Annotated in this window: 64 protein-coding genes, 1 tRNA gene and 1 pseudogene (1 of these 66 only partly in view); 49 read left to right on the top strand and 17 right to left on the bottom strand. The window is 56.1% G+C overall.

The window, feature by feature from the left end; translation table 11 throughout:
- Together OCV64_RS10495 and OCV64_RS10490 are read right to left on the bottom strand one after the other, a co-directional pair.
- On the bottom strand, window positions 1-2285 hold a 2285-nt coding region (locus OCV64_RS10495; RefSeq protein ID WP_262669952.1), incomplete at its 3' end, for an InlB B-repeat-containing protein.
- Window positions 2286-2525: 240 nt separating this feature from the next.
- Window positions 2526-3887 (bottom strand): MATE family efflux transporter, encoded by a 1362-nt coding sequence (locus tag OCV64_RS10490; RefSeq protein WP_262669953.1) that lies wholly within the window; start codon window positions 3885-3887, stop codon window positions 2526-2528.
- A gap of 226 nt (window positions 3888-4113) precedes the next feature.
- Between OCV64_RS10490 and OCV64_RS10485 the strand changes: the two genes are divergently transcribed.
- Window positions 4114-5721 (top strand): peptide chain release factor 3, encoded by a 1608-nt coding sequence (locus OCV64_RS10485; RefSeq protein WP_147573348.1) that lies wholly within the window; start codon window positions 4114-4116, stop codon window positions 5719-5721.
- A gap of 68 nt (window positions 5722-5789) precedes the next feature.
- Window positions 5790-6182, top strand: coding sequence for a hypothetical protein (locus tag OCV64_RS10480; RefSeq protein ID WP_262669951.1), 393 nt, complete (start codon window positions 5790-5792; stop codon window positions 6180-6182).
- Between the two features lie 54 nt (window positions 6183-6236).
- Here OCV64_RS10480 and OCV64_RS10475 read toward each other — a convergent pair whose 3' ends face one another.
- A complete protein-coding gene (locus tag OCV64_RS10475; protein ID WP_240288928.1) occupies window positions 6237-7547 on the bottom strand; it encodes an MATE family efflux transporter in 1311 nt (436 codons plus the stop codon).
- 334 nt (window positions 7548-7881) lie between these two features.
- Between OCV64_RS10475 and OCV64_RS10470 the strand changes: the two genes are divergently transcribed.
- A complete protein-coding gene (locus OCV64_RS10470) occupies window positions 7882-9873 on the top strand; it encodes a fructose-1,6-bisphosphatase (RefSeq protein ID WP_147573346.1) in 1992 nt (663 codons plus the stop codon).
- Window positions 9874-10337: 464 nt separating this feature from the next.
- A complete protein-coding gene (locus OCV64_RS10465; protein ID WP_262669950.1) occupies window positions 10338-11144 on the top strand; it encodes an HAD family hydrolase in 807 nt (268 codons plus the stop codon).
- A 40-nt stretch (window positions 11145-11184) separates the two neighbouring features.
- Here OCV64_RS10465 and OCV64_RS10460 read toward each other — a convergent pair whose 3' ends face one another.
- On the bottom strand, window positions 11185-12888 hold the full coding sequence (locus OCV64_RS10460) for an S-layer homology domain-containing protein (protein WP_262669949.1): 1704 nt from the start codon (window positions 12886-12888) through the stop codon (window positions 11185-11187).
- 188 nt (window positions 12889-13076) lie between these two features.
- Here OCV64_RS10460 and OCV64_RS10455 point away from each other — a divergent pair, with 188 nt between their 5' ends.
- Window positions 13077-13661: a hydrolase gene (locus tag OCV64_RS10455; RefSeq protein WP_147573345.1), complete on the top strand. Its 585-nt coding sequence runs from the start codon at window positions 13077-13079 to the stop codon at window positions 13659-13661.
- 159 nt (window positions 13662-13820) lie between these two features.
- Here the strand turns inward: OCV64_RS10455 and tnpA are convergent.
- The 3 genes and pseudogenes from tnpA to rplM all read right to left on the bottom strand — a co-directional run bounded on the left by tnpA (window position 13821) and on the right by rplM (window position 15275).
- Window positions 13821-14233: pseudogene (tnpA, locus tag OCV64_RS10450) on the bottom strand (IS200/IS605 family transposase).
- A 189-nt stretch (window positions 14234-14422) separates the two neighbouring features.
- Window positions 14423-14827 carry a 30S ribosomal protein S9 gene (rpsI, locus tag OCV64_RS10445; protein ID WP_147571081.1) on the bottom strand — a complete coding sequence of 135 codons (405 nt, stop codon included), beginning with the start codon at window positions 14825-14827 and terminating at the stop codon, window positions 14423-14425.
- Between the two features lie 16 nt (window positions 14828-14843).
- Complete coding sequence (gene rplM, locus OCV64_RS10440) at window positions 14844-15275, bottom strand: 50S ribosomal protein L13 (RefSeq protein ID WP_147571082.1); 432 nt, start codon at window positions 15273-15275, stop codon at window positions 14844-14846.
- 276 nt (window positions 15276-15551) lie between these two features.
- On the opposite strand from rplM, the gene OCV64_RS10435 reads away from it, so the two are divergent.
- Window positions 15552-16316, top strand: coding sequence for a tRNA 2-thiocytidine biosynthesis TtcA family protein (locus OCV64_RS10435; protein ID WP_262669948.1), 765 nt, complete (start codon window positions 15552-15554; stop codon window positions 16314-16316).
- Between the two features lie 114 nt (window positions 16317-16430).
- Here the strand turns inward: OCV64_RS10435 and OCV64_RS10430 are convergent, their stop codons facing one another.
- The 3 genes from OCV64_RS10430 to OCV64_RS10420 form a co-directional block, all read right to left on the bottom strand.
- The gene (locus OCV64_RS10430; RefSeq protein ID WP_262669947.1) at window positions 16431-17090 is read right to left on the bottom strand and encodes a CatB-related O-acetyltransferase; all 660 of its coding nucleotides are present in this window, start codon (window positions 17088-17090) and stop codon (window positions 16431-16433) included.
- 154 nt (window positions 17091-17244) lie between these two features.
- The gene (locus OCV64_RS10425) at window positions 17245-17817 is read right to left on the bottom strand and encodes a DNA-3-methyladenine glycosylase I (protein ID WP_262669946.1); all 573 of its coding nucleotides are present in this window, start codon (window positions 17815-17817) and stop codon (window positions 17245-17247) included.
- An 11-nt stretch (window positions 17818-17828) separates the two neighbouring features.
- Window positions 17829-18368, bottom strand: a complete 540-nt coding sequence (locus OCV64_RS10420) for a methylated-DNA--[protein]-cysteine S-methyltransferase (protein WP_240286671.1) — start codon at window positions 18366-18368, stop codon at window positions 17829-17831.
- 298 nt (window positions 18369-18666) lie between these two features.
- Between OCV64_RS10420 and ychF the strand changes: the two genes are divergently transcribed.
- From ychF to OCV64_RS10400, 4 genes are all read left to right on the top strand, one after another.
- On the top strand, window positions 18667-19755 hold the full coding sequence (gene ychF, locus OCV64_RS10415; protein WP_186853148.1) for a redox-regulated ATPase YchF: 1089 nt from the start codon (window positions 18667-18669) through the stop codon (window positions 19753-19755).
- A gap of 119 nt (window positions 19756-19874) precedes the next feature.
- The gene (locus OCV64_RS10410) at window positions 19875-20432 is read left to right on the top strand and encodes a chromate transporter (RefSeq protein WP_147571088.1); all 558 of its coding nucleotides are present in this window, start codon (window positions 19875-19877) and stop codon (window positions 20430-20432) included.
- Window positions 20429-20992, top strand: a complete 564-nt coding sequence (locus OCV64_RS10405) for a chromate transporter (RefSeq protein ID WP_240286666.1) — start codon at window positions 20429-20431, stop codon at window positions 20990-20992. The genes OCV64_RS10410 and OCV64_RS10405 overlap by 4 nt, the downstream gene beginning before the upstream one ends.
- Before the next feature lie 79 nt (window positions 20993-21071).
- Window positions 21072-21635, top strand: a complete 564-nt coding sequence (locus tag OCV64_RS10400; RefSeq protein ID WP_147571090.1) for a prolyl-tRNA synthetase associated domain-containing protein — start codon at window positions 21072-21074, stop codon at window positions 21633-21635.
- Between the two features lie 48 nt (window positions 21636-21683).
- Here OCV64_RS10400 and OCV64_RS10395 read toward each other — a convergent pair whose 3' ends face one another.
- From OCV64_RS10395 to OCV64_RS10380, 4 genes are all read right to left on the bottom strand, one after another.
- Window positions 21684-22388, bottom strand: coding sequence for a coenzyme F420-0:L-glutamate ligase (locus OCV64_RS10395; protein ID WP_147571091.1), 705 nt, complete (start codon window positions 22386-22388; stop codon window positions 21684-21686).
- Window positions 22389-22490: 102 nt separating this feature from the next.
- Window positions 22491-23783, bottom strand: coding sequence for a tRNA (N(6)-L-threonylcarbamoyladenosine(37)-C(2))-methylthiotransferase MtaB (mtaB, locus tag OCV64_RS10390; protein ID WP_262669945.1), 1293 nt, complete (start codon window positions 23781-23783; stop codon window positions 22491-22493).
- A complete protein-coding gene (locus tag OCV64_RS10385) occupies window positions 23780-24115 on the bottom strand; it encodes a cupin domain-containing protein (RefSeq protein WP_147571093.1) in 336 nt (111 codons plus the stop codon). Before OCV64_RS10385 ends, mtaB begins: the two co-directional genes overlap by 4 nt.
- 56 nt (window positions 24116-24171) lie before the next feature.
- Window positions 24172-25590 (bottom strand): AAA family ATPase, encoded by a 1419-nt coding sequence (locus tag OCV64_RS10380; RefSeq protein ID WP_262669944.1) that lies wholly within the window; start codon window positions 25588-25590, stop codon window positions 24172-24174.
- Window positions 25591-25833: 243 nt separating this feature from the next.
- Between OCV64_RS10380 and OCV64_RS10375 the strand changes: the two genes are divergently transcribed.
- From OCV64_RS10375 to OCV64_RS10365, 3 genes are all read left to right on the top strand, one after another.
- A complete protein-coding gene (locus tag OCV64_RS10375; RefSeq protein WP_262669943.1) occupies window positions 25834-26835 on the top strand; it encodes an SH3 domain-containing protein in 1002 nt (333 codons plus the stop codon).
- Between the two features lie 104 nt (window positions 26836-26939).
- A complete protein-coding gene (locus OCV64_RS10370; protein WP_262669942.1) occupies window positions 26940-27317 on the top strand; it encodes a BlaI/MecI/CopY family transcriptional regulator in 378 nt (125 codons plus the stop codon).
- Window position 27318: 1 nt separating this feature from the next.
- Entirely contained in the window at window positions 27319-29112 is a 1794-nt protein-coding gene (locus tag OCV64_RS10365) for a M56 family metallopeptidase (protein ID WP_262669941.1), read from the top strand.
- A gap of 713 nt (window positions 29113-29825) precedes the next feature.
- Here the strand turns inward: OCV64_RS10365 and OCV64_RS10360 are convergent.
- Window positions 29826-30929, bottom strand: coding sequence for a tyrosine-type recombinase/integrase (locus tag OCV64_RS10360; RefSeq protein ID WP_394803830.1), 1104 nt, complete (start codon window positions 30927-30929; stop codon window positions 29826-29828).
- 122 nt (window positions 30930-31051) lie between these two features.
- Window positions 31052-31261: a hypothetical protein gene (locus OCV64_RS10355; RefSeq protein WP_024723753.1), complete on the bottom strand. Its 210-nt coding sequence runs from the start codon at window positions 31259-31261 to the stop codon at window positions 31052-31054.
- Window positions 31262-31312: 51 nt separating this feature from the next.
- Here OCV64_RS10355 and OCV64_RS10350 point away from each other — a divergent pair, with 51 nt between their 5' ends.
- The 15 genes from OCV64_RS10350 to OCV64_RS10280 all read left to right on the top strand — a co-directional run bounded on the left by OCV64_RS10350 (window position 31313) and on the right by OCV64_RS10280 (window position 36493).
- Window positions 31313-31513, top strand: coding sequence for a hypothetical protein (locus OCV64_RS10350; protein ID WP_024723752.1), 201 nt, complete (start codon window positions 31313-31315; stop codon window positions 31511-31513).
- 139 nt (window positions 31514-31652) lie between these two features.
- Window positions 31653-31979, top strand: a complete 327-nt coding sequence (locus OCV64_RS10345) for a DUF6431 domain-containing protein (protein ID WP_024723751.1) — start codon at window positions 31653-31655, stop codon at window positions 31977-31979.
- A gap of 19 nt (window positions 31980-31998) precedes the next feature.
- Window positions 31999-32235, top strand: a complete 237-nt coding sequence (locus tag OCV64_RS10340; RefSeq protein ID WP_262669939.1) for a hypothetical protein — start codon at window positions 31999-32001, stop codon at window positions 32233-32235.
- An 82-nt stretch (window positions 32236-32317) separates the two neighbouring features.
- Complete coding sequence (locus OCV64_RS10335) at window positions 32318-32536, top strand: hypothetical protein (protein ID WP_130849625.1); 219 nt, start codon at window positions 32318-32320, stop codon at window positions 32534-32536.
- Between the two features lie 316 nt (window positions 32537-32852).
- Window positions 32853-33041, top strand: coding sequence for a hypothetical protein (locus tag OCV64_RS10330; protein ID WP_130849626.1), 189 nt, complete (start codon window positions 32853-32855; stop codon window positions 33039-33041).
- A gap of 81 nt (window positions 33042-33122) precedes the next feature.
- On the top strand, window positions 33123-33320 hold the full coding sequence (locus OCV64_RS10325; RefSeq protein WP_024723747.1) for a hypothetical protein: 198 nt from the start codon (window positions 33123-33125) through the stop codon (window positions 33318-33320).
- 113 nt (window positions 33321-33433) lie between these two features.
- Window positions 33434-33685, top strand: a complete 252-nt coding sequence (locus OCV64_RS10320; protein WP_024723746.1) for a hypothetical protein — start codon at window positions 33434-33436, stop codon at window positions 33683-33685.
- Window positions 33682-34104, top strand: a complete 423-nt coding sequence (locus tag OCV64_RS10315) for a hypothetical protein (RefSeq protein ID WP_195308516.1) — start codon at window positions 33682-33684, stop codon at window positions 34102-34104. The genes OCV64_RS10320 and OCV64_RS10315 overlap by 4 nt, the downstream gene beginning before the upstream one ends.
- 11 nt (window positions 34105-34115) lie before the next feature.
- Window positions 34116-34313: a DNA-directed RNA polymerase gene (locus OCV64_RS10310; protein ID WP_334260280.1), complete on the top strand. Its 198-nt coding sequence runs from the start codon at window positions 34116-34118 to the stop codon at window positions 34311-34313.
- A 28-nt stretch (window positions 34314-34341) separates the two neighbouring features.
- Window positions 34342-34554 (top strand): hypothetical protein, encoded by a 213-nt coding sequence (locus tag OCV64_RS10305; protein WP_195308515.1) that lies wholly within the window; start codon window positions 34342-34344, stop codon window positions 34552-34554.
- Between the two features lie 82 nt (window positions 34555-34636).
- A complete protein-coding gene (locus tag OCV64_RS10300) occupies window positions 34637-34810 on the top strand; it encodes a hypothetical protein (RefSeq protein ID WP_155857023.1) in 174 nt (57 codons plus the stop codon).
- Window positions 34811-34928: 118 nt separating this feature from the next.
- Window positions 34929-35150: a beta-lactamase induction signal transducer protein gene (locus tag OCV64_RS10295; RefSeq protein WP_176927430.1), complete on the top strand. Its 222-nt coding sequence runs from the start codon at window positions 34929-34931 to the stop codon at window positions 35148-35150.
- Window positions 35151-35177: 27 nt separating this feature from the next.
- On the top strand, window positions 35178-35345 hold the full coding sequence (locus OCV64_RS10290; protein ID WP_165449854.1) for a hypothetical protein: 168 nt from the start codon (window positions 35178-35180) through the stop codon (window positions 35343-35345).
- A 394-nt stretch (window positions 35346-35739) separates the two neighbouring features.
- On the top strand, window positions 35740-36180 hold the full coding sequence (locus tag OCV64_RS10285) for a hypothetical protein (RefSeq protein ID WP_024723741.1): 441 nt from the start codon (window positions 35740-35742) through the stop codon (window positions 36178-36180).
- Between the two features lie 121 nt (window positions 36181-36301).
- Complete coding sequence (locus OCV64_RS10280; protein WP_024723740.1) at window positions 36302-36493, top strand: hypothetical protein; 192 nt, start codon at window positions 36302-36304, stop codon at window positions 36491-36493.
- Between the two features lie 40 nt (window positions 36494-36533).
- Here the strand turns inward: OCV64_RS10280 and OCV64_RS10275 are convergent, their stop codons facing one another.
- Window positions 36534-36740 carry a hypothetical protein gene (locus tag OCV64_RS10275; RefSeq protein WP_024723739.1) on the bottom strand — a complete coding sequence of 69 codons (207 nt, stop codon included), beginning with the start codon at window positions 36738-36740 and terminating at the stop codon, window positions 36534-36536.
- A gap of 142 nt (window positions 36741-36882) precedes the next feature.
- On the opposite strand from OCV64_RS10275, the gene OCV64_RS10270 reads away from it, so the two are divergent.
- The 21 genes from OCV64_RS10270 to OCV64_RS10170 form a co-directional block, all read left to right on the top strand.
- Complete coding sequence (locus OCV64_RS10270) at window positions 36883-37218, top strand: hypothetical protein (RefSeq protein WP_130850836.1); 336 nt, start codon at window positions 36883-36885, stop codon at window positions 37216-37218.
- A 66-nt stretch (window positions 37219-37284) separates the two neighbouring features.
- A complete protein-coding gene (locus OCV64_RS10265) occupies window positions 37285-37644 on the top strand; it encodes a hypothetical protein (protein WP_024723736.1) in 360 nt (119 codons plus the stop codon).
- 48 nt (window positions 37645-37692) lie between these two features.
- On the top strand, window positions 37693-37842 hold the full coding sequence (locus tag OCV64_RS10260) for a hypothetical protein (protein WP_165449855.1): 150 nt from the start codon (window positions 37693-37695) through the stop codon (window positions 37840-37842).
- A gap of 97 nt (window positions 37843-37939) precedes the next feature.
- Complete coding sequence (locus OCV64_RS10255; RefSeq protein WP_195308514.1) at window positions 37940-38155, top strand: CTP synthase; 216 nt, start codon at window positions 37940-37942, stop codon at window positions 38153-38155.
- Between the two features lie 170 nt (window positions 38156-38325).
- Window positions 38326-38396 (top strand) — tRNA-OTHER (locus OCV64_RS10250).
- Window positions 38397-38443: 47 nt separating this feature from the next.
- Window positions 38444-39007 (top strand): DNA-directed RNA polymerase subunit alpha C-terminal domain-containing protein, encoded by a 564-nt coding sequence (locus OCV64_RS10245; RefSeq protein WP_195308513.1) that lies wholly within the window; start codon window positions 38444-38446, stop codon window positions 39005-39007.
- A 15-nt stretch (window positions 39008-39022) separates the two neighbouring features.
- The gene (locus OCV64_RS10240; protein WP_195308512.1) at window positions 39023-39481 is read left to right on the top strand and encodes a BRO-N domain-containing protein; all 459 of its coding nucleotides are present in this window, start codon (window positions 39023-39025) and stop codon (window positions 39479-39481) included.
- Window positions 39482-39485: 4 nt separating this feature from the next.
- Window positions 39486-39797, top strand: coding sequence for a hypothetical protein (locus OCV64_RS10235; protein WP_195308511.1), 312 nt, complete (start codon window positions 39486-39488; stop codon window positions 39795-39797).
- A 17-nt stretch (window positions 39798-39814) separates the two neighbouring features.
- On the top strand, window positions 39815-40279 hold the full coding sequence (locus tag OCV64_RS10230) for a hypothetical protein (RefSeq protein WP_195308510.1): 465 nt from the start codon (window positions 39815-39817) through the stop codon (window positions 40277-40279).
- A 21-nt stretch (window positions 40280-40300) separates the two neighbouring features.
- Window positions 40301-40873 carry a hypothetical protein gene (locus OCV64_RS10225; protein WP_195308509.1) on the top strand — a complete coding sequence of 191 codons (573 nt, stop codon included), beginning with the start codon at window positions 40301-40303 and terminating at the stop codon, window positions 40871-40873.
- Window positions 40874-40886: 13 nt separating this feature from the next.
- Entirely contained in the window at window positions 40887-41717 is an 831-nt protein-coding gene (locus tag OCV64_RS10220; protein ID WP_130849636.1) for a DUF6353 family protein, read from the top strand.
- Between the two features lie 63 nt (window positions 41718-41780).
- On the top strand, window positions 41781-41957 hold the full coding sequence (locus OCV64_RS10215) for a hypothetical protein (protein WP_262669938.1): 177 nt from the start codon (window positions 41781-41783) through the stop codon (window positions 41955-41957).
- Window positions 41958-41991: 34 nt separating this feature from the next.
- Window positions 41992-42294, top strand: a complete 303-nt coding sequence (locus tag OCV64_RS10210; RefSeq protein WP_024723728.1) for a hypothetical protein — start codon at window positions 41992-41994, stop codon at window positions 42292-42294.
- 32 nt (window positions 42295-42326) lie between these two features.
- A complete protein-coding gene (locus OCV64_RS10205; protein ID WP_119345235.1) occupies window positions 42327-43091 on the top strand; it encodes a DUF6353 family protein in 765 nt (254 codons plus the stop codon).
- Window positions 43092-43163: 72 nt separating this feature from the next.
- A complete protein-coding gene (locus OCV64_RS10200) occupies window positions 43164-43451 on the top strand; it encodes a hypothetical protein (RefSeq protein ID WP_262669937.1) in 288 nt (95 codons plus the stop codon).
- Between the two features lie 80 nt (window positions 43452-43531).
- Entirely contained in the window at window positions 43532-43897 is a 366-nt protein-coding gene (locus tag OCV64_RS10195) for a hypothetical protein (protein WP_262669936.1), read from the top strand.
- A complete protein-coding gene (locus OCV64_RS10190) occupies window positions 43897-44511 on the top strand; it encodes a hypothetical protein (protein WP_130849639.1) in 615 nt (204 codons plus the stop codon). The genes OCV64_RS10195 and OCV64_RS10190 overlap by 1 nt, the downstream gene beginning before the upstream one ends.
- A gap of 15 nt (window positions 44512-44526) precedes the next feature.
- Entirely contained in the window at window positions 44527-44652 is a 126-nt protein-coding gene (locus OCV64_RS10185) for a hypothetical protein (RefSeq protein WP_262669935.1), read from the top strand.
- The gene (locus tag OCV64_RS10180) at window positions 44642-45166 is read left to right on the top strand and encodes a hypothetical protein (protein ID WP_024723723.1); all 525 of its coding nucleotides are present in this window, start codon (window positions 44642-44644) and stop codon (window positions 45164-45166) included. Before OCV64_RS10185 ends, OCV64_RS10180 begins: the two co-directional genes overlap by 11 nt.
- A gap of 2 nt (window positions 45167-45168) precedes the next feature.
- Window positions 45169-46134, top strand: coding sequence for a DUF6353 family protein (locus OCV64_RS10175; protein ID WP_262669934.1), 966 nt, complete (start codon window positions 45169-45171; stop codon window positions 46132-46134).
- Between the two features lie 10 nt (window positions 46135-46144).
- A protein-coding gene (locus OCV64_RS10170; RefSeq protein ID WP_242622441.1) for a cell wall hydrolase crosses the window boundary here: on the top strand, window positions 46145-46689 show its 5' portion. 34 nt of this gene lie beyond the right edge of the window; 545 of the gene's 579 nt are visible here — the first part of the coding sequence; its start codon is at window positions 46145-46147; its stop codon lies off the right edge, out of view.

Here is a 46689-nt window from a genome sequence, read left to right as displayed (position 1 = left end):
CGGGTCAGGGTGCTGCCGGGGGCGAACTCCCGGTCGGACACACCGGACATCAGGCCGTTGTCCAGAGCGTAGTCCACCGCCTCATGGTACCAGGCGTCCTCGTCCACATCCCGGAAGCCGGCGGCGGGACAGGTATCCTGGTGGTCGATCTCCACGAAGGAGGCCTCAATGGTCACCTTGGACCGGGGCATCTTGAAGGTATACCTGCCGTCGCCCTTGTCGGTCAGTTCGATCTCGTCCCCGTTCTTGTCGGTGACCGTCAGTTCGTCCAACTCATAGCCCTCGTCGGCCTTGACAGTGATGGTCACCGTCCGGCCGCTGGAGGCGCTCCTGGGGGACACGGTCACAGTGCCGTTTTCGATGTTCTTGTCCACGCTGATGGAGTAGCTGCTGGAACCGCCCCCGCCAGAGGATGGTGTTGAAACGCCGGTTTCGGTTGTCGCGGAAAGTCTTCCCGCATAGCCAGAGCCAGCAACGGGAGTTACCACTACACGAATATATTTACCTGCGTCCTCATTGGTCATCATATAGGCAGCTTCCGTCGCGCCGCTGATATCATAGAACATTCCGTCCGCAGTATCACCGGACTGCCATTGATAGGAAACAGATATGTTATCCGGGATTCCACTTGTTTCCGCAACAAGCGTTTGGCCAATCTCTGCCGTACCAGAGATAACCACATTTCCTGTCAAAGAGGGAAGGATCGTAACTGTTTTAGAGGGGACAGAATAAACGCTTCCATCCTCCGGATTGGTAAAATAATTACCAATTGTATTGATATATACATACATTCCCAAGTCGATGTAGTCCTCTAAGAATTCAGTCAGCGGCGCTCCGCCATCGTACTCGCCGTCTTTTAAGATTATGAGATCATCTGCTAACATGATTTCTTGAGGCTTTTCGTCATACTGTGGGTCGCCGCCGTAATAAATCTTTTGAAGCTGAATGGCCTGGCAATACATATATGTGACTTCTTCTGGACTATCCACGTCCCCAGCGTCATGAGTTGAGATGGATAGAGAGGACCCTGGTTCTAAAACCAATTCAGTCCTGACGGGGACTGGATCAGTCTCAAAATTGTCCATATTGATTCCGATCCCCGTAGCACAGGCAGGACCGATTTGCTCTCCGTCAGATTGGCCATCAGTTGTGGCCTCGATTGTGATGCTTCCCGAATTCGTTAATGTAGCATTATCCGTCAGATTGCTTAAATAAATGCCCCATGTATAGGCATCATAGGCTCTGCAGTGGATAGTCCCCGTGTTATTTAAAACCGATGAGGAGCTGTCCAGTTCAAGGCCAATCGCATATTCCGCGGTTAGGTTGTTTCCAGCGTTTTTCGCAGTCAACTCCATGGTTCCAGCATTGGTCATCTCCATTTGATCGCTCACAACAGAAACCGCACAGGCATGATTCGAGCCCTTATGCAGCTCCTCTGACACACCCTCGTAATTGCCACCGTAAGCCACTACATCCGACCTGATCAGACCATTGTTCTGCCATGGAACCGAGGTGCTGGTACCGCGCAGGCCATAGGCATCTCCATTTACTGTAGAAACAGTCAAGTCCAACTCTCCGCTGTTCTCCATCCCTCCGCTGTAGATCAGTATCCCATAAACGTCCGCACCACTCCAAGTGGTCAGGCTTTGATTCTGAATTTCAGCGGTGATTTTACCCGTATTTTTTAGAAACGCAGATTGCTCTTCATACTCGCCGCCTATAATACCGGCTATGGTATCACTATACCCGGCCTGGGATGGCACAGAGATTTCGATAAAAAGTGTGGCATTGTTGACCAGTCCTGTTCCGGTATAGATACCTGATATTTTTTCGGTACTGCCAGACTCCGCTGCCTGTGAAACGGAAATAGTCAGGGAAGAATCTTCTTCACTCTCAAGAAATTCGATCTCACCACTGTTTTGAATGGCAAAGAACTCAACATTCTCTTGGGTATTCTTTGCGGAAATACGATTTTCTCCAATCAGTGAAATGGTCAGCTTTTCTATGTCTGCCTGGATGGCAGAGATATCCTCTGCGCTAATCTCCGCACCATTCAGCGTCAATGTCGCAGAGGATGCCTCCCAGCGGATGTTATAGTCCTCTTGGGTAGCGCCCTCAGTTGTGACTGTCCCCATGTCCGTTTTAGCGTATTCTGTTTCTGGAGTCAGAGTCACATTTCCGACAGAAATACTCTCTCCATCTTCCTCTGTTGCCGACACCGTCATTGGCAGAAGACAGAGACAGAAGGACAAGACGGCTAGTAAACTTCTCTGCCATTTTTTCATGGGAATAGACCTCCTTTAAGTAACTATACTTTTATAATTTTTTAAGGAAGCCTAAATATCAAGAAATTTCTTGCTTATTTTGCATATTAATGATATATTTTTTATTGTAAAAAGTATGCTTTGTACAATTTGTAAAAGTATACCTTTCCAATATTCCTCCTTCTAGCCGGAGGGACCGATATCTTAAATTGAAAAGCAGCGGCTCCGCTTTTGCGGAGCCGCTGCTTTCATTAGGATACCTCAGAGTAGCTTTGGAGATTCCCTCATGGGGGCGATCTCCTTCCGGTAGACTCGGCGGAGGAACAACGCAGACATGGCCAAAGAGAACAGCTCCGCGATGGGGATGGACCACCATACCAGCGAAAGCTCCCCCGTCTGAGCCAGAAGGAATGCCATAGGGAGCAGGACCACCAGTTGCCGCACCACCGAAACGGCCAGAGAGAGCACACCGTGACCTAGAGCCTGGAATACGGAGGAGCAGACGATGGCGAAGCCGGCAAACAGGAAGCTGTAAGAGATGGTGCGCAAGGCGGGGACTCCGATGGTCAGCATATCTCCACCGCCCTCTCCTTCCGCCATGAACAACCCCAAAAACACATGGGGGATCATCTGAAACAGGAGCAGCCCCACCGCCATAATACCTACAGCATAGGTTATACTCAGCTTGATGGTCTTGATAATCCGGTCCGGCTTCCTGGCCCCGTAGTTGTAAGCCACGATCGGCACCATGCCGTTATTCAAGCCAAAGACAGGCATGAAGATAAAAGACTGGAGCTTGAAATAGACACCAAAGACCGCGGTGGCAGTAGCAGTGAAGGCGATCAGGATCTGGTTCATCCCAAACACCATTACCGAGCCGATGGACTGCATGGCAATCGAGGGGATACCCACGCTGTAGATCCCAGCCACGATGGCTTTGCGGGGCAAAAAATTCTTCCAGCTCAACTTGATGTCCGGGTTGTGCGTCAGGTTGAAGAACAGGGCCAGCAGGCCGCCGCAGATCTGTCCAACCACGGTGGCCACAGCAGCACCAGCTACCTCCATTCGGGGAAAGCCAAACAATCCAAAGATGAGAATGGGGTCCAGAATGATGTTGATAATCGCGCCGGTGGCCTGGGTAATCATGGTGTAGAAGGTACGGCCGGTAGCCTGGAGCAACCGCTCACAGGCGATGGACAAGAAGATTCCCACACTGACCCCGGACACGATGGTCAGATAGTCCGTGCCATACTCCACAATGCCGGGGATGTCAGTCTGTACGGTATAAAACAGCCGGGCGCAGGTCCAACCCAGTATGGTAAACACCAGACAACTGGCCGCGGCCAGGAACAGGCCGTTCATGGCCGTCTGGTTGGCCCGCTCAAAATCTTTCTGTCCCAGGCTGCGGGACAGAAGGGCATTGATACCTACTCCAGTACCCACGGCCACGGCGATCATCAGGTTTTGGACTGGAAAGGCCAGAGACACCGCATTCAAGGCGTCCTCGCTGAGCTGGGCCACAAATACGCTGTCCACCACATTATAAAACGCCTGGACCAGCATGGATATGATCATAGGCACCGCCATGTTCAGCAGCAGTTTATTTACCGGCATAACGCCCATCTTGTTCTCTGCGGGTCGCTCCACTTCCAGTTCCCCCTTTTTTCATATTTCGAGCAATACAGACAGTAATAGATTATAGTGGAAAGAAATTTTAATGTCAATGGCTTTCTTTCTGTGGTTTCCTTGGAGTAGAAATATCCTTCTACCCCTTGCGGGCCCGGCTCTCCTGTGGTAAAATAGTTTGCTAAATTATGAAATCACTATTTTTTAGAGGGAGTGGACTCCTTTGTCGAGATACGAATCTGAGATCAAACGCCGCCGCACCTTCGCCATCATCAGCCACCCGGACGCGGGCAAAACCACCTTGACGGAGAAATTCCTGCTCTACGGCGGGGCCATCGCCCAGGCCGGTCAGGTGAAGGGCAAGAAGAATACCCGGGCGGCCACCTCCGACTGGATGGAGATTGAGAAGCAGAGAGGGATCTCCGTCACCTCCTCGGTGATGCAGTTTCAGTACGAGGGCTACTGCATCAACATTCTGGACACCCCAGGCCACCAGGACTTCTCCGAGGACACCTACCGCACTCTCATGGCCGCCGATTCCGCCGTCATGGTCATCGACGGGGCCAAGGGCGTGGAAGCCCAGACCAGGAAGCTCTTCAAGGTGTGCGCCATGCGGGACATCCCCATTTTTACCTTTATCAACAAGATGGACCGAGAGGCACGGGACCCCTTTGAGCTGTGTGAGGAGCTGGAGCATGAGCTGGGATTGGACACCTATGCCATGAACTGGCCTATCGGCTGCGGCAAGGAGTTTAAGGGCGTTTACGACCGGAACAATGGCCGGGTGATCCATTTTACCTCTAATACCAACGCCCGGGCGGCGACCGCCACAGAGATCGAGCTGGAGGATCCGGCCCTGGCCGACCTGATCGGTCAGGCCAAACGGGACCAGCTGGTGGACGAGATCGAGCTGCTGGACGGGGCAAGCTGTGACTTTGATCTGGACCGGGTGCGCCACGGCAAGCTCTCCCCGGTGTTTTTCGGTTCCGCCCTGACCAACTTCGGTGTGGAACCCTTCCTAGAGGAGTTCCTCCGGTTGACCACCGCCCCCCTGCCCCGAAAGGCGGGAGATGAGGTGATCGACTCCTTCGACGAGGACTTCTCCGCCTTCGTCTTTAAGATCCAGGCCAATATGAATAAGGCTCACCGGGACCGGATCGCTTTTATGCGAATCGTGTCCGGTAAATTTGAGGCGGATAAGGAGGTCTACCACCTGCAGGGCGGAAAGAAGATCCGTCTGTCCCGGCCGCAGCAGCTGATGGCCGCCGAACGTGAGATCATCGAGGAGGCCTATGCCGGCGACATCATCGGTGTGTTCGATCCCGGTATCTTCTCCATTGGGGACACCCTGTGCGCCCCCGGCAAGAAATTCCGCTTTGATCCCATCCCCACCTTTGCCCCGGAGCACTTTCAGCGCATCCGCTCGGTGGATACCATGAAGCGAAAACAGTTTCTCAAGGGTGTGGAGCAGATTGCCCAAGAGGGCGCCATCCAGATCTTCAAGACTCCCTACACCGGCATGGAAGAGGTGATTGTTGGCGTGGTGGGCACTCTGCAATTCGATGTGCTGGAGTACCGCCTGCGCAGCGAGTACAACGTGGAGCTATATAAGGAGAGCCTGCCCTTCGAATACCTGCGCTGGATTGTCAAGGAGGACGAGGAGGCCCCCGCTCTCAGAGAGGAGGACCTGCTGCTCCCCAATGACGCCAAGCTGGTGGAGGACTACAAGGGCAACCAGCTGCTGCTGTTCGCCTCCCAGTGGTCTATTCAATGGGTACAGGACCGGAACAAGGGACTGGTCCTGGCTGAGTTCGGTGGGGCAAAGTTTTAATGTCTCCCTCCCCCTGTTCTCACAATACAGCGCCCCCTCGGATACACTAGACCGAGGGGGTGCTTTCTATGGAATGGGAAGATGAGGACACGCTATGCCGCCAGCTGGCGGACGCAGACGCCTCATTGTATTTTTTAATCCTGTTGATCTTGTCCGTCTGCCTGTCCTGGGCCGCCACAGCCATCCAACGGCAGGGGCTGTACCGTGTCCTGAAAGGCGAAATCCAGAAGCTCCCTGATGTCTTTTCCCTCCGTCTGGCTGCCAACGCACTGGTGGTAGGGGCGCTGACCTTCTTCTTTGGTCTTGCTCTAAAGGGCTGGGCGGAGGCAGACCGTTGTGATCCATCCGCTTGCCGGGCCGCCGAGACCGACCTGTGGGCCTCTCTCTTTGTTTTGGCCGCGGCCCTACTCCGGCTATCGGCCCTAGCGGACGGCCAAGGGCAAGCTCCGGCCCCAGATTAGGACCTGCCTGATTAAATTAAAAAACAGCGCCCCCTCCTGGGGGGCGCTGCTTTTTCAGTCTTTCGGGGTGGGCAGCAGCTTTTTTCGCCGGGTAAGGAAAATGGTCAGCGTGGTGGCAGAGGCTAGAATATCAGCCACCGGCTCGGCGATATAGACCCCCATTACGCTGTTGGTGATTCGGGGCAGAAGGATGGCAAGAGGCACCAAAAGGATCACCTTTCTCAACAGGGCAAGAAACAGGCTGGTCTTGGCCTGGCCCAGCGCCATGAAGGTAGTCTGACAGGCCATTTGGGCCCCAAAGGCCCAGATCCCGGCGAAGAAAACCGGCATGACCCTGTCCACCAGAGCGACCAGTTCCTGGTCGTCGTTGAAGATTTGGGCCAGTTGGCCGGGGAACAGGGATACGATTAGAAAGGCGGTGATGGTGACGGTCATCGTCACGGTCAGCAGCCGTTTGAACACCTGGCGGACCCGCTGGAAGTTTTTTGCCCCGAAGTTATAGCTCATGATGGGCTGGGTCCCCTGGGTGATTCCCTGGACGGGCATGACCACCATCTGCATCACGCTCTGCATAATCGTAAGCGTTCCCACATAAAGATCTCCGCCAAAGGTCTGAAGACTAGAATTGAGAACGACAGTGACCAGGCTTTCTGTGGACTGCATGATAAAGGGGGCCACGCCCAGCGCCGCAATCCTGGATACAATCTCCTTTTTCAAAGCCATATTGGCCAGCCGGATCCGAAGCCCGGACCGCTTAGTACACAAAAAGCCGACAACCCAGCAGGCACTGACAGCCTGGGAGAGAATTGTGGCCAAGGCCGCGCCGCGCACCCCCATTTGGAACCCAAAAATAAAAATCGGGTCCAGGACGATATTTAGCACAGCGCCAATCAGGACGGAGAGCATAGAGGTGAGGGCTTTCCCCTGGGCACTGATAAAGGTGTTCAGACCAAGGGCAAGCTGGACGAACACTGTGCCCAATAGATAGATGGATAAGTATTCCAGCGCGTAGCCCACTGTGTCCTCCGAGGCGCCAAAGGCCATCAGGAGAGGCCGCTTAAACAGGGAGAAAAATACCGTCAGCACCGCGGCGGTGCCCAGCAGAAGGGTGGTAGAATTTCCAAGGATCTGTTCAGCCCCCTTCCGGTCGCCGGCCCCCAGCCGAATGGAGGCCAGTGGGGCCCCGCCCATGCCGGAAAAGGCGGCGAAGGCGGACACCAGCATCAGAATGGGGAAAGAAACCCCAAGACCGGTCAAAGCGGTTTTACCCACCACAGGGATATGGCCGATATAGATTCGGTCCACGATGTTATACAGCATATTGATGAGCTGGGCGGCGACTGCCGGGACTGCCAGCCGAAGCATCAATCCACCGATAGGGGCAGCGGCCAGAGCTTCCTCGCCCCTGTAATTGCTAGACACGGGGACACTTCCTTTCTTGTTTCAAAGCACACATGATAAAGTTAAGAAAGCCGTAATAATTAGTATATCATGCCAGCCAAAAAAAGAAAAGAAACTTTCTGTGAACTTCGGCTTGGGATACCATAGAAAATCAGATCGTCTCACTTAATTTGGATAATTTCCGCATACTATTTTGGTTTCTCTCTCTTTTTTTTCTGCCGCCTGGGGTGTAAAATGGGGGAGAATTTGAATATCCGGCTAATAAGCAGCCGGACGGGCAGAAAAAGGAGGCCGTTTTATGAAAACCAAAAAGACCTTCAAGCCAGATGAGCTGCGCTATCTTCGGCTCCTGGCCAGACAGTATCCCACGGTGCAGGCAGCCAGTACCGAGATCATCAATCTTCAGGCTATTTTGAACCTTCCCAAAGGGACAGAGCACTTTATTTCTGATATCCACGGGGAGTATGAGGCGTTCAACCATATTCTCAATTCCTGCTCCGGTGTGGTGAAGGAAAAGCTGGATGAGCTGTTTGGCACCAGCCTGCCCCGGTCTGAGCGGGATGAGCTGTCCACCTTGATCTACTACCCGGAGGAGAAGCTGGCCCTCATTGCCAAGCAGACCTCTGATCTGAATGAGTGGTACCGCATCACCCTACATCGTCTCATCGAGGTATGCCGCTGGGTATCCTCCAAATATACCCGGTCCAAGGTCCGGAAAGCTCTGCCCAAGGACTACGCCTATATCATCGATGAGCTGCTCCATACCCATTATGACGAGGCGGACAAACGGGACTACTATGAAAATATCATCAACACCATCATCGACATCGACCAGGCCCCCAGCTTTATTGAGGCCGTGTGCGAGGTCATTAAGCGGATGGCGGTGGATCATCTCCATATTGTGGGCGATATCTTCGACCGGGGGCCACGGGCAGACGTGGTAATGGACGCCCTGTTGAACTACCACAGCGTGGACATCCAGTGGGGCAACCATGATATCCTTTGGATGGGGGCCGCCTCTGGCTCCCGGACTCTGGTGGCTACCGTGTTGGCTAACTCCATCCACTATAATAACTTGGATGTCATCGAAACTGGGTACGGCATCTCCCTGCGCCCCCTGTCCATCTTCGCTAACGAGGTATACAAGGACTGCGACACCCACCGCTTCGCTGTCAAGCTTACCGGCCCAGACGCCGACCAGTACAGCGAGAAGGACAAGCTGCTGTCCGCCCGGATGCACAAGGCCATCACCATTATCCTCTTCAAGTTGGAGGGACAGAAACTGGTCCGCTGTCCGGAATTTAATATGTCCGACCGTTTGCTGCTGGACAAAATCGACTATGACACCAAGTCTATTACCATTTCTGGCGTGACCTATCCTTTAGAGGACTGTGACTTCCCTACTGTGGACCCAGCCGATCCCTATGCCCTGACACCAGAGGAGAGCCAGGTCATTGACCAGCTCACCGCCTCCTTCCAACGCAGCGAGAAGCTGCAGCAGCACATCCGCTTCCTCTACTCCAAGGGCGGGCTGTACAAGGTGTTCAATGGCAATCTCCTGTTTCACGGCTGCATCCCCATGGCCGAGGATGGCTCCTTCCTGAAATTCACCATCGGCGGAAAAGAGCGCTCTGGCAGGGAGTTTTTGGACTACGCCGAGAAGACCGCCCGCAAGGCTTATTATGACAAGCCCGGTTCCCCGGAGCGGCAGTTCGGCATGGACTTCCTGTGGTGGCTCTGGGCGGGCCGGAACAGCCCCATCTTCGGCCGGGACCGAATGACCACCTTTGAGCGGCGGCTCATCAAGGATGAGGGCGCCTGGACCGAGCCCAAAAACTGCTACTACACCCTTTATAACGACCCGGAGGTGTGCGAGCGCATCCTGAAGGAGTTTGGCCTGGAGGGTCCCCATTGCCATATCATCAACGGCCATATCCCCGTCAAGGCCAAGAAGGGCGAGAGCCCCATCAAGGGCGGCGGCAGGCTCATCGTCATCGACGGCGGGTTCTGCAAGGCCTATCAGCCCACCAGCGGCATCGCTGGCTATACGCTGATCTACAATTCCCGGAATATCCGCATCGTGTCCCACCAGCCCTTTGAGGGCCGGCTGGAGGCCATTCGCTATAATCACGATATTGCCAACAACTCCCTCATTTTTGAGAGGATGGACGCCCGGGTTAAAATTGCCGAAACGGACATCGGTAAAAAGCTCCAGGCCCAGGCCAATGACCTTCGTCGGCTGCTGGAGGCCTACCGTGCCGGTGCGGTCACCGAGGACCACAAGGATTGACCCCTCTGTTTGAACTGGGACTGTCACGCTGTGACAGCCCCAGTTTTCTATTTTTTCACAAAGATGTAATAATACCGCCCCGGTGCCCTGAACCACGGACATCTCCTCACACCCCTCCTGAACCGCCTGGGACACCATGGCCTGGCCCTGCTCCATCCCATCCTGGGACAGGACAGGCTTCCGCCCTGTTTCCTCCTCCCCCACTCCTTCCCTACCGGCGTCCAGCCTTGACAAGCGTGGCCCCATAGCATACAATATTTTCAGCCATGCACATCTAGGCGCAGACACGGCTGGATGTGCATTCCCCCAAAATAGAGGGGCGGCGGGTCCTCCTAATTGGGCCGCGCCGGTATAGGGCCTGAATGGTCTTTTCTCTGCTCTTGATCCCGCGCCTCTTTGGTTGTAGCGCGGTATTTTTATGGCGCTCCCATCAATGCCCCAATAGGGCGGAAAGGAAGTCCCCCATGGGAAAATTTGACGGTCTGCTGCTGGTCAGTGATTTCGACGATACGCTCTATGACTCCCACCACCGGGTGCCGGAACGGAACCTGAAAGCCCTGGACTACTTCCGCAGACAGGGTGGCCGCTTCACCGTGGCCACTGGAAGAGCCCACAGGACCTTCGCCCCCCACGTCCATCTGGTCCCGATCGACGTCCCCGTGGTGCTGTCCAACGGCTCCGCCCTGTACGACTTTCACCAGGGCCGGATGCTAGTCCAGACGCTCCTGTCCCCTACCGCCCCCCAGGATTTTGGGGCGCTGATGGATGCCTTTCCCTCCCTGGGCATCGAAACTTATCACGACGAGGATATCTTTGTCTACAACCCCAATCCCATCATAGACGCCCATATGAAAAAGGTAGGCACAGACTATGAGGTCAGACCCGTCAGCCAGATGCCCGTCCCCTGGACCAAGGCCATCCTCCAGCAGGATCACCCACTTCTTCTCGAGGTCCAGCGGTGGCTGTTGGAGCGGTACGGCCACCTGTATGAGGCCATCTTCTCCAATCCCTACTACCTGGAAATCACCAAAAAGGGAAGCACCAAGGGTGGTATGGTGGACCATCTAGTGTCTCTGCTGGGCATCGACCCCGGAAAGGTGTACTGTGTGGGGGACAACCAGAACGACATTCCTATGCTGGCCCGTTCGGCCATCCCCTTCGCCCCCGCCAACTGTGCCCAAGAGGTCCGGGACTGGGGTGCGCGGGTCCTGTGCCACTGTGATGACGGGGTCATCGGCGATATCGTGGAGATACTGGACAAGCTCTATTAAAGATAAAAAGCGCGCGGAGCTAGGCCCCGCGCGCTTTTTCCTAATGTTCCTTCTGTAACAATAAGCCGGCCAGTTTCTCCCCTTCCGTCCGTGTCATGGGGTCCAGCGGGCGGAACGCTCCGCCCCGAAGCTCCATCAGATCAAGGGAAAGGGCCTGCATAACTCCTTCCTGGGCCCACAGGGCAATCTGATCTCCATCCGCAGGCTCAGTAAACTCCCCCTGTCCGGCCCGGCCGGACAGCTGGGCAGCCTTGACCGCCATCACAGCCGCCTCCTGACGGGTGATGGGTCGGGCGGCCTGGAATCCGCCCTCCCCAGTGCCAGCGGCCACACCGCTCTCAACGGCCCAGTAAATCGCTGGGAGATACCACTCGATGCCGAGAACATCCGCAATCTCCACGCTCTGTGCGTCCGGACTTCCAGCTGCCTGCCACAGCAGAGCCACGAACCGTCCGCGAGTCAGTGGAGCGCCAGGGTATTCCTTTTGCTCCAGCCGCTGGGGATTGGCCAGCAGCCACTCCACCGCGGTGTCGCGGCCCTCCAGCGTGTCCTCCATGGTCTGGGGTACCAGTACATCGGGTTCCAGCGATTCCACGCCCCGCCCGGCGTCAGCGTCTAGCAGTGTCCCCAGATCAATATACTTCCGGGAGCAGCCCACCTGTAGCCCGGAGTTGGGCAGGCGGAAGGAGCCCACTGACCCAAAGTGGTCCACGCTGCCGCTGGTCAGGTCGCCCACCAGCGCCGCTCCCATCTCCTGAAGCTCTACGGCATTGATGATAGCGGACGAAAAAGTGGTCTCCCCGATCAGACCTACCACCTCGGTTCCCCTGTCCATCTCCTGGCGGAGCACCTCCAGGAGAGGCCAGATGACCCCGTCGGAGCCGCCTCCATTATTGCGTAAATCGAGGAGGATGCGGCGATAATCCCCAGCCTCCAGCTCGGCCTGCACCTGACCGGAAAATCGCTCCATAGGTAGGTCCGGGTCCTCCATGCAGCTGTTATATTGGATATAATAGGCGCTGTCATTCAGTGGGAAGGCCAGATAATTCTGGTCCCGGCCAGCCGTCGCGGGCTGGGGCAAAGAAGCGCCCATCTGGACAAGATCTGTCCGGCCCAGCTCCTCCGCGGCCACAGGAGCGATCTCCAGGCTCTCCCCGCCGGTAATCGTCAAGATCAAAGGCTCCCCCTTCTCCACCAGGCCCAAATATTCGTAGAAGTCCGCCACATTACAGGTCTGCCGGTACTGCCGCCGCAGTTTTACCTGGTTGTCCGCGCTGAGGACCACCCCAAAGGCCTCCACGACCCGCTCCATAGTCCTGCCGTTAACCGCGGTGACCTGCCGCCCCAGCATATCCTTCCCTGCAGCGGGGGCTGTAGTCAGATACCACTTCCCATCCCTCCAAGTGAGGGCTATGGGATAATAGCGCATGGTCTGGGCCAGGCTGCCCAGAGCTATCGTAGTGTGGGAATCTCCCACCATAGCAACCAGGCTTTGCAGATCCAGCGCAAAGGTCTGGTCGCTGGCCGAAGCCAGCGACTTCTCTATCTCCCCCCTCCGAGCCAGGAACTCCTCTTCCGGCGTGTTGGCAAACAGGTCCGGATGGCCCCGTTTCAGTGTGTCATACAGGAAATCCAGGTCCTCCTGTCGCTGCTGGGCCACAGTGTCCTCCACCGGAGCGGCACAGACTGGGACTGCCAGGCACAAAGCCAGTGTCCCAGCTAAAATTCCTCTCCACAGGCGCATCACATCTCCTCCTAATCTCAATCAAGTTTTATGGTAGGTCTATCATAGCAGAACCGCTCCGCCTGTTCCATTGAAATAAAATTAAATTTAGGGGCGCCGCCCATTCTGGCATTTCAAGCCCCTGTATGATATAATAGAATAAATGCCAGCTCCGCCTTCCAGCGTGGCTGAGATCAGGGAGGAACACCATGTCCTGCAAAGAGGAATTTATCGACATTTTCAAGTCCACCATCACCCGGGAGGGGGCCGACAAGCTGCTGGATTTTCTGGAAAATAAAAGCGACTTCTTCACGGCCCCCGCCTCCGCCCGGTATCACGGGGCCTATGAGGGCGGCCTGTGTGAGCACAGCCTGAACGTATATCACTGTCTGGTGGACTATCTCCAGCGTGAGCGGGTCCAGGAGCTCTATGGCCTGGAGTACGGCGAGGAGTCGGTGGCTATTGTGGCCCTGCTCCACGACCTGTGCAAAGTGGGGTGCTATAAAAAGGGGTTCCGCAACGTGAAGAACGACGCCACCGGTCAATGGGAGAAAGTGCCCTCTTACACCTTTGACGACCCCCTGCCCTATGGTCACGGGGAGAAGAGCGTATACATCGCCAACGGCTACATCCGTCTGACCAGGGAGGAGGCTATGGCCATCCGCTGGCACATGGGCTTTTCCGGGCCCGAGGATAACCGCACCGTGGGCCAGGCCCTGCAGAAGTATCCCCTGGCCTTTGCCTTGGCGGTGGCCGACATGGAGGCCTCCTACTTTCTGGAGGGGGAGGACTGACACAAATAGGAACCCCCCCGGCATAGCCGGGGGTTCTTCATATGCGGGCAAAGCCCTATGTTACTAGCAGCGCCTGCTGACGCTTTGTACGGTCTGTCAGCTGCGAGGGGCTTGTTACTTGCTACCCTTAAAAGGGTCTACAAATTCTTTCATTGTAATTTAATCCTGTATTTTATCTTCGTCCAGCTGGTGTTTGATATACTTTGCTATCGCTTTTGCGTTTTTTCCGGCCGTGTCCACATAATATCCTCTGCACTAGAATTGTCGATTCCCATATTTGTACTTCAGATTTGCATGCCTTTCATAAATTATCAGAGTACTTTTTCCCTTAGGAATCCCACAAATCCAGACACACTAATTTTTGGCGGTATGCTTACCAACATATGGATGTAATCTGGGCATACTTCCGCTTCTATAATCTCAACTTGTTTCCACTCGCATAACCTTCTCAATATTTCCCCGATTTCTTGCTTCTTTTCCTGATAAAATAGCTTCCTACGATACTTGGGGGCAAACGCTATGTGATATTTACAGTTCCATCTTGTAGGTGATAAACTACTGCTGTCATTCATTTTGGATGACCTCCCTTTGCTTCTTTGGCGCAGTTGCCAGACCGCACTTCAAATATAGCAAAGGGAGTTTTTATTGCATGCTCTCCGCTAAAGCTTTTACGGAACTCCCCGGCATAGCCGGGGGTTTTCGGAATACAAAAAGGTCCGGAAATTTTGAATTTCCGAACCTTCGATATATTTTTCTTTGCTTTAACGTTTGCTGAACTGAGGCGCGCGACGGGCGGCTTTGAGGCCGTACTTCTTGCGCTCCTTCATTCTGGGGTCGCGGGTCAGGAACCCGGCGGCCTTCAGAGCAGGGCGGTACTCCTCGTTGACCAGCAGCAGAGCGCGGGCAATACCGTGACGGATAGCGCCGGCCTGGCCGGTGACGCCGCCGCCGGTAACGGTGGCCACGATGTCCACCTTACCCACAGTCTCCGTGGTGACCAGGGGCTGACGGACAATGAGCTTCAGGGTCTCCAGACCAAAGTAGTCGTCGATGTCACGGCCATTGATGGTGATGGCTCCGGTGCCGTTCTCGAACAGGTGCACGCGGGCCACGGAGGACTTCCGGCGGCCGGTGCCGTAGAAATAAGGCTTCTTGCTCTTATACATGATCTAAATCCTCCTCTTACTCAGCGTCCCAGACCTGGGGCTTCTGGGCAGCGTGCTCATGCTCGCCGCCGCGGTAAATGTGCAGGCGAGTCAGGGAGTCCTTGGCGATGATGTTCTTGGGCAGCATCCCGCGGATGGCCAGCTTCATGGCCAGCTCGGGCTTAGTCTGCATCAGGGTGCGGTACTTGACTTCCTTCAGGCCGCCCACCCAGCCGGAGTGGGAGCGGTAATACTTCTGGTCCAGCTTCTTGCCGGTCAGAACAGCCTTCTCAGCATTGATGACGATAACGAAATCGCCGCAGTCGGCGTTGGGGGTAAACTCGGGCTTGCGCTTACCGCGCAGCAGATCAGCGGCCAGAGCGGCTGTCTTGCCCAGAGGCTTGCCAGCAGCGTCCAGGACGTACCAGCTACGCACGATGTTCCCCTTGTTTGCCATAAAAGTGGACATAGGTGAAACCTCCATTTTCCTCTACTTATCTCAACCATTTTGGTCAATGATAAAAACATTTTGCCCAACTCTGTACAAGCGGAGCGTTTTGTATTATAGTACGGGAGTAAGCGGGTGTCAACTGATATTTCATGTTTTTTTAGCAAAAGATTAGATATCTTTTATTTTCTCTTATATTCTTCCGATATCTCTTGATATCTCATTTTTAATTTTTGTTTTTATTCAGTCAAAACTTCAGTTTTTGTAACAGTTTTACTCAAATGGAGGAGATCCCCCATGAACAAGATTCTATCCCTGACTCGCCGGTGTGTAGAGGACTATCATATGATACAGCCCGGCGACCGGGTAGCCGTCGGTGTATCCGGCGGAAAGGACTCCTTGGTCCTGTTGATGGCGCTGGCCAAGCTGCGTGAGTTTTACCCTATCCCCTTCACGGTAGAGGCTTTTACCTTGGATATGGGTCATTCCGATGGGAGGGACGGGATGGACTTCTCCCCCATCACCCGTCTGTGCGGGGAACTAGGTGTTCCCTACACCATACTGAGCAGTGAGATCCAGCACATCATTTTCGATATCCGCCGGGAGAAGAACCCTTGCTCCATGTGCGCGAAAATGCGCCGTGGGGCTCTTCACCAGGCCATTCTGGACCGGGGCATCACCAAAATAGCCCTGGGCCACCACTATGATGACGCCATTGAGACCTTTTTCATGTCTTTGATCTTTGAGGGACGGCTGTCATGTTTTCAGCCTGTCACCTTCTTAGATCGGACCGGCATCACCCAGATTCGCCCTCTCCTCTATTGTGGCGAAAATCTGATTCAGCACACGGCTCAGAGGCTGGGATTGCCCGTAGTCAAAAATCCCTGTCCAGCCAATGGGAACACCAAACGGCAGGAGATCAAGGAGCTCATCTACGAACTTCAGGGACGCTACCCTGGGCTGAAAGCCCGCGCCTTCGGCGCCATGCAGCGCCTTCCCTTGCCGGAGTGGGGACCAGTGGAGCACCGGAGGCGGCCTTTGCCGGAGGAGCTTGGCGAATAACAGGACGGTGTGCTACTACTAGATACAATATACTCAGTTATACCAGAGGTACCGTCGGGAGACATAAAAACGGCCGCCTGTGCAGAAATGCACAGGCGGCTTTCTGATTTCTCTCTATTCTTTCGCCAGCAAGTGTTCCAAGCTCTGGCGCACCTTTTCTAGGTCCGGGTCGCAGAGCAGCGGCAAGACAGATACCAGCGCCTCTCCCTCCAGTTCCCACCACCGGAACCGGAGGAGTAATTCAGTCAAACTCTCGTCAAAGCGCCGCTTCAGAAAGCGGGCCGGGTTCCCCCCATAGACAGTATAAGGCGGTACATCCTTCGCCACCACAGAGCAGGCAGCGATAATAGCCCCGTCGCCAATGCTCACCCCCGGCAGGATGACGCTATTCCGCCCTATCCAAACGTCATTTCCCACTACCGTGTCCCCTTTGAAGGGCAGTTTCTCCAGGTGGGGCGGGGTATTTTCTGCCCAAGCTCCCCCAAAGACATGGAAGGGATAGGTGCTGACGCTACTGATCCGGTGATTGGCCGAGCCCATAATAAACTGCACGCCGCTGGCAATGGCGCAAAATCTACCGATGATCAGCCTGTCCCCAAACTCCGGCCAGTTGAACAGGACATTATTTTTCTCAAAGGACGTGGGGTCCACAGGGTCGTCGTAGTAAGTATAATCCCCCACAGAGATGTTAGGGGCAGTAATCACATTTTTCAAAAAGCAGGTAGTCCCATACGCATTGGGGAACAACACATTGGGATCCGGGATTCGGTCCATTTCAAATCATTCCTCCTTTAAAGTCGATCTTTCACATCCTTTCTCCCTGTATATACAGTAGCTACCGCCCGCCTTTTCCGCATCTCTTTCATATTATCCACCTTATTTTCATTTTCTTAATTTTAACAGAGCCGGTACGGCCATCCTCGGGCTCTCATAGGCCGGGTCCGGGACGGCTCTCCAGGAAGCAGCCCTCCTCATGGGACCAAACGACCCCTACGGCCTGGAGGTAGGCGTAGATGATGACTGTCCCCACAAAAGTCATTCCCCGTTTTTTCAGATCCCTGGATACCCGGTCGGACAGCGGGGAGCTGGCCTTCCCCTGCTCACAGACCACCTGGCCCTCCGTCCAGTGCCACAGATAGCGGTCGAAGCTGCCCCACTCCCTCTGAATCTCTCGGAACACCCGGGCGTTCTGGACGGCGGCAGCGATCTTCCTCCCGTTGCGGATGATGCCTGGGTCACTTTTCAAGCGGGCCTGCTCCTCCGGTCCATAGGAGCACACTTTCTCCAGGTCGAAGCCGTCAAAGGCCCTGGAAAAAGCCTCCCACTTATTGAGGACACACTCCCAGGACAGTCCAGCCTGAAAATTCTCCAGGATCAGCATTTCAAAGAGCTTTTGGTCGTCGTGGACGGGGACCCCCCACTCCTTATCGTGGTATTGGAGGTACCGGGGGTTGTTGGGGTTAGCCCACGGGCACCTTGTCTTTCTATCTGGCCAGTCCATGCTCCCCCTCCTCACAGCGCCGTTCCCCGTGTAGGGGTGCTGAGTGTTGTCACATCAATCCCCTCCAAAGAGAGGAGATACCTTTTCTTTTCCAATCCTCCGGCATAGCCGGTCAAGCTGCTGTCGCTCCCCACCACCCGGTGGCAGGGAATGATGATGGAGATGGGATTATGCCCCACCGCGCCGCCCACTGCCTGGGCCGACATGGAGGCTCTGCCCAGGCGAGCCGCCATCTCTTTCGCCAGGTGACCATAGGTCGTCAGCTCTCCATATGGAATCTGGCACAGCAGCTCCCACACCGCCTGGCGGAACTCTCCGCCCCGCGGCGCCAAGGGGAGCTCCGACGGGTCAGGCCTCTCCCTTGCAAAGTACCGCTCCAGCCATGTTCGGGTCATAGCAAAGACGGGCAGGTCATCCCTTTGGACCAGTTCCTCCCGGATGGCGCCGCCAAAATATTTCTGGCCCTCCATCCACAGGCCTGTCAGACTAGTCCCATCGCTGGCCAGCATAAGAGGGCCGACGGGTGAATCATAGCCGGTCCGGTAGTACATCGTTTTTCCTCCTCTACTCCATGTTTCAAACCGCCCAGGTACGCTCCCGCCTGAAATTGGCTTCTGGCGGTGGGGGAAGGGACAAGGCGGTTAAATTCTTTCATAGAATTATTATACCATATTTCTCTAAAAATCGCCCCGTTTTTTTATCCACTGGACCGGCCTTTTGGGCCACTCCACAGGGAAAATCCAAGCCTCCCCGTCGGATTTCTGCCTGTCACCCCTTGCATCCCCGGATTAAAACAGATATAATATTTGGGCTGATTCATAAAAATACCATTTGGAAAGAGGGATCGCCTTGAAATTGGGCATCGTGGGGCTTCCAAACGTTGGAAAGAGCACCCTGTTCAACGCCATCACCAACGCTGGCGCCGAGAGCGCCAACTACCCCTTCTGCACCATCGACCCCAACGTGGGCATGGTGGCTGTCCCTGACTACCGGCTGGATAAGCTGTCCGAGATGTACCACCCCAAGAAGACCACACCAGCGGTCATCGAATTTGTGGACATCGCCGGTCTGGTGAAGGGAGCCAGCAAGGGAGAGGGCCTGGGCAACAAATTCCTGGGCAACATCCGCATGACCGACGCCATTGTCCATGTAGTCCGGTGCTTTGATGACGACAACGTCATCCATGTGGAGGGATCCACTGATCCCGTCCGGGACATGGACACCATCGACCTGGAACTGGTAATGGCTGATTTGGAGATGGTAGAGCGGCGCATTGACAAGGCCAAAAAGATGGCCAAGGGGGACAAGAAGTTCCTTCAGGAAGCGGCCGACTTTGAGGGCCTGCGGGACTGGCTCAACGACGGCAAATCCGCCCGCTCCTATGAAGCGGTGGATATCGCCGCCGAATATCCCGACTGTGAGTTGCTGTCCTTAAAGCCCGTCATCTACGCCGCCAATTTGGACGAGGAGGGATTCTCAGATCCTCACTCCGTCCCCTACTACCAGCAGGTGGAGGAGCGGGCCGCCGCTCAGGGGGCCCAGGTCATCCCCGTGTGCGCCAAGCTGGAGGCGGAGATCGCCCAGCTGGACGGCGAGGAGAAGAAGATGTTTCTGGACGACCTGGGGGTAGCCGAGTCCGGCCTGGACCGGCTGGTGAAGGCCAGCTACACCCTGCTGGGCCTGATCTCCTACTTGACCTCCGGCGAGGACGAGTGCCGGGCCTGGACCATCGTGAAGGGGACCAAGGCCCCCCAGGCCGCTGGCAAGATACACTCCGATTTTGAACGGGGTTTCATCCGGGCTGAAGTGGTCTCTTACGAAGACCTGATGGCCTGTGGCACCATGGCCGCCGCCAGGGAGAAGGGCCTGATCCGCTCTGAGGGCAAGGAGTATGTCGTCCAGGACGGCGATATCATCCTCTTCCGATTTAATGTATAGGACCTGTCCGCCTAGCCAGGAGCACCCCGCGCCCCACCGACACGCCGCGTTGAAGGCGGGGGCCGCCGTCCTGTCTGGGCTCTATATCTGAATATTGATCGCTGAGAGGTAGCTGCTACATGAATATTATGGTCGATCTGTTCGTCACCTTCGCCAAGGTGGGGGTATGCACCTTTGGCGGCGGCTATGCCATGCTTCCCATCCTTCAGCGGGAGGTGGTGGAGAAAAAGGGCTGGGCCACCGAGGAGGAGCTCACCGACTACTTCGCCGTGGGACAGTGCACCCCCGGTATTATCGCGGTAAATACCGCCACTTTCATCGGATACAAGTACAGGGGAATCCCTGGCGGTGTGCTGGCCACCCTGGGCCTGGTCTTTCCCTCCCTTGTCATCATCACCTTGATCGCCGCCTTCCTGTCCAACTTTGCGGATATCCCTGTGGTCCAGCATGCGTTGGCGGGCATCAACGCCGCTGTGGTGGCCCTGATTGCCGCCAGTGTGGTCAAGCTGGGCAAGTCCAACTTGAAGGACGCCCTGTCTGTATGTATTTTCCTGGCTGTCCTGCTGCTGGCCTTCTTTGTGGACCTGTCCCCCGTCATTCTTATTGTGTGCTCCGGCGTGGTTGGCTATGTGGCCCGTATGATAGCCGGTATGAAGAAGGGAGGGGCTGACCAATGATCTTACTGCGCCTGTTTTTTGAATTTGCCAAGGTGGGCCTCTTTGCCGTGGGCGGTGGACTGGCCACCATCCCCTTCCTCCAGGACATGGGGACCCGCACTGGCTGGTTCACCGACGTGGAGCTGACCACCATGATCGCCGTGTCCGAGTCCACCCCCGGTCCCATGGGCGTCAACATGGCCACCTATGTGGGCTTTGAGATCTTCGGTCTACCCGGCGCTGTGGTTGCCACTCTGGGGCTCATCTTCCCCTCCATCGTAGTTATCATCATCATCGCCGGCTTCCTCCAGAAATTCCGCCAGTCCAAGGCGGTGGACGCCGTCTTTTACGGCCTGCGCCCCGCCTCTACCGGGCTGATTGCCTCCGCTGGGTTGAGCGTGGCTGTTTCGGTATTCCTGCTGGTGGGCGGCACCGCGGAGCACACCTTTGCCCTCCACTGGCCCTCTATCGCCCTGGCCGTAGCTATCTTCCTGTGTATGCAGACCAAGAAGCTGAAGAAGCTCCATCCCATTGTCTTTATCGCCGCTGCCGCCGTGATCGGCGCTATATTCCAGTTTTAAAGCGGACAGCGCCCGCCCCACGGAGGGGCAGGCGCTCTCTTTTCACGTTCCACTACCATCTAAATTACGAGGGACCGATATGTACATAGATAAAAACCGCTATACCACCCGCCCCACTGACGACCGCATCCCCCAGGAATTTGCCATCTATGACCGGCTGGAGGAGCTGTCCATTCCCTTTGTCCGGGTTGACCATGACCACGCCGACACCATTGAGTTCTGCCAGGAGGTAGAGGCGGTCCTGGGCTCTAAGATCTGCAAAAATCTGTTTCTCTGCAACCGCCAGCAGACGGAGTTCTATCTGTTGATGATGCCGGGCGACAAGCCCTTTAAAACCAAATTCCTGTCCGCCCAACTGGGGTGCGCCCGGTTGTCCTTCGCCGATGACGGCCATATGCGAGACTTCCTTCAGACCGTTCCCGGCTCCGTATCCGCTCTGGAGCTGCTCTTTGACGCCCAACATCAGGTCCAGTTGGTCATTGACCGGGATCTGCTGGCCGACGAATTCATCAGTGGCCACCCTGGCCGCTCCACCTCTACCCTCCAGTTGAAGCGGGAGGATCTGCTGAGATTTGTGGAGTCCACCGGCCACAGCCCCATCTATGTGGATCTGCCCGACCCCCGTATGGAGGATCAGGCATGAAAAAGCCTCCGGCCCCTTGCTAACGGGCCGGAGGCTTTTGTTTTCCTGTTATGCCCGGCGGATGATGCCCATGGGCGTACATTCCTCTCCCTGGCCCAGGGGGTTATCCCCCAGGATCTTGGCGATCTGGTCCATAGAGGGCTGTTTTTCCGAGAAGCCTAAAATATTGGCCCCCAGGTCGTTGATGTCCACGATGGCCACCGGGTGTCCAAGGGCCTTCGCCAGACTCTTGGCCGTCCCCATGGGGTCGGCCGGAGTGAGGACCACATAGTGGTCATAGGGCGGAATGGTGCCCTCCGTAGGGCCGTCGATGCCTCTGGCTTTCGGTCCGGCCACAATGTAGAACCACCCCTTCTTTCCCAGCAGCTTGCCGATGACCGAGCAGAAGGCGGCGAAGAGGATGCGCAAGGTACCGCACTCCTGAAGGGCCATCTCCATAGTCTCCGGAATCCCCAGGCCAATGCCCGCCGGGGTCTTAGTGACATAGCGGCTCAAGGTGACGGCCAGCTTACGGGGCTTAATATCCTCCATGGGGATGGCACGGCACTGGGTACAGGCCACTGCCTTCTCCGAAATGAAGAGAATATCTCCCTCCCTCATCAGATCCTGAGGATATTTTTTCACCACGTCCGCCATATCGTCATCCTTTGTGATCAAGTGTGTCTTGACCGGGATACGCATATAGTCCACCCCATCCACCGCGCGGATCAGGTTTTTCCCCGGATTGGGGGTAAAGTTCATCTCTTCGCTCATTTGTGAAGCGCTCCTCTCAACGGGCAGCGTGATGCCCTAAACATTATCGCCCAGCAGCGGCTCCTATTATAACACCGGCGGCCTTCGAGAGCCACATTTTTTTCAATCCGCCTCCCGCCCCAGCAGGACGCTGCCCTCCACAGCGGTGAAAGTTACCTGTCTGATCTGATTGTGCAGGTTCTCCCCGCTTTGGAGGGCAACCTCTGTATACCGGGTGGTGTGGCCCCGCCACAGGCCGTCCCGCTCCTCCTCAAAGAGGACAGGCAGGGTCCGCCCCACAAACCGCTCCAGGTATTCCCGCTCCATCTGGGCGGCCACGGCCGCTCCCCGCCGAGCCCGCTCCTCCTTGATGGCCTTAGGCACCTGGCCCGCCATCTGGGCCGCCGGAGTGCCCGGCCGCCTGGAGTAGGGGAAAATGTGCATGGCGGAAAATGCGCACCGCTGGATAAAGTCCATTGTCTGCCCAAATTCCGCCTCCGTCTCCCCCGGAAAGCCCACGATCATATCCGTAGTGATGGCCGGGTCCTCGAAGTGGTCCCGCAGCAGGGCCACGCTCTCATAAAACCGCTCTGTGTCATATTTCCGGTTCATCCGCTTCAGGGTGGCGTCACAGCCGCTCTGCATGGACAGGTGGAAGTGGGGACACAGGTTGTCCAGCCGGGCCGCCCTGGTACAGAACTCTCTGGTGACAGTCCGGGGCTCCAGAGAGCCCAGCCGGACCCGGCAGCCGGGGACCGCCTGACACACCCCTTCGACCAGGTCGATGAGAGCAGTGCCGTCCTTTCGCTCCTGTCCCCATGAGGAAATTTCGATGCCGGTGAGGACCAGTTCCTGGTAGCCCTCCGCCGCCAGTTGGGCGGCCTGTTCCTTCGCTTTTTCCAAAGGCAGGGACCGGATTGGGCCTCTGGCGTATGGGATGATACAGTAAGTACAGAAGTTGACGCAGCCGTCCTCCACCTTCAGCATGGCCCTGGTGCGGCCCTCCAGCCCGCCGGCGGGCAGGACCTCAAAGGCCCGCCTTTTCAGCGCGTCGTCCAGGGCGGTGATGGGCTGGCGCTCCCGCCAGGTCCGCTCCAGCAGGTCCACGAAGCCGGCCCGGTCCCCGGTGCCGGACACCAGGTCAATGGACAGCCCCTCCAGCTCCGCCGGATGCGTCTGGGGATAGCAGCCGCACACGGCAATGACGGCGTCCGGGGCGCGCTTTCTGGCCCGGCGGATCACCTGTCTGGACTTCTTGTCACTTACTGCGGTGACCGTGCAGGTGTTGATGATGTAGGCGTCTGCCTCTCCCTCAAAGGGCACCAGAAGATGGCCACGGGCAGTCACGATCTGCTCCAGGGCCTGTGTCTCGTACTGGTTGACCTTGCATCCAAGGGTGTAAAAGGCGATTCTCATGCGCCGTGGTTGGGAATGATGGCCACCAGGACCAGGTCCTCGGTGCCGTCATTCATCAGGCGGTGGCCATGGCCCTTGGGGCAGTAATGAAAGCTGCCGGGAGCCAGCGGCTCGTCCACTCCGTCACACAGTACCTTTCCGGTCCCGGACAGGATATAGAACGCCTCGCTGTCCACCTCATGGGTGTGCATCCCCAGGTGGCTGCCGGGGGTCAGGCGGATCTGCATGATCTTGTTATTTTCGTCCTGGAAGGTCCGGGTGTACATCTCCCCCTCCCCGCCTCGAGGCTTGGGGACCAGGTTCTCCTGCAGCTTTTCAAACTCTATGAGCATAATTTTTCCTCCTTATGTTGCGCTCTTTCCCTCTGTCTTTCAGGGGAGAGCAGTTCTTACGGCTTGATATCCTGGGGCAGCAGCTCCATCAGCTGCTCCCTGGTGGGGCCGTCCAGCTGGGCCACCCGGTCCGCCTGACGAGCCACCGCCTTCTCAAAGAGGTTGCGTACCTCTCTGGCGTTGCCAAAGTTCTCGTCCCGGTTCCGGTACAGCTCCTCCAGTTCCCTTCGGGCCAGCCCCTCCCCCTCTCCGGACAGGGCATAGCCGTTCTTACGGCACATGGACACGAAAATATCCATAAGCTGGGCGGCGTCGTAGTCCTCAAAGAAGAAATACTTGTTGAATCGGGACTCCAGCCCCGGATTGGCGTGGATAAATCGCTCCATCCGGTCCGTGTAACCGGCCACGATGACGATCAGGTCCTTTCGGTGGTCCTCCATGTTTTTCAGCAGCACCTCGATGGCCTCATGTCCGAAGTCGTTGGCGCTGTCCGAGCTGGCCAGGGCGTAGGCCTCATCGATAAACAGCACGCCGCCCACCGCCTTCTGTACCGCCTCCTGGGTTTTCAGGGCAGTCTGGCCCACAAAACCGGCCACCAGTCCGGACCGGTCCACCTCCACCATCTGCCCGGTGGACAGCACCCCTATCGCCTGGTATATCTTGGCCAGCAGCCGGGCTACCGTGGTCTTGCCAGTCCCCGGATTTCCCATGAATACCAGGTGGAGGGACATGGGCGGGACGGGCAGGCCCGCCTCCTCCCGAAGCCTGCGCACCTTCACCAGATTGATGAGGCTCTTCACATCGGACTTCACCTTGTCCAGGCCGCATAGCCCGTCCAGCTCGGCCAGCAGCTCCTCCAACTTGGGACGTTCAGCGGCAGGCCCTTCCTCTTTCTTTTCCGCAGGCTCCTCCCTCTGCGGCTGGGCAGGGGACGGAGGCGGGACAGGCCGCCGGGCGATGAAGTCGTCCGCCTTCAAGGGGGGACGGTCAGCACGCAGCCCCTCCTGGTCGCACAGGTGGAGGAGAGTGTCGTTACAGGAGTTGACAAACCCCGCCTCGCTCTCGCTCACCACATCGTCCACAGCGGCCAGCAGGAGTAGGACCAGGGTAAGCTGGTCAGCAAATCGCCGGGCCAGAGTGGTTCCCTTCATCCGGTCGTACCGGAGCAGGTCCTGGAAAAAGGCGGGGGGCTGAAACAGGTCAAAGCCGGCCACCCCTGTGGCCACCTCCCAGTACAGGGCGGAGGGCACCGGATTCCCGGCAGAATAGACCGCATTATAAAATTCCACATGTCGGGGAGTGATGGCGCTGGCGTTGTCCGCCTGCCACACCCCCAGGGCATATTGGCGCATATAGCCGTCCACCTGACGGCTGAACGTCAGGCGCAGAGCTGGGTCCGGAATCAATTTGCGGAAGGCGGTGACGATCTCGTTGTACTGCTTATGCACCTCGCCGGCGGTCATAGTCCCCTTCATCGCGCACCCCTCTCTTCCCGCGCCAGCGGCACGGGGGCTTTGTTCCTTTTATTATAAAAGAAAGGGGGGCGGCGGTCAAGGATACACGCCTCCCTTTCTCTCCTTCTCACGAAATTCCGACATAAGATTATGAACATTTTGTTATTTCGACATTTTTCGTTGACGACACTATAAAATCCTTGTACAATGGACTATATCCCCTTGTTGACGCAAGGATATCCTAGCTTGTGGAGGAACTCGATCATGGCAGAAAAACAGGCCCCCTCCCGCCGCGGCGGAGCCGGCACCCAGAATGCTCCCCGGCGCAACGATGTGATACGCTGTGACAAATGCGGCGAGTACTACGCAACTACTTATAAACGCTGTCCCTTCTGTGACGAGCGCCCTGGACGGGGCGGAGGCAGTGGACGGCGTGTGGCCAATACCCGAGGCGGCGGCTACGGAGGACCGGTGAATCCGGTCCAGGTGGTAGCTCTGGTCATCTCTCTGGTCTTGATCATCGCCGCGCTGTTTATCGTCTTTACCAAACTGCTCCCCCTGTTTACCCAGGACAAGGACGGTGGCTCCTCCTCGGCGGGTACCAGCCAGAGCACCTCCATCGGCGGCTCCACCTCTACAAGCTCCCCTGACGGCAGCTCCCCCAATTCCAGCCAGAGTGGCGGAGACCAGTCAGAGCAGCCGGATCCCCAGCCCGACCCCGAACCTGTGGCTGTGTCCAGCCTGACGCTGAATAAGTCCGACATCACCCTCCAGGCCAATGAAACATTTGAATTTGTGGTCAAGGTGGACCCCGCCGACGCCACAGTTGCCTGGTCCAGCAGCGATGAGTCGGCCCTGACCGTCACCCAGGACGGTATGATCACCAATGTGAATACCACCGGTGATCTGGTCAAGGTCACGGTCACCGCCACCGCCGGAGACAAGACCGCCCAGTGTACTGTTTACTGCAGGGGTTCTGGCGCCTCCTCCAGCGGCAGCACCGGCGGCCAGAGTGGAAATACTGGCTCCACCGGTGGGAACACTGGAACTACCGGCACCATCGCCCCTAACACGCCCGCCACCATTGTAAACGCTGAGAACGGTTTGAATATCCGCTCCGGCCCAGGCAAGGAGTACGACGTGGTGGCCAGTGCTTCCAACGGCGCCAAGATCACCGTCTTGGAGGAAACCAACGGCTGGTGCAAATTTGACTACGGCGGAGGCAAAATCGGCTACATATCCAAGGACTATGTCTCGGTCGGCTGATATTCATTGAAAGCTGGGGCCCGCTGGGCCCCAGTTTTTCTTGACATTCCAATTAGACAGTTGTAAAATATAGATAGACAAACGTCTAATAAGGAGGTATCGATATGACCGACTCGCTGATCCGACTTCCTGACGCGGAGCTGGAGGTAATGCAGGCCCTGTGGGCTCTGGACACCTATCCTGCCCACACGGCGGACATCGCCGCCCGGCTGGAGCGGGACTGGAAAGCCCCCACCCTGCTCAAGCTGCTCTCCCGGTTGGAGGAACGGGGCTTCGTCCGAGGGGAGAAGGCCGGCAGAGCGAACCTGTATACCCCGCTGGTCGCCCAAAAGGACTATCTGAAGGCCGAGAGCCGCTCCTTTCTGGACCGGCTCCACGGCGGCTCGCTGCCCAGTCTGGTGGCCGCCCTGCTGCCCGACGCCAAGCTGACCCAGGAGGACGTGGCCGCGCTGGAGGCGCTGCTGGAAAAAGGAGGTCGCTGATATGGCAGAAAATCTGACCCATCTTCTGGCCACCAGCCTGGGCTTTGGGGCCCTGATCGCCCTGCTTCTGTTCCTGCGCCGGCGGCTGGAGGGGCGGTTTGCCCCAACCTGGTGGCGGCAGGTGTGGACCTGGCTGATGGTGGTCATGTTCCTGTACCTGCCCGCCCGGTCCTTTCTGGCCGTCTGGGTACCCTCCCTCGTTGATGTGGCCACCCCCCAGGCGGTGGTGGAGGGGGCTTACGACCGGGTGAACGGCTATTTGCGGGACCACGAGCGGATCGTGGAGGCCGGGAGCGGCGGGGGCGGCGGAGCTATGGCGACCATTGGTGGAGAAAATATCTGGTTCCGACACAGTGTCCACTATGAGGATGCCGCGGGCCGGGATGTGCTGATCCGGGACAACGACTACCTGCGCACGGTCACCATAGACGGCGCCACCACCTACACCGTACACTGGACTGGAATGGCCTATCTTGTTTACTGGCTGACCGCCGCCGCCCTCTTTTTCGGGGGGCTGGTCCGCTATGGGCTGTTCCGCCGCCGGGCTCTCCGGCAGAGCGTCCCCGCCGGGGAGGAGGACCTATCGGCCCTGGCGGAGCAGAGGAGGGTGGTGGGCTGTGACCGTCCGGTGGAGCTGTACCGCTGCACCCTGGTCCACACTCCGCTGCTCATGGGATTTCTCCACCCGGTCATTCTGCTGCCCCAGGGCCAGACCGGCGGCAGTCTGGGGACCGCCCTGGCTCACGAGCTGACCCATCTGAAGCACCGGGACACCGGCTATCTGCTTCTGATTTCTCTGGTCCGAAGTCTTCACTGGTTCAACCCTCTGGTGTGGCTCATGGCCCGCCGGGCACAGCAGGACGTGGAGCTGTGCTGTGACTACGAGCTGCTGAAGGCCCGGGACGAGGCAGGCCGACGGGCCTATGGCCGGACCCTTCTGGACCAGATGACCGCCGGGGAGCATGGCCTGTCCCGGCTGACCACCGGCTTTTCCGGGGACAAGAGGGAGGTCTTTGCCCGCTTCCGGGCCATCATGGACAGCTCCCCCAAGCGCCGGGGCCGGGCGGCGATGGCGGCGGCAATGGCCGCCGCTGTGCTGGCAGGCAGCCTGGTTGGCTGCCAGGCCGAGGCAGATAGGCCGGAGGGGGACGGAGCCTGGATCACCGCCCTGGACCCGGAGGCGGGCACAGTCGCCTATGTCCCCCTGACCCGGGAGCAGCTGTCCGACCCCGACGCCCTGTGGGATGAGGTATTTTCCGGAGATCTCCTGTCCCGTGAGCGCACAGCGGAGCTGGCGGAGGGGGCATCTCTGCTCCACACTTGGGAGGGGGATGCCTACTCCCTCAACCCCGTTACCATTCAGCACACCGTTGGCATGTCCCAGGCCGGCGTCCCCGGCGAGGTGGTGCTGGACGGAGCGGGGCGGGCGGTCCGGGTCCAGCTCTCTGACAGCGCCCATTTGGCTTTGGACGGGGCCGGCCTGAACTTTACTGGCTGGTGCGGCCGGATAGAGCTTCCGGGGCCGGGGGCCGCCCTTCTCTCCTCCATTCCTGTGGAGCCGGGCAGCATCTTTTTCTACGACGGCGGGGATAGTGTAACCATCGACCCGCAGAGCAGACAGGGCGCTGACAGCGACCACACTCAATATACCCTGCCGGTGTCAGCGGAGGCCGCCCAGGCCTGGGCAGAGCTGGAGGGGGACGATTTGGCCTATGGATATACCCTCACGGTGGTGGACGGCACAGTCACCCAAATCGAGGAGACCTCCTGGCCGGGGGCCCGGTCCACTGACTAACCCAAAGGCCGCTGCCCCTCCCGTTCTCCCCTCCTTCAGAACATAGGATACATATCAAAAAAGCGCCCCCGGCGAACTGCTCCGCCGGGGGCGTTTCTCTGGTTTTATGGCCTTTTTTTCATGACCTCTTTCTTCCAGGCTTCAAATTTTGCCCGATAGCCCTCCTTCTGTTCTTTCCAAGTGGGGATACGGAAGATCTCCTTATCACGATCCACTTTTTCTCCACAATTCTGGCACCGCTCCTGATTGAAATAAGCAAGCATTTTCCTGCATTCCGGGCAGGGTCTGAACACTATCAATATCGCCGACACCACCCATAAGCTACACACAATGACCCTCAACACAACAGATGACGGAAATAGTGGGATGAGTAATGTAACAAGAATATCAAATAGATACAAACCCCAAATAAATTTTTTCCATAAGCGTAATGTTACTTTCATTATTTTTTAACCTTTAGCTAATTTGAGCTGGTGTATCCGGAAAGTTAATAATTATAGAAACTAACTACACTTTTACCTGCTTCTAAGTGCTGTTAACTGCTGTAATACCAATGGTTTTCAGAACAGATAAGAGTAGTTAAAAGCGGGTAAGTGTAGGTAATTCGTATATTATTTCTGTACCATTCATACAACCATATTCCTACACTTCTTGATGTGGTTGATTTTATTTCTACACCTATACTCCTACACTGAAAGCGAGCTTGGCAAGGTCTATTTTATTTTCTCAATCTCCTCTCGAAGCCAAGTAAACTCGCGGCGCGTGTAGACCTTTTCTGTGATGTCGGAGATCTTGTGACCTACCATATATTTGATGGCATACTCGTCCACCCCATAGCGTTTTGCCATGGTCACAAAGTGGGTGCGACCATCGTGAGGACGGTGCTCGGGGTTTAGTTTCAATTCATCACGGATACGCTCGAAGGCTTTCTGATACCGAGCATAGGTCAACTCAAAGTTCTTCTTGTTTCGGTTGTTGGGGTCTGCCCAGTTAAGCAGATACGGGCTTCCGATTGCTTCTGCTTCTCGATATTTTTTGAGTACCAGGTCCTGAATACGGGAATGAATGGGGACAACACGATTCTCACCGGCATCCGTCTTCATGCCGCCTTGAAATGTCCAGCTCTCTAAATCCACATCCTTTAGTTCCAGTAGTTCCAGTTCCTGAGGGCGCCAGCCGGAGTAGCACTGGATAAGCAGGATGTCGATACCATGTTTCTCATCGATATTATTCCAGAGCAATTCCATTTCATCATCTGTAAAAGCGATATGCCCCTTCTTTACTTTCTGGATCTCTTTGACGGTTTCTTCCGTGAGGTTGAAGGTTCTGGAATAGTTTCGATCCACTAACTCATATTCCAACGCATAGTCCAGCATCATGTTAAACATGGATTTGATTTGGTTCTTCATGGTGGCTGTTGGATGCTGCTCTCTGCCTCGAACAGTGGCCACGCCCTCTTCCATGCAGCCTTTTACATGACGGGCTCGAATGTCCATAACTCGCATCTTGTAAACTGCCGAACAGTAAGGCCAGGCACTGGTCACCGCCTTTGTACTCTTGACGGTCTTTTCGTATTCTGGAAGCCACTTGTCATAGAGCTCCTGCATGGTGATGGCTGTTCCAAGGTCATATGGATTCTTGTTATATTCCACCAGAGCGGCATAGGCATCGTTATAGGTGGCGAAGTATGATTCCGGCTTGAGCGGTTTGCAAATGGGTCTGCCATCAGAAGTTTTCCCCACAGTTACCATGGCTCGGAATGGATTTCTCAAATTACGATTTTTGATCTCACTGATCTGACCAAAGCCATTCGGCAATCGCCGTCGCTTGTTGGATTTGCGAGGTCTTTTTATTTTTTCAGAAGGTTTCAGAGGATATCCGCAATGAGGACAGGCATTTGCCTTATCGCTCACTGGCAATTCGCACTCTGGGCATTGGGTCAGCATAGGTCATCCCTCTTTTTCAAGGCTTTAATTTCTCGGCGTTCGATTTTGTCAACGATACGGCCGCCTACCGCATGGAGTAGAAAAACGCTGCCCGCAAATAGTAGCGCACCCCAGGCTCGCTGATTTTTGTTGTACTCTTTTACGCCGCCCTGCATAGTATAGACTTCATGCAAATGCTTGGCTGGGTTCACGTGTTTCTTCATTGGGTGTCTCCTTTCGCAAGATTTACAGTGGGTTTTATGGAGGTGTTCTATATGAAATACATGACGAATGCACAAATCGACGAGCTTAATTTGCTTTTGGATAAGCATGGAGCGGCTTTGACAGCATTTTATAACGAAGGAATGAGACAAGGCGCCAAAAATGTGATCCATGGTATGATGATTGGCGCGGCGATTATTGCTGGCGTTCAGATCACAAGGGCAATCATCAGAGCACACAAGCAAAAGAACTAAATAGGAATTGGGGTCGCTTAATCAGCGGCTCCTTTTCTTTTTGCCCCTTGCGCCGCCCGCTCTAATCATATATGATAAGTGTACGAATTGTCAAGCATATTCCTACACAATATTTTTGATTAAGATTTGAGGGCTGGATATGGTGATGAACGAGTGCTCCGCCTGTCCCCGGTGCGGCGGACGGTTGAAATACTACGACAGCGTGCCCAGACTGGTACGGACGAAAGGGCGGCAAACCTCCAGAGTTCCCATGCGCCGCCTGCGGTGCTCCGGCTGCGGGGCAATCCACCGGGAACTGGGCGGTCTGTTCTTCCCCTACAAGCAGTACGAGGCCGAAGTGATATTCGGCGTACTGGAGGGGCTTATCACCTGCGAGACACTGGGGTTCGAGGATTACCCCTGCGAGATGACCATGCTCCGGTGGCTTTCGCAGAAAGCACAGCTCCTATTATGGAGAAATCCATAAGCGAAAGGAGTAAATGAGCATGAAACTGACACCTGTGGACCAGATACCAAAGATGAACGGCTATCACAAGCTGCAAGAGCTGATCGAGGAGTTTACGAACGGCGACGCTAAAATCGTAAAGGTGGAATTTAGCGAGACCGATTATAAATCCCCGGCGGTCTGCCGGTCTTGTATGGCCGCGGCCATCAAGCGGTCGAAGCGTCCGGTCAAGGTATGGCGTCGTGGAAATGAGATATTCCTGAGCAGGGATGTTTGACAAAGGATCGAGCCGCCGTAACAGGCGGCTCTTTTCTTTTTCGGACGCAGGAATTGCACAGCCCTTTATGGAGGTGATTTCAATGGACAAAATCAAAGCACTCAACACCAAAGTCATGGCAAAAGACTTCGGACGGGTAGGCTTGGGCACACTGGCCATTGTAGCCGGAGCATTTCTGTGGGGCAAGTTTTTGTACGGCAGAGGTGTGCGCGGCTGCCAACGCTGGATGTGCGAGACGTTTCCGGACGAATACGAAAGCATGACGGAAAAGGTCGCTGATATGCTGGAACAGGACCATTGAACAGGCCAAAACAGATTGAGCCGCTCTCGCGGCGGCTCTTTCTTTTGTCTCCGGCGGTTATATTTCTAATTTAGATTAGCCCGATTTAACCTAAGTTAGAAAACAGGCCCCGCAGATTTTGCAATTCCTATTATGGAAAGGAAACGGATAGATGCTGGTGGAAATCCAGCGGTGAGACACGAAGGCGTGCCGCCAAGTAATAACTTAATCAAAGATGGCACCCACCGGGCAACGGTTTTCGTTGGGCCGACCCTGAAGTCGTTTCCTTTTCTTTTTTCGCGCCGATTCAACAGGGGCCTTTATGGAGGTGAAGGTTATGAACACCAGGAAAATTCTTAGCGCGATCGGAACATTCGCGGTTGTGGGCGCGGTATCCACGGCAGGCGCGGCACTATGGACGAAGGTTCTGAACAGGAAGTTTCAAATGGTACAGCTCAAACTGACACACCCGAAGTCAGACAAAATCATATTCGTCGACTTCAAGAAGGCAAAGAGGGGCCGCTGACGCAGCGGCTCTTCCTTTTTTTCATCCGCACAAAAGGCCGTCTCCTTTATGGAGACAAAACTTTTTAGGAGGTAATCAAGGATGAACAAGCAGAAATGGACAGAGAAGCCGGTCACCTGGGGCGGATATCTCAAACTCAGCGGCATTGTGACAGTCATCGGCGCGATTTTCAGCGCGGTGTATATCATTGCCATGTTTGAGCCGGCCTGGTGGATCGGGATTCGGAAGACGGTTGGAAAGACGTTCAACCATTGGGCCCGGAAAAGGAATCGTTTCTAAAGGGCGGGAGCCGCTGCAACAGGCGGCTCCTTTTCTTTTTCTTTCCACCGAGGTTGTTTTTACGAAAACGGGGCTGCGCCCTTAGAATAGCCGTTGAAAGGAGGCAGACGCCGATGAATGAACAAGAGTTCCATCCGGGCTCCGTCCCTGTGGCGGTGGTGGCCCGTGTTTATGGAAAAGACGCGTCCTGGGTGAGGGCCGGAATTATCTCCGGCTGGCTGCCCATCGGCAAGGCGACCCGGAACGGCAATCTGGTGGCCAGCATTGAGGAGATGGATTCCCGGTACGGCCGGATCAATTTTTACATCTCGCCAAAGCGATTGTACGAGGAAACCGGATATTTCTGGAGAGGAGAACGACGATGAGAAATGACATGCGCCCGGAGCTTTCGCAGAAGAACCCCTACTGGATCGGCAAGCACCGCTACTACGAGCTGAAGCATTTCTGCCTGCAATACCCCATTTGGAAGAAGGCCCGACTGGCCCTGGATGGGCTGAGCAGGCGGCCGGCCGACCTCCAGGTCTTTGTGAGCTGCGGGCAGGTGAAGGGTGACCCCACGGAGCGGTGCGCCCAGTCCCGGATATTCTTCGGGGAGCGCATGGAGATGGTGGAGCAGGCGGCCATCGAGGCGGAGCCCGACCTCTACCCCTATCTGTTGCGGGGCGTGACCGAGGAGCTGTCCTATGACGCGCTGAAGATGAAGTATGATATTCCCTGCTGCCGGGACGTCTATTACGCCGCGTACAGACGGTTCTTCTGGCTGCTGAGCAAGAGGAGGGATTGAGGTTGCGGGTTGTGGACGTGGCTGTCCGGCAATGCTACCGGTTCAACTGCCCGAACTGCGGGAGCAGGCTGGAGGCCGACTGCGGCGATCTGGTGGACATCGGCGGAAAGACAAGCCGGTTCTGGTGCCCGGTCTGCCGGAAGGAGCGGTATGTTCCATGGAGTGCCCTAAGGAAACGGGTTGTGTACGAGGACAAGTCCGCGGAATAGGCAGGCTCCTTTATGGAGGTGAAATGCCATGAAGAAAACGATTTTGGAAAAGGTGGCGGACAATAAGTTCAATGCTGTGAAACAGTTAGTCCGATTCATTCGGGAAAATGACAAGGACCCGGGTGGATTTGAAGACTTATGGGAAAACAGTTTTGCGCTTGAGGACGAATTAGATGAAATCATACTTCGGATAGCGCACATCATCGAATTGGAAAAAGCATTAGAAGAATACGAAGAGTAAGGATTGGGCCTGCGGAAACGCGGGCTCTTTCCTTTTTGTATTTCGCAGAAACGGCAGCGGCTATTATGGAGGTGATACCATTATGACTTACAAGCAAATCGAGGCAAGCCGGGAGCTGAGGCTTTGGATCGGGCAGGTGATCGTGCCCGCCGTTACGATGGCGGTCGCATTGGCGTCCATTCCGGAGGTTAGGAACGCGGCTTCCACAAAGCTGGAACAGCTGAAATGGAAACTCAAATCCAGGAGCAAGGGCTGAGCAGGCCCTTTGCTTTCTATTTTCCATACGCAGCCGGCCGGAAAGCGTGTTAGAGTGATATCCTGAAAAATTCCCGGGTGAAAAATTTGAGAAAACAGCGTCAAAGGAGGAATTGAATTTGGAGATTATTGCGGCGATTGCGGCGCTTTGCATCGGAATTTTGATCGGTATGCGTCTGTTCCAGGATCGTCCGGTCGGCGACCTGCGGGTGGACCATTCCGATTTCGCGGACGAAGGCCCTCATTTATATCTTGAGCTGGATACGGATATACGAACCGTTATGCGGAAGAAACGGGTGGTCTTCCGGGTCAAGGTAAAGGACTTCCTGCCGCACGAATGACACGGGCCTTTATGGAGGTGTATTGTAATGAAGAAATTGAAACTCTGGATGACACAGTGGCTGGTCGATATCGGCTCCTGCTTGACGGAACTGGGAGACCGTATGATTTGGAAAGGGGTCGATATGGGCGACGACCTTCTCAGAGATGACGATGAATTGTTAAAATACGCGAAAAAGAAGGGAATCGTCCGATAACGGGCGCCCCTTTCTTTTCATTTCGATATATACTTGTGCAACCAATCCGGCAAATCAGGATCGTCAATGGTCCAGGAGGTCTTTCGCCGTTCGGAATGGACCCATTCGTTTTCCCGACCATCGAAAATCCTTTTCCGTCCACATCTGTAAAGGACAATTTGGCCATCTTCCAGGCGATACTCATTCCAATAATAACTATGCGTGACACGGCCAGGTCTCTCTTGCGTAGCATAAATCGTCATGGGTATAAGCCATCCTTTCCGAAGAATAATAGTTCTTTTTATGAGTATAGCACCACAGCCCTGCGGCCGCAAGAGACATCGAACGCCGGGTACGCACGAATAACATCGGCTATTATGGAGCCAATTCTGATTTTTGAAAGGAGAAAAAGCATATGGCAGAGATTAAAACGTTGTTGGATGATGTGATCGAGACGGAGCTCGCGAATCTGCGGACCCTTCCGTCCGGAAACGAGGAGAGAGCGAAAGCGATCCGGGATCTGGCGGCGCTGCACAAGCTGCGTATCGAGGAGATCAGGGCCCAGGCCGACGTGGATGAGAAGTCCGAGCGGCGGGAGATGGACGGCAGACAGCGCAGGGAGGAGCTTGCCTGCAAAGATGCCGACCGCGCCCGCGAGGAGGAGCTTCAGAACCGTCAGCTTCGGGAGCAGAAGATCGACCGGTATGTGCGCATTGCGGTGGCCGGCGCGGAACTGGTGTTGCCGCTGATGTTCTACGGCATCTGGATGAGACGGGGATTCAAGTTTGAGGAGTCCGGGGTTTACTCATCCACCACGTTCAGGAATCTGTTCAGCCGTTTTCGGCCGACAAAGTAACGAACAGGCTCGAAAAGAAAATGAAGAGGCCGTGCAGACAGCACAGTCTCTTCGTTTTATCCGCGAGTTATTCGGGGCGTTTTATGGAGAACACCCGATATTTTCAAGGAGGTATCTGTTTATGAAATGGACGGAAGAAGAAAAGCGCCAATTCATTCTGAGGGTCGACATTGGCCGAGCACGCCGCTTATACGACGAAGGGAAAAACGCAGAGGAGATTGCGGCGGTTGTGAGGCGGCCTGTCGCGCTGATGGAAAAGTGGATTAGGAACTTCAAAATCATTGACCAAAAGAGACAGGCAAGAAACGGGTGAACCCCAAAAAGCAGGGCCCCAGACAAGGGCTCTTGCTTTTTTAATCCGGGTCCCAACCGGAGCCCATGTCTTTGATTTGGTCTTCTCCTGTCCCCCAACTGGCGCTGATGTCGGGAAGAGCGCAATCATAGCAAACATTGGCGTCTGGGTATTGATCGTCGTAAACACCCTTATAATATTCTCGACTGAGCTTTCGTCTCACGGCGGCAACATCAAACTCTTTGCCGCATTCTATACAAACAGCCATATTCGCCCCTCCATACATAAAGGATGTCTCCATTTTACCATAGTCCTCGCCAAATTTACAAGGCGTTTTATGAGGAGAGAGCGCTCTTTACCTCAATATCAGCCGGAGCCGCAAGGCCCGGACGACTTAGGAGGTAATGCAAATGCGTAAGAAGGGTAAAAAGGTCATTCGGCCGGCAGGAGACGAACTGATGGACTACCTGAACCGGGGGTTCGCGATCTGTAACCGGTGCGGGGCGGTGATGGACCGGAGAGAAGACCCAAGAGGAGGTTGTGATATTTACGCCTGCCCGTCCTGCGGATGGGAGATTGACGAGATGGAGTACGAGTATGAGAGTGGAGATCCGATGGAGCTCGTACAGGATGAAAGAGGCGATGACTACCTGGTCTTCCGGAACGACATGCCGCCCGCCGGGTGCAGAGCGTGCGGAGGCCCATACCCCTACTGCAAGCCGTCGTGCAGAATGTTCGACGACTAAGCATGACCAACGTAGAGGAGGAGCCCTGTAACAGGGGCTTTTCCTCTTTTATATTTGGAGGCAGACATGCGCTATCACTACGAGAAGCCGCCCATTTATCTTTCCATGTACGGACAGCGCTACTGCTGCGACCATCCGGTCTATAACCACTGCACCCTGTTCCTTGTCGGCGAACGGGGCCTGGCGGTGATTCAGCAGCGGTACGACCCGGAGACGAAGCACACCTTCTGGGCCGAGGTAGACGAGTGGCTGACGGACCCATTATATCTGCACCCCCGGTTTCGGGCGTTCTTTGACCGCCGGGCCGGGACGGGTACGGACGGCCTCTACCCCACCGTGACCATCCGGCAGATCATGTGGGCGCTGAAGATGAAGCCCCTACCCAAGCAGCCCTGGGAGACGGTCTTCGACCATACGCCGATTTGACAACCTCCTTTATGAGAAACCAACTGATTTTGAAAGGGGTTGCGGTTTATGAAAACATTCAAGAACAAGCTGTACGCTGTGGGGCTGATGCTCTGCGGGAGTGTTCCGACATTCCTGGAGCAGGACGCCACGGCGCTGGTATTTATCGGGATGATTGCAGTTCCGCTGTTCTTTGCAAAAGAAAACTGGATTTATTAAAGGAAACGGCCCGGACAAGGGCTTTTCCTTTTATATTTGCGCTTATTTCGCAGCTCCTATTACGGAGAACGATGCTCGCAAAAGGAGGTAAAGGAGCATGGACGAAATGAGACTGGAATCGAAATTTACAACAGGACTTGTATCAAAAATCGCAAGGACCGTTGTACGTAAGAAGCTGGGCTACGATATGGATATTCGGCTCAACCGGCTGCGGACAACGGTGGTTGATGAAAAGACACACGTACATCTGGACGTCGATCTGGAGCTCACGAAGGAAGAGCTTGACAAATTATTGAAGAGCGTCGGACTCTGAGGCAGAGGCCCCATAACAGGGGCTTTTGTCTTTCTTCCGCAGATTCCGCAGGTTCTATTGTGGAGAGGCATACAGCGAGCTACGAAGCGAGGGTGGTAGTAGGCAACGCAAGACGGAAACCCACCTGCCTCTCTTCGGTTTTCGCAGATTTTGCAATTCCTATTATGGAGAGGAAGTTAGCTCAGTGGTAGAGCGCAGGCTGAAATGTCTGAGGCCGCCGGTTCGAGTCCGGCACTTTCTCTTTCGCTTTTGCATGGAGAAAAAAACAAGTTTGGAAAGGAGTTTACCATGGAGAAACGGCCGCTGGACACGGAGCTTGAAGTTCTTTGGAGCGAGCACCTCGAAGACGATGTGTTCTCAGTACGCGCTTACAATGTTCTGGCGCATCGTCTCGGTCTTCGCACGTTAGGGGATATTTTGAATTTGACCCGCGACGACATTGCAAAGGCGAGGGGCGCTGGGGAAAAGACCCTGGACGACATTGCGAAGCTGGTTCGGTCGTGCGGATACGAACTGAACGGATTTACGGACGCCGGTCCGGACTGCAAAAAGTGCAAACAGAGGGATTTCCTGCGGCCGGCGCATCAGCACTTTTTCAAATTGGCAAGGGAGTTCAACCGCTCGTATCATCATCCCAAGGACCGCGCCTTTGTGTTTCCAAACCGGATTTCCGGAGAGACGGGCTGGGATATTGTAAAGCGGGCCATATTCGCCACCTATAACGTGTCGAGCATTGCCTCTCTGCCAGACGGGGAGCAGGCGGAAATCAATGAATTTGCGATGGGTCTCACGGATATTCTGTTCCAACAGCTGCGGGACCGGGCAAAAGAATACAAACGGAGCAATATTTGAAAGGAGAAAATGAGCATGGAAGTTAAAATTGTGGGCGAGATCAAGTTCAAGACCTGTACCCTCCCGGTGTATCGGGATTTGGACGAGCCCCTGTTCAAGGCGGGGGACGTCGCTGAGCTGATGGACTATGGGCCGAACAATATTTGGAACCTGACCAACCTTTGCGAAGAGGACGAGAGGCTGGTGCTGTCATCGGAAGTGGCGGGTCAACACCGGCGGGTGACGTTCCTCACCGAGAGCGGACTCTACAACGTCCTCGCCCAGAGTCGGAAGCCGGTTGCCAGGGCGTGGCGGCGGGTCATTGCCGAGGAGTTGATTGCCCTGCGGCGGTCCCGTGGCAAAAATATCTCGGAGCAGTTCGAGGACTGGGACTACATGGCGGACACCATCTACTTTGACGAGGTGACCGGGCGGCTGATGCGGTCGGTGACTGTTCCTGGCGGGGACGTGGAGCAGGTCCCCTACGAGCCCTGACGCCATGAAAGCGGAAATTGGATATCCCGACGCGGTCATGGGAGATTTCATCCAGGACCTTATCGGTGACATCGAGCACAACATGCAGCTTGCTCCGCCCAACGACCAGTATTTCGAGGAGCTCAGCATTCAGAAATTTACCCTGCAACAGCTGCTCCAGGAGATTGGCAGGCATGAAGGAGACTCTCCCACCGCCGTAGTAGCGAGATTTGTGGGGAGGATGTCTGCCACGGCAAAAGAGGACGACCCACGGTTCGTCTTTTCTATCTCCAGGGACGCGGCCCAGTCCATCCTGGACGGATTATATTTTGACTAAACGGAAAAGGAGAAACAATGACTGGAGAAGTTTACATTCATTATGGCGCGGACGCCTTCGACCCGAGCCATGGGTTTCCGGTGGCAAACACGAAATACTCCTGGGCAAAGCCCTACGGAGGTCTATGGGCATCGAGAAAACGTGCGTCCTACGGCTGGGCCAAATGGTGCGAGGAGAATTCCTTTCGGGATTGCGCCGCAGAACCCTCATTTCAGTTTATCATGCGAAATCCGGAAAAAGTAGCGGTCATTCATAATTTGAACGATCTGCGACAGCTTCCGATGGTGAGAGACGTTCCGCCCGGCATGTGGGAGGAAATTGACTTTGTGGAATGTCTGCGGCGAGGAATTGACGCTGTTGAACTCTGCTGGTATGGGGAGGAATACCAAGACCAGCGGGCCGATGATTTATATCTCGCTTTGTATGGGTGGGACTGTGACTCCATTGTGGTCCTCAATCCCGACGCAGTGATTCAGATTTAACACTCGAAAGGAGAAAACATCATGGTTAAGACCTATCTTGATATTCTGAGCGAGCGCGGCATCCGCCCCTTCCTGACCGACGAGGCTTTTGAGGAGCTCCAGAAGTTTGACTACAAGAGCCAGTACGCCATTCCCGGCCAGGTAATGCCGGTCTTCAAGCACCCCAACCAGCACAAGATCGAGCTGGGCAAGACCACCAATCTGATCGGCGACATGTGCTGGTACGGAGCCAGCGTGGAGGAGCTGGTGCGGTCCATCAAGTATGGCATGGTGGTGCTCGACGCGGACAAACGCCATTTGGACTGGAAGAAGGCCGCCGAGGACTTCGGTATTCAGGAGCTTCTCAAGGAATACCGCCGGTTCCGCCGCAAGCCCAAGCTGACAGAGCGGGAAAAGCTTGTCATTACCGCTTATACCGGCTATGTTCTGGAGGGTACGGCCGGAAAGGTAGTGGATTTCGTGGAACAGGAGCTGGGTCATTCCATTCAGACGCCGGAGCCGCCCGCAGTCCCGGTTGTTGTGGAGGTGCGCCGGGCTTTGCAGGAGGAATTCTGCGAGATCTGCCGGAAGCACCACATCTTTGATTATATTTAAGGAGGATACGGACGTGAACGCAAAAACGACCCTGCTCCACGGAGCCGGGAAAGCGGTCAAAAAGGCGGCGCCGACGATATTGACCGTTGTCAGCGCGGCGGGGGTGGTGGCCACGGCGGCTCTGGCGGTCAGGGCCACACCCAAGGCCCTCAAGCGCATTGAGGCGGCAAAAGCGGTCAAAAAGGCGGAAAATGGCGGAAATTTGACCCGAATGGAGACGATAGGAGCCTGCTGGCAATGCTATGTACCGGCGGCGGCCACGGGAATCGCTGTAATCGGGTGTATTTTCGGAGCAAATGCCCTCAACCGGCGTCAGCAGGCGGCTCTGGTCAGCGCCTACGCCCTGGTCAGCCGGTCCTACAACGATTACCAGCGCAAGGTCAAGGAGCTCCACGGCGTAGACGCCCACCGGAGGATCATGGAAGCCTTGGCTGCCGAAAAGAGCAAAAAGCAGCCCATCTACGCGGGCACCCTGATCGGGTCGTCCTCTCTGGACTTTGAGGACGCCGGCGAGGAAGAGCGGCTATTCTACGACGCCATCTCGGAGCGGTATTTTCAGGCCACCATCAGCCAGGTGCTCCAGGCCGAATACCACCTCAACCGGAACTTTGCCCTGGGCGGAGGATTCATTACCCTGAACCAGTTTTACGAGTTCCTGGGCATCGAGCCGGTACCCGGCGGGGACGAGGTGGGCTGGATGGTTTCGGACGGGCTCTACTGGGTGGACTTCGACCACCAAAAGACCGTGGTAGACGACGGGCTCAACGGCGAGGTGGAGTGCTACATCATCGACGCACCCTTCCCGCCGGTAAGCGAGCGTGAATACGAGGACATGGAGCTCTGAGGGCTCCGCAGAAATTGCATCTCCTATTATGGAGAATCTATATTTAACAGGAGGTTTGACTTTATGGACTCGAAAACGATATTTAAGGTATTGCCCTTTGTAGGTATGGCCCTGGGCGGGATCGGCACACTGCTGTCCGCCTGGGCTGACGGAAGGGAGCAGGACGCGATTATCGAGGAGAAAATAAATGAAGCACTGGCCGCCCGTGAACATGGAGAAAAGGAAAGCGAGGAGCCCTGACCGGGGCTCTTTGCTTTTGCAGGAGCCGCTGTCCATGAACGAACAGGCGATCCTCTTTCTCATGGAGGTCCTGAACGGCTTTGAGGAGCCGCCAAGGTCCGACTGGCCCAGGCACGAGGCGGAGGAAGTCAGCTTTTCCCGCTGGGCGGTGGAGGAGCTGCTGCAACAGGTCTGGGACCACCCGTGGACACTGGCCTCTGAGACGGTAGAGCGTTTCGCCGCGAAGCTGGGGCTATACGCCGAGACCTGCGTCACGGACCAGCAGCACCGGATCTTTCGGATCGCGGCCGAAACCGTGAGGGGATTCCTCGATGAGATCGAGAAGCTGGAGCGATGAAAACATTGATATTTATGAGAGGAGATGGCGTATTGAACAAACAAGCAATTTCAAACGCCCTGAAAGCGTTGCAGAAAACCGTGAAAAAGCACAGCCCGGAGATTTTGACGGGCATCGGCATCGCCGGGATGACCGCCGCCGCTGTGATGGCGGTCAAGGCCACCCCCAAGGCCCTGCGGATGGTGGACGAAAAGGAAATCCGGGACGGAAAGCGCCTGACCACCGGCGAGATCGTCAAGACCACCTGGAAATGTTATATTCCCCCGGTCGTCACCGGCGTATGCTCCGCGGCCTGCATCATCGGGGCCAGTTCCATCAGCGCACGGCGCAACGCGGCCCTGGTCACAGCCTACACCATTTCGGAGACCGCGTTGAAGGAGTACCGGGACAAGGCGGTTGAGGTGGTCGGCGTGAAGAAGGAGCAGGCCATCCGGGACGCGGTGGCCAAGGACAAGCTGGAGAAGGCCAATGTCAAAGAGCGGGAATTCATTTCCACCGGACGGGGCGAGACCCCCTGCTTCGACCCGCTGACCAACACCTGCTTCAAGTCGGACATCGAGAGCCTCCGCCGGGCGGAAAACACGCTGAACAAGCGGATGCGGGACGAGGTGAAGATCACCGTCAATGAGTTTCTGATGGAGATTGGCCTGGAGCCCTGCGACGACTCTATCGGAGAGACCATGGGGTGGGACATCGACAAGGGCTACATCGAGCTGGACTTCAGCTCCCAGCTGGTGGACGGCGTCCCTTATCTGGTGCTGGGGCACCGGGTCCCGCCGGTCTATCTGGGCTGGTGACATCCGCAGAAATTGCATCTCCTATTATGGAGAACCATCCAATGAACCTAACTTTACAAGGAGGAACTTGACATGGAAGAGATGAACACAAGAGTGATGGAGAACGAGGTTATGGACGAGAGCGTGGAGGTCGATGAGGCCGTTGACAGCGGAAACGCTGGCGCGCTGGTCGCAGGAATCGTCGGAGGCTTCCTGGCTTACGCCGTGATTGGCGGGGCGAAGAAGCTCTGGGGGTTTGCGGGCGCCAAGCTGGCCGAGCGGAAGGCTGCCAGAAAGGCCGGGACCGACGCGGTAGACGTCGAGTACACCGATGTCGAAGAGACTGCGGAGGATTCCGACGAGGGGAACTCTGAAAAGTAAGCAGAAGAGAGGTTCGCCGGGGGAGAGTACCTGTTTCAGGTGCTTTCCCTTTTTTGCTTTTGAAAGGAGAAAATTGCATCATGAGAGGTATTTTGAAGAACACCCTGTTGTTATTGGGCGGTATGGCGCTGGGGAGCCTGGCGACACGGAGAGCGATCCGGTATGCCGTGGAAAACAGGTACGACCGTGTGAAGTACGAAGAGCCCATCTTTGGGACCGGGGAGGACGCCGAGCAGGTGCTGGACGGGCTCAAGACCCTCATCAGCACCTACGGCAACGCAACGGCGGCGGATTTGTATGAGCTGGCCAGCACCCACGATTTCAAATACGAGATGACAAGAATTGGCTGGACCTCCGTGGACGGGGCGGAGATCGTCCAGACGGACGACGGCTATATCATCACACTCCCCCAGCCCAAGCCCATCACTTACAAGGAGGAACCGTAATGGCAGAGTATCCCAACAACTCCCACAGCGCAAGGGAGAGAACGGATTCTACCGCACCGGGAAAAGCGGAAAAGAAGCTGGAAAAGGTGGTGACCGGAGCGGCCAAGACCCGGAAGAAGAGTGAGGCCCGGAAATTCGTCAACATCTTTGTCCCGGAGGACGGGGAGAACGTCAAGTCCTATATCATGATGGACGTGATTATCCCCGGCATCAAGAACGCCATCGCCGACGTGATCAGCATTGTGCTCTTCGGCGACTCCGGGCGCATCGGCGGAAGCAGGAGCAAGCGGGACGGACGCTCCCGGCTCACCTACTGGGACGACAGGCGGGATGACCGCAGAGAGTACGGACGGCCCAGAGCTGCCGCGGGCTTTGAATATGACGACATTATATTTGAGACCCGCGGGGACGCCGAGCTGGTGCTGGATCAGCTGGAATCGGCCATCGCCAACTACGGCATCGCGTCAGTGGCCGACCTCTACGACCTGGCGGGCATCACCTGCCGCAATTACACGGCCAACCGCTATGGCTGGACGGATATTCAGTCGGCAAAGGTCATCCGGACCCGGGAAGGCTACACCTTGCAGCTTCCGAGGACGGTTCAGATCAACTAAAAGGAGGCCACAGCCATGTATGGATATTTGACCTCCAGCGGCTACAAGGGTCTGGTATGCGGCCGGTGGATGCTGTTCGCCACGGACACCGAGTATTACGAGTACATGAGAGAGCATGAGGAGGAGCGCCATGCGGATTAACGCGGATTCATTTGTAGGCGTCGGCATCTGCATTTTGGGGCTTGTGGGCGTGGGCTACGCCATCGGCGTCCACTCCAAAATGAAGGTGATGTGCGACCGGCTGGACACCAGCATCGACAACCTGGCCAACAACACCGAAATCGATATTCCCGCAAAGGTCATCGACCAGGCGGTTCAGAAGGCCGTAGAGCGGGAGTCCTATTCTGCGGTCAAGCGGGCCACGGAGGAGGTCGTGGCCGACGCGAAGCGGGAGATCGAGAGCCGGGTGGGCACGGCGGTAAAGGCCCAGTATGACGCGATTTCGGACGGTGTGGCAGACCAGATCGCCAAGAACGTCGCCCGGATCGACGAGAGCAAGCTCAAGAAGGAGGTCGTGCAGAAGGCCAAGGAGCAGATCGCCGAGAAATTCGACGACAAGCTGGACGACCTGCTGGAGGAGTTCAACGGAAATCTCCAGAACGTGGGGAAAATCTATAAATCTATTGCGAGATCATTTTCTAAGGAGGATATTTGACGATGAAAACCAATGAAATCATGAAATCTGTGAGCCTGACCTTCAACAAGGTGGGGTTCCGGCTTCAGAAGAAGAGCCCTGAAATCCTGGTTGCCGCCGGCGTGGTCGGCGTGGTGGTGAGCGCCGTCATGGCCTGCCAAGCCACTCCCAAGGCCCTCAAGGTGGCAGAGAAGACCCAGGACGACGTCGAACGGATTCAGAGCGCCGAGGATTCCGGCGTTACCCAGGCCGGAGAGACCTACACCAAGGAGGACGCCCGCGGCGACCGTATGCAGGTCTACGCCCACACCGGCTTCCAGTACATCAGGCTGTATGCCCCCGCCGTTCTGCTGGGCGCGGCGTCCATCACCTGCATCCTCACCAGCCACAAGCTCATGAGAAAGCGCAACATGGCGCTGGCGGCGGCCTATGCCACCCTGGACAAACACTTTAAGGATTACCGCGGCCGTGTGCTGGAGCGGTTCGGCGAGCAGGTGGAGAAGGAGCTGCGCTACAATATCAAGGCCAAGGAGATCGAGACCACGGTGGTGGACGAGAATGGTAAGGAGAAGAAGGTCAAGGAGACGGTGGACGTAGCCGCCGAGGGCTGGGACCCCTCCAAGTACAGCCCCTATGCCCGTATCTTTGACGAGGGCCACCCCGCCTACATGAAGGATGCCGAGCAGAACAAATTTTACCTGCTGGCCCTTCAGGCCCAGGCCAACGACCGGCTCAAGTCCCGCGGCCACCTGTTCCTCAACGAGGTCTATGAGATGCTGGGCTTCCGCCTGACCAAGGCCGGCGCCGTGGTGGGCTGGATCTATGACCCCAGAGAGCCCATGGGGGACAACTTTGTGGACTTCGGCATGTTCGAGGTGTGCCGCGAGAAGGCGGTGGACTTCGTGAACGGCTACGAGCGGTCCTTTATCCTGGACTTCAACGTGGTGGGCGACATCACCGACGCGCTGGCCACCCACCAGACGCTGTGAGGGCTGAGCCATGAAGAAATTTTTGGCGACCCTGCTGCTTGCAGCCGTAATGCTCACCGGAGCGTCCTTCTGTGTGGAGTATGAGCCTGCCGCCGCTTTGGAGCCGGTTGCCACCCCGGTCCATGCGGTTGCGGAACAGGTCAACCTGACGGAGAAACGGGCTGATATTCCTCAGCCTGTGGTCTCCAAGGCCCCTGTCGTCCAGCCGGAGGAACCGATGGAAGAGCCCAACGCCGTCACGCTGACCCAGGAGGAGATCGACCTGATCGCCCTCTGCGTGATGGCGGAGGCGGAAGGCGAGCCGGAGGAGGGCCAGCGGCTGGTTATCGACACCATTTTGAACCGGGTGGACGACCCCCGGTTTCCCGGCAATGTCCACGACGTGATTTATCAGAAGAACCAGTTTGCCGGCATGTATGGAGAGCGTATCGAGCGCTGCTATGTGAAGGAAGAGCTGGTTCAGCTGGTCCGGGAGGAGCTGGAGAACCGCACGAACAGCGAGGTGGTCTTCTTCCGGACTGGCCACTATCATTCCTACGGCGTCCCCCTGTTCCA

This window comes from Muriventricola aceti, from assembly GCF_025567565.1.
In the GTDB taxonomy this organism is placed as follows: domain Bacteria; phylum Bacillota; class Clostridia; order Oscillospirales; family Oscillospiraceae; genus Lawsonibacter; species Lawsonibacter aceti.
This window is presented reverse-complemented; position numbering and strand designations above follow the sequence as displayed.

What these genes read in the sequence shown, in the direction of transcription:
- OCV64_RS10315 (WP_195308516.1), top strand. Translation starts at nt 33,682, where the DNA reads ATGAGAAATGACATGCGCCCGGAGCTTTCGCAGAAGAACCCCTACTGG.
- OCV64_RS10455 (WP_147573345.1), top strand. Translation starts at nt 13,077, where the DNA reads ATGTCCTGCAAAGAGGAATTTATCGACATTTTCAAGTCCACCATCACC.
- OCV64_RS10325 (WP_024723747.1), top strand. Translation starts at nt 33,123, where the DNA reads ATGAACAAGCAGAAATGGACAGAGAAGCCGGTCACCTGGGGCGGATAT.
- OCV64_RS10215 (WP_262669938.1), top strand. Translation starts at nt 41,781, where the DNA reads ATGGACTCGAAAACGATATTTAAGGTATTGCCCTTTGTAGGTATGGCC.
- OCV64_RS10185 (WP_262669935.1), top strand. Translation starts at nt 44,527, where the DNA reads ATGTATGGATATTTGACCTCCAGCGGCTACAAGGGTCTGGTATGCGGC.
- OCV64_RS10290 (WP_165449854.1), top strand. Translation starts at nt 35,178, where the DNA reads ATGAAGAAATTGAAACTCTGGATGACACAGTGGCTGGTCGATATCGGC.
- OCV64_RS10240 (WP_195308512.1), top strand. Translation starts at nt 39,023, where the DNA reads ATGGAAGTTAAAATTGTGGGCGAGATCAAGTTCAAGACCTGTACCCTC.
- OCV64_RS10330 (WP_130849626.1), top strand. Translation starts at nt 32,853, where the DNA reads ATGAACACCAGGAAAATTCTTAGCGCGATCGGAACATTCGCGGTTGTG.
- OCV64_RS10475 (WP_240288928.1), bottom strand. Translation starts at nt 7,547, where the DNA reads ATGCTTCGGCTGGCAGTCCCGGCAGTCGCCGCCCAGCTCATCAATATG.
- OCV64_RS10405 (WP_240286666.1), top strand. Translation starts at nt 20,429, where the DNA reads ATGATCTTACTGCGCCTGTTTTTTGAATTTGCCAAGGTGGGCCTCTTT.
- rpsI (WP_147571081.1), bottom strand. Translation starts at nt 14,827, where the DNA reads ATGTATAAGAGCAAGAAGCCTTATTTCTACGGCACCGGCCGCCGGAAG.
- OCV64_RS10210 (WP_024723728.1), top strand. Translation starts at nt 41,992, where the DNA reads ATGAACGAACAGGCGATCCTCTTTCTCATGGAGGTCCTGAACGGCTTT.
- OCV64_RS10385 (WP_147571093.1), bottom strand. Translation starts at nt 24,115, where the DNA reads ATGCTCATAGAGTTTGAAAAGCTGCAGGAGAACCTGGTCCCCAAGCCT.
- OCV64_RS10320 (WP_024723746.1), top strand. Translation starts at nt 33,434, where the DNA reads ATGAATGAACAAGAGTTCCATCCGGGCTCCGTCCCTGTGGCGGTGGTG.
- OCV64_RS10435 (WP_262669948.1), top strand. Translation starts at nt 15,552, where the DNA reads ATGAACAAGATTCTATCCCTGACTCGCCGGTGTGTAGAGGACTATCAT.
- OCV64_RS10225 (WP_195308509.1), top strand. Translation starts at nt 40,301, where the DNA reads ATGGTTAAGACCTATCTTGATATTCTGAGCGAGCGCGGCATCCGCCCC.
- OCV64_RS10270 (WP_130850836.1), top strand. Translation starts at nt 36,883, where the DNA reads ATGCGTAAGAAGGGTAAAAAGGTCATTCGGCCGGCAGGAGACGAACTG.
- OCV64_RS10235 (WP_195308511.1), top strand. Translation starts at nt 39,486, where the DNA reads ATGAAAGCGGAAATTGGATATCCCGACGCGGTCATGGGAGATTTCATC.
- OCV64_RS10180 (WP_024723723.1), top strand. Translation starts at nt 44,642, where the DNA reads ATGCGGATTAACGCGGATTCATTTGTAGGCGTCGGCATCTGCATTTTG.
- OCV64_RS10410 (WP_147571088.1), top strand. Translation starts at nt 19,875, where the DNA reads ATGAATATTATGGTCGATCTGTTCGTCACCTTCGCCAAGGTGGGGGTA.
- OCV64_RS10275 (WP_024723739.1), bottom strand. Translation starts at nt 36,740, where the DNA reads ATGGCTGTTTGTATAGAATGCGGCAAAGAGTTTGATGTTGCCGCCGTG.
- OCV64_RS10190 (WP_130849639.1), top strand. Translation starts at nt 43,897, where the DNA reads ATGGCAGAGTATCCCAACAACTCCCACAGCGCAAGGGAGAGAACGGAT.
- OCV64_RS10480 (WP_262669951.1), top strand. Translation starts at nt 5,790, where the DNA reads ATGGAATGGGAAGATGAGGACACGCTATGCCGCCAGCTGGCGGACGCA.
- OCV64_RS10335 (WP_130849625.1), top strand. Translation starts at nt 32,318, where the DNA reads ATGGACAAAATCAAAGCACTCAACACCAAAGTCATGGCAAAAGACTTC.
- OCV64_RS10375 (WP_262669943.1), top strand. Translation starts at nt 25,834, where the DNA reads ATGGCAGAAAAACAGGCCCCCTCCCGCCGCGGCGGAGCCGGCACCCAG.
- OCV64_RS10400 (WP_147571090.1), top strand. Translation starts at nt 21,072, where the DNA reads ATGTACATAGATAAAAACCGCTATACCACCCGCCCCACTGACGACCGC.
- mtaB (WP_262669945.1), bottom strand. Translation starts at nt 23,783, where the DNA reads ATGAGAATCGCCTTTTACACCCTTGGATGCAAGGTCAACCAGTACGAG.
- OCV64_RS10345 (WP_024723751.1), top strand. Translation starts at nt 31,653, where the DNA reads ATGGTGATGAACGAGTGCTCCGCCTGTCCCCGGTGCGGCGGACGGTTG.
- OCV64_RS10365 (WP_262669941.1), top strand. Translation starts at nt 27,319, where the DNA reads ATGGCAGAAAATCTGACCCATCTTCTGGCCACCAGCCTGGGCTTTGGG.
- OCV64_RS10430 (WP_262669947.1), bottom strand. Translation starts at nt 17,090, where the DNA reads ATGGACCGAATCCCGGATCCCAATGTGTTGTTCCCCAATGCGTATGGG.
- OCV64_RS10425 (WP_262669946.1), bottom strand. Translation starts at nt 17,817, where the DNA reads ATGGACTGGCCAGATAGAAAGACAAGGTGCCCGTGGGCTAACCCCAAC.
- OCV64_RS10200 (WP_262669937.1), top strand. Translation starts at nt 43,164, where the DNA reads ATGGAAGAGATGAACACAAGAGTGATGGAGAACGAGGTTATGGACGAG.
- OCV64_RS10355 (WP_024723753.1), bottom strand. Translation starts at nt 31,261, where the DNA reads ATGAAGAAACACGTGAACCCAGCCAAGCATTTGCATGAAGTCTATACT.
- OCV64_RS10395 (WP_147571091.1), bottom strand. Translation starts at nt 22,388, where the DNA reads ATGAGCGAAGAGATGAACTTTACCCCCAATCCGGGGAAAAACCTGATC.
- OCV64_RS10285 (WP_024723741.1), top strand. Translation starts at nt 35,740, where the DNA reads ATGGCAGAGATTAAAACGTTGTTGGATGATGTGATCGAGACGGAGCTC.
- OCV64_RS10230 (WP_195308510.1), top strand. Translation starts at nt 39,815, where the DNA reads ATGACTGGAGAAGTTTACATTCATTATGGCGCGGACGCCTTCGACCCG.
- OCV64_RS10380 (WP_262669944.1), bottom strand. Translation starts at nt 25,590, where the DNA reads ATGAAGGGGACTATGACCGCCGGCGAGGTGCATAAGCAGTACAACGAG.
- rplM (WP_147571082.1), bottom strand. Translation starts at nt 15,275, where the DNA reads ATGTCCACTTTTATGGCAAACAAGGGGAACATCGTGCGTAGCTGGTAC.
- OCV64_RS10175 (WP_262669934.1), top strand. Translation starts at nt 45,169, where the DNA reads ATGAAAACCAATGAAATCATGAAATCTGTGAGCCTGACCTTCAACAAG.
- OCV64_RS10470 (WP_147573346.1), top strand. Translation starts at nt 7,882, where the DNA reads ATGAAAACCAAAAAGACCTTCAAGCCAGATGAGCTGCGCTATCTTCGG.
- OCV64_RS10245 (WP_195308513.1), top strand. Translation starts at nt 38,444, where the DNA reads ATGGAGAAACGGCCGCTGGACACGGAGCTTGAAGTTCTTTGGAGCGAG.
- OCV64_RS10490 (WP_262669953.1), bottom strand. Translation starts at nt 3,887, where the DNA reads ATGGGCGTTATGCCGGTAAATAAACTGCTGCTGAACATGGCGGTGCCT.
- OCV64_RS10370 (WP_262669942.1), top strand. Translation starts at nt 26,940, where the DNA reads ATGACCGACTCGCTGATCCGACTTCCTGACGCGGAGCTGGAGGTAATG.
- OCV64_RS10255 (WP_195308514.1), top strand. Translation starts at nt 37,940, where the DNA reads ATGGACGAAATGAGACTGGAATCGAAATTTACAACAGGACTTGTATCA.
- OCV64_RS10305 (WP_195308515.1), top strand. Translation starts at nt 34,342, where the DNA reads ATGAAGAAAACGATTTTGGAAAAGGTGGCGGACAATAAGTTCAATGCT.
- OCV64_RS10340 (WP_262669939.1), top strand. Translation starts at nt 31,999, where the DNA reads ATGAAACTGACACCTGTGGACCAGATACCAAAGATGAACGGCTATCAC.
- OCV64_RS10350 (WP_024723752.1), top strand. Translation starts at nt 31,313, where the DNA reads ATGAAATACATGACGAATGCACAAATCGACGAGCTTAATTTGCTTTTG.
- OCV64_RS10195 (WP_262669936.1), top strand. Translation starts at nt 43,532, where the DNA reads ATGAGAGGTATTTTGAAGAACACCCTGTTGTTATTGGGCGGTATGGCG.
- OCV64_RS10420 (WP_240286671.1), bottom strand. Translation starts at nt 18,368, where the DNA reads ATGTACTACCGGACCGGCTATGATTCACCCGTCGGCCCTCTTATGCTG.
- OCV64_RS10280 (WP_024723740.1), top strand. Translation starts at nt 36,302, where the DNA reads ATGAAATGGACGGAAGAAGAAAAGCGCCAATTCATTCTGAGGGTCGAC.
- OCV64_RS10300 (WP_155857023.1), top strand. Translation starts at nt 34,637, where the DNA reads ATGACTTACAAGCAAATCGAGGCAAGCCGGGAGCTGAGGCTTTGGATC.
- OCV64_RS10460 (WP_262669949.1), bottom strand. Translation starts at nt 12,888, where the DNA reads ATGCGCCTGTGGAGAGGAATTTTAGCTGGGACACTGGCTTTGTGCCTG.
- OCV64_RS10260 (WP_165449855.1), top strand. Translation starts at nt 37,693, where the DNA reads ATGAAAACATTCAAGAACAAGCTGTACGCTGTGGGGCTGATGCTCTGC.
- OCV64_RS10265 (WP_024723736.1), top strand. Translation starts at nt 37,285, where the DNA reads ATGCGCTATCACTACGAGAAGCCGCCCATTTATCTTTCCATGTACGGA.
- OCV64_RS10465 (WP_262669950.1), top strand. Translation starts at nt 10,338, where the DNA reads ATGGGAAAATTTGACGGTCTGCTGCTGGTCAGTGATTTCGACGATACG.